Origin of the sequence: Actinoplanes sp. NPDC024001 (assembly GCF_040638955.1) — a bacterium.
GTDB lineage: Bacteria > Actinomycetota > Actinomycetes > Mycobacteriales > Micromonosporaceae > Actinoplanes.
The window spans coordinates 1-54630 of record NZ_JBEZZB010000061.1 but is presented as its reverse complement, the minus strand read 5'-3'; the positions used below and the strand labels follow the sequence as shown (position 1 = coordinate 54630).

General features: G+C 71.3%; 54 protein-coding genes and 2 riboswitches. Of the genes, 36 read left to right on the top strand and 18 right to left on the bottom strand.

Features of this window, described 5'->3' with window-relative positions; all coding sequences use genetic code 11:
- The 3 genes from sepH to AB0F81_RS23940 all read right to left on the bottom strand — a co-directional run.
- On the bottom strand, positions 1-682 hold a 682-nt coding region (sepH, locus tag AB0F81_RS23950), incomplete at its 3' end, for a septation protein SepH (protein WP_360200704.1).
- A 236-nt stretch (positions 683-918) separates the two neighbouring features.
- Positions 919-2043 (bottom strand): phosphoserine transaminase, encoded by a 1125-nt coding sequence (gene serC, locus AB0F81_RS23945; protein WP_360200703.1) that lies wholly within the window; start codon positions 2041-2043, stop codon positions 919-921.
- Between the two features lie 2 nt (positions 2044-2045).
- Positions 2046-3152, bottom strand: a complete 1107-nt coding sequence (locus tag AB0F81_RS23940; RefSeq protein WP_360200702.1) for a citrate synthase 2 — start codon at positions 3150-3152, stop codon at positions 2046-2048.
- A 200-nt stretch (positions 3153-3352) separates the two neighbouring features.
- On the opposite strand from AB0F81_RS23940, the gene pdxH reads away from it, so the two are divergent.
- From pdxH to AB0F81_RS23905, 7 genes are read left to right on the top strand one after another with little or no spacing between them, the layout of a single operon-like run.
- Positions 3353-4009: a pyridoxamine 5'-phosphate oxidase gene (gene pdxH, locus AB0F81_RS23935; protein ID WP_360200701.1), complete on the top strand. Its 657-nt coding sequence runs from the start codon at positions 3353-3355 to the stop codon at positions 4007-4009.
- 32 nt (positions 4010-4041) lie between these two features.
- Complete coding sequence (locus AB0F81_RS23930; RefSeq protein WP_360200700.1) at positions 4042-5292, top strand: MFS transporter; 1251 nt, start codon at positions 4042-4044, stop codon at positions 5290-5292.
- Positions 5293-5302: 10 nt separating this feature from the next.
- Positions 5303-6223: an aldose 1-epimerase family protein gene (locus AB0F81_RS23925; protein WP_360200699.1), complete on the top strand. Its 921-nt coding sequence runs from the start codon at positions 5303-5305 to the stop codon at positions 6221-6223.
- Positions 6223-6840, top strand: coding sequence for a nitroreductase family protein (locus AB0F81_RS23920; RefSeq protein WP_360200698.1), 618 nt, complete (start codon positions 6223-6225; stop codon positions 6838-6840). The genes AB0F81_RS23925 and AB0F81_RS23920 overlap by 1 nt, the downstream gene beginning before the upstream one ends.
- Before the next feature lie 59 nt (positions 6841-6899).
- Positions 6900-7196: a type II toxin-antitoxin system VapB family antitoxin gene (locus tag AB0F81_RS23915; protein WP_360200697.1), complete on the top strand. Its 297-nt coding sequence runs from the start codon at positions 6900-6902 to the stop codon at positions 7194-7196.
- 38 nt (positions 7197-7234) lie between these two features.
- Entirely contained in the window at positions 7235-8410 is a 1176-nt protein-coding gene (locus AB0F81_RS23910) for an acyl-CoA dehydrogenase family protein (protein WP_360200696.1), read from the top strand.
- A 39-nt stretch (positions 8411-8449) separates the two neighbouring features.
- A complete protein-coding gene (locus tag AB0F81_RS23905; RefSeq protein WP_360200695.1) occupies positions 8450-9160 on the top strand; it encodes a DUF4230 domain-containing protein in 711 nt (236 codons plus the stop codon).
- Here AB0F81_RS23905 and AB0F81_RS23900 read toward each other — a convergent pair whose 3' ends face one another.
- On the bottom strand, positions 9161-9370 hold the full coding sequence (locus AB0F81_RS23900) for a PspC domain-containing protein (protein WP_360200694.1): 210 nt from the start codon (positions 9368-9370) through the stop codon (positions 9161-9163). It lies immediately after the preceding gene.
- Positions 9371-9555: 185 nt separating this feature from the next.
- Here AB0F81_RS23900 and AB0F81_RS23895 point away from each other — a divergent pair, with 185 nt between their 5' ends.
- The 5 genes from AB0F81_RS23895 (at position 9556) to AB0F81_RS23875 (ending at position 16777) form a co-directional block, all read left to right on the top strand.
- Positions 9556-11424, top strand: a complete 1869-nt coding sequence (locus tag AB0F81_RS23895) for a DUF5941 domain-containing protein (protein ID WP_360200693.1) — start codon at positions 9556-9558, stop codon at positions 11422-11424.
- Between the two features lie 234 nt (positions 11425-11658).
- Positions 11659-12960, top strand: a complete 1302-nt coding sequence (locus tag AB0F81_RS23890; RefSeq protein ID WP_360200692.1) for an ABC transporter ATP-binding protein — start codon at positions 11659-11661, stop codon at positions 12958-12960.
- A gap of 159 nt (positions 12961-13119) precedes the next feature.
- Positions 13120-13548, top strand: coding sequence for an ATP-binding protein (locus AB0F81_RS23885; RefSeq protein WP_360200691.1), 429 nt, complete (start codon positions 13120-13122; stop codon positions 13546-13548).
- A 91-nt stretch (positions 13549-13639) separates the two neighbouring features.
- Positions 13640-14380 (top strand): beta-phosphoglucomutase family hydrolase, encoded by a 741-nt coding sequence (locus tag AB0F81_RS23880; RefSeq protein WP_360200690.1) that lies wholly within the window; start codon positions 13640-13642, stop codon positions 14378-14380.
- 33 nt (positions 14381-14413) lie between these two features.
- Positions 14414-16777 carry a glycoside hydrolase family 65 protein gene (locus AB0F81_RS23875; RefSeq protein ID WP_360200689.1) on the top strand — a complete coding sequence of 788 codons (2364 nt, stop codon included), beginning with the start codon at positions 14414-14416 and terminating at the stop codon, positions 16775-16777.
- 72 nt (positions 16778-16849) lie between these two features.
- On the opposite strand, the gene AB0F81_RS23870 is transcribed toward AB0F81_RS23875, so the two are convergent.
- Positions 16850-17881, bottom strand: a complete 1032-nt coding sequence (locus AB0F81_RS23870; RefSeq protein WP_360200688.1) for a hypothetical protein — start codon at positions 17879-17881, stop codon at positions 16850-16852.
- 8 nt (positions 17882-17889) lie between these two features.
- Positions 17890-18023, bottom strand: a riboswitch (cyclic di-AMP (ydaO/yuaA leader).
- Between the two features lie 207 nt (positions 18024-18230).
- Positions 18231-18367, top strand: a riboswitch (cyclic di-AMP (ydaO/yuaA leader).
- On the opposite strand from AB0F81_RS23870, the gene AB0F81_RS23865 reads away from it, so the two are divergent.
- Positions 18366-19433, top strand: a complete 1068-nt coding sequence (locus AB0F81_RS23865) for a hypothetical protein (RefSeq protein WP_360200687.1) — start codon at positions 18366-18368, stop codon at positions 19431-19433. Its footprint overlaps the riboswitch before it by 2 nt.
- 25 nt (positions 19434-19458) lie before the next feature.
- Here AB0F81_RS23865 and AB0F81_RS23860 read toward each other — a convergent pair whose 3' ends face one another.
- On the bottom strand, positions 19459-20232 hold the full coding sequence (locus AB0F81_RS23860; RefSeq protein ID WP_360200686.1) for an ABC transporter ATP-binding protein: 774 nt from the start codon (positions 20230-20232) through the stop codon (positions 19459-19461).
- Entirely contained in the window at positions 20225-21121 is an 897-nt protein-coding gene (locus AB0F81_RS23855) for an ABC transporter permease (protein ID WP_360200685.1), read from the bottom strand. Before AB0F81_RS23855 ends, AB0F81_RS23860 begins: the two co-directional genes overlap by 8 nt.
- Before the next feature lie 188 nt (positions 21122-21309).
- Between AB0F81_RS23855 and AB0F81_RS23850 the strand changes: the two genes are divergently transcribed.
- The 5 genes from AB0F81_RS23850 (at position 21310) to AB0F81_RS23830 (ending at position 24745) form a co-directional block, all read left to right on the top strand.
- The gene (locus tag AB0F81_RS23850; RefSeq protein WP_360200684.1) at positions 21310-21915 is read left to right on the top strand and encodes a TetR/AcrR family transcriptional regulator; all 606 of its coding nucleotides are present in this window, start codon (positions 21310-21312) and stop codon (positions 21913-21915) included.
- Positions 21916-22035: 120 nt separating this feature from the next.
- Positions 22036-22416: an Atu4866 domain-containing protein gene (locus tag AB0F81_RS23845; RefSeq protein ID WP_360200683.1), complete on the top strand. Its 381-nt coding sequence runs from the start codon at positions 22036-22038 to the stop codon at positions 22414-22416.
- A gap of 41 nt (positions 22417-22457) precedes the next feature.
- Positions 22458-23084 carry a nicotinamide riboside transporter PnuC gene (pnuC, locus tag AB0F81_RS23840; protein WP_360200682.1) on the top strand — a complete coding sequence of 209 codons (627 nt, stop codon included), beginning with the start codon at positions 22458-22460 and terminating at the stop codon, positions 23082-23084.
- Positions 23081-24178: an AAA family ATPase gene (locus tag AB0F81_RS23835; RefSeq protein ID WP_360200681.1), complete on the top strand. Its 1098-nt coding sequence runs from the start codon at positions 23081-23083 to the stop codon at positions 24176-24178. Before pnuC ends, AB0F81_RS23835 begins: the two co-directional genes overlap by 4 nt.
- 3 nt (positions 24179-24181) lie before the next feature.
- Positions 24182-24745 (top strand): hypothetical protein, encoded by a 564-nt coding sequence (locus AB0F81_RS23830; protein ID WP_360200680.1) that lies wholly within the window; start codon positions 24182-24184, stop codon positions 24743-24745.
- Here the strand turns inward: AB0F81_RS23830 and AB0F81_RS23825 are convergent.
- Complete coding sequence (locus AB0F81_RS23825) at positions 24733-25149, bottom strand: rhodanese-like domain-containing protein (RefSeq protein ID WP_360200679.1); 417 nt, start codon at positions 25147-25149, stop codon at positions 24733-24735. The two genes, AB0F81_RS23830 and AB0F81_RS23825, sit on opposite strands and share 13 nt — an antisense overlap.
- Positions 25146-25601 (bottom strand): cysteine dioxygenase family protein, encoded by a 456-nt coding sequence (locus AB0F81_RS23820; protein WP_360200678.1) that lies wholly within the window; start codon positions 25599-25601, stop codon positions 25146-25148. The genes AB0F81_RS23825 and AB0F81_RS23820 overlap by 4 nt, the downstream gene beginning before the upstream one ends.
- Positions 25602-26043: 442 nt before the next feature.
- Here AB0F81_RS23820 and AB0F81_RS23815 point away from each other — a divergent pair, with 442 nt between their 5' ends.
- The 4 genes from AB0F81_RS23815 to AB0F81_RS23800 all read left to right on the top strand — a co-directional run bounded on the left by AB0F81_RS23815 (position 26044) and on the right by AB0F81_RS23800 (position 29487).
- Positions 26044-27045, top strand: a complete 1002-nt coding sequence (locus AB0F81_RS23815) for a neprosin family prolyl endopeptidase (RefSeq protein WP_360200677.1) — start codon at positions 26044-26046, stop codon at positions 27043-27045.
- Between the two features lie 144 nt (positions 27046-27189).
- On the top strand, positions 27190-27711 hold the full coding sequence (locus AB0F81_RS23810; RefSeq protein WP_328464639.1) for a sigma-70 family RNA polymerase sigma factor: 522 nt from the start codon (positions 27190-27192) through the stop codon (positions 27709-27711).
- Complete coding sequence (locus AB0F81_RS23805) at positions 27708-28430, top strand: zf-HC2 domain-containing protein (protein ID WP_360200676.1); 723 nt, start codon at positions 27708-27710, stop codon at positions 28428-28430. Before AB0F81_RS23810 ends, AB0F81_RS23805 begins: the two co-directional genes overlap by 4 nt.
- Before the next feature lie 13 nt (positions 28431-28443).
- Positions 28444-29487, top strand: coding sequence for a S66 peptidase family protein (locus tag AB0F81_RS23800; protein ID WP_360200675.1), 1044 nt, complete (start codon positions 28444-28446; stop codon positions 29485-29487).
- Between the two features lie 4 nt (positions 29488-29491).
- On the opposite strand, the gene AB0F81_RS23795 is transcribed toward AB0F81_RS23800, so the two are convergent.
- On the bottom strand, positions 29492-29980 hold the full coding sequence (locus AB0F81_RS23795) for a response regulator (protein WP_360200674.1): 489 nt from the start codon (positions 29978-29980) through the stop codon (positions 29492-29494).
- A gap of 85 nt (positions 29981-30065) precedes the next feature.
- On the opposite strand from AB0F81_RS23795, the gene AB0F81_RS23790 reads away from it, so the two are divergent.
- The 5 genes from AB0F81_RS23790 to AB0F81_RS23770 all read left to right on the top strand — a co-directional run bounded on the left by AB0F81_RS23790 (position 30066) and on the right by AB0F81_RS23770 (position 35824).
- Positions 30066-30581, top strand: coding sequence for a GNAT family N-acetyltransferase (locus tag AB0F81_RS23790; protein ID WP_360200673.1), 516 nt, complete (start codon positions 30066-30068; stop codon positions 30579-30581).
- A 10-nt stretch (positions 30582-30591) separates the two neighbouring features.
- Positions 30592-31497: an NADPH:quinone reductase gene (locus AB0F81_RS23785; protein WP_360200672.1), complete on the top strand. Its 906-nt coding sequence runs from the start codon at positions 30592-30594 to the stop codon at positions 31495-31497.
- 98 nt (positions 31498-31595) lie between these two features.
- Entirely contained in the window at positions 31596-32900 is a 1305-nt protein-coding gene (locus AB0F81_RS23780) for a sensor histidine kinase (protein ID WP_360200671.1), read from the top strand.
- 12 nt (positions 32901-32912) lie between these two features.
- A complete protein-coding gene (locus AB0F81_RS23775; RefSeq protein WP_360200670.1) occupies positions 32913-33557 on the top strand; it encodes a response regulator transcription factor in 645 nt (214 codons plus the stop codon).
- Positions 33558-33628: 71 nt separating this feature from the next.
- Complete coding sequence (locus tag AB0F81_RS23770) at positions 33629-35824, top strand: MMPL family transporter (RefSeq protein ID WP_360200669.1); 2196 nt, start codon at positions 33629-33631, stop codon at positions 35822-35824.
- Here AB0F81_RS23770 and crcB read toward each other — a convergent pair.
- The 4 genes from crcB to AB0F81_RS23750 all read right to left on the bottom strand — a co-directional run bounded on the left by crcB (position 35808) and on the right by AB0F81_RS23750 (position 40072).
- Positions 35808-36176, bottom strand: a complete 369-nt coding sequence (crcB, locus tag AB0F81_RS23765; protein ID WP_360200668.1) for a fluoride efflux transporter CrcB — start codon at positions 36174-36176, stop codon at positions 35808-35810. The two genes, AB0F81_RS23770 and crcB, sit on opposite strands and share 17 nt — an antisense overlap.
- On the bottom strand, positions 36173-36517 hold the full coding sequence (locus AB0F81_RS23760) for a CrcB family protein (RefSeq protein WP_360200667.1): 345 nt from the start codon (positions 36515-36517) through the stop codon (positions 36173-36175). Before AB0F81_RS23760 ends, crcB begins: the two co-directional genes overlap by 4 nt.
- Positions 36518-36765: 248 nt before the next feature.
- Positions 36766-37773, bottom strand: coding sequence for a glycosyltransferase (locus AB0F81_RS23755; RefSeq protein ID WP_360200666.1), 1008 nt, complete (start codon positions 37771-37773; stop codon positions 36766-36768).
- 55 nt (positions 37774-37828) lie between these two features.
- Positions 37829-40072 (bottom strand): EAL domain-containing protein, encoded by a 2244-nt coding sequence (locus AB0F81_RS23750; RefSeq protein ID WP_360200665.1) that lies wholly within the window; start codon positions 40070-40072, stop codon positions 37829-37831.
- A 123-nt stretch (positions 40073-40195) separates the two neighbouring features.
- Between AB0F81_RS23750 and AB0F81_RS23745 the strand changes: the two genes are divergently transcribed.
- Complete coding sequence (locus AB0F81_RS23745; RefSeq protein ID WP_360200664.1) at positions 40196-41755, top strand: APC family permease; 1560 nt, start codon at positions 40196-40198, stop codon at positions 41753-41755.
- Here the strand turns inward: AB0F81_RS23745 and AB0F81_RS23740 are convergent.
- On the bottom strand, positions 41727-42227 hold the full coding sequence (locus AB0F81_RS23740) for a hypothetical protein (RefSeq protein ID WP_360200663.1): 501 nt from the start codon (positions 42225-42227) through the stop codon (positions 41727-41729). The genes AB0F81_RS23745 and AB0F81_RS23740 overlap by 29 nt on opposite strands.
- A 175-nt stretch (positions 42228-42402) precedes the next feature.
- Between AB0F81_RS23740 and AB0F81_RS23735 the strand changes: the two genes are divergently transcribed.
- The 5 genes from AB0F81_RS23735 (at position 42403) to AB0F81_RS23715 (ending at position 47613) form a co-directional block, all read left to right on the top strand.
- Complete coding sequence (locus AB0F81_RS23735; protein WP_360200662.1) at positions 42403-44004, top strand: alpha/beta hydrolase; 1602 nt, start codon at positions 42403-42405, stop codon at positions 44002-44004.
- 213 nt (positions 44005-44217) lie between these two features.
- Positions 44218-44805, top strand: coding sequence for a TMEM165/GDT1 family protein (locus AB0F81_RS23730; RefSeq protein ID WP_360200661.1), 588 nt, complete (start codon positions 44218-44220; stop codon positions 44803-44805).
- A gap of 10 nt (positions 44806-44815) precedes the next feature.
- Entirely contained in the window at positions 44816-46033 is a 1218-nt protein-coding gene (locus AB0F81_RS23725) for a tetratricopeptide repeat protein (RefSeq protein ID WP_360200660.1), read from the top strand.
- 56 nt (positions 46034-46089) lie between these two features.
- Positions 46090-46767: a tetratricopeptide repeat protein gene (locus AB0F81_RS23720; RefSeq protein ID WP_360200659.1), complete on the top strand. Its 678-nt coding sequence runs from the start codon at positions 46090-46092 to the stop codon at positions 46765-46767.
- Between the two features lie 108 nt (positions 46768-46875).
- The gene (locus tag AB0F81_RS23715; protein ID WP_360200658.1) at positions 46876-47613 is read left to right on the top strand and encodes a LamG-like jellyroll fold domain-containing protein; all 738 of its coding nucleotides are present in this window, start codon (positions 46876-46878) and stop codon (positions 47611-47613) included.
- Positions 47614-47631: 18 nt separating this feature from the next.
- On the opposite strand, the gene AB0F81_RS23710 is transcribed toward AB0F81_RS23715, so the two are convergent.
- Positions 47632-48819, bottom strand: a complete 1188-nt coding sequence (locus AB0F81_RS23710; protein WP_360200657.1) for a glycoside hydrolase family 18 protein — start codon at positions 48817-48819, stop codon at positions 47632-47634.
- A 104-nt stretch (positions 48820-48923) separates the two neighbouring features.
- Between AB0F81_RS23710 and AB0F81_RS23705 the strand changes: the two genes are divergently transcribed.
- Together AB0F81_RS23705 and AB0F81_RS23700 are read left to right on the top strand one after the other, a co-directional pair.
- Positions 48924-51014, top strand: coding sequence for an alkaline phosphatase family protein (locus AB0F81_RS23705; protein WP_360200656.1), 2091 nt, complete (start codon positions 48924-48926; stop codon positions 51012-51014).
- A 30-nt stretch (positions 51015-51044) separates the two neighbouring features.
- Positions 51045-52205, top strand: coding sequence for a hypothetical protein (locus AB0F81_RS23700; RefSeq protein WP_360200655.1), 1161 nt, complete (start codon positions 51045-51047; stop codon positions 52203-52205).
- 79 nt (positions 52206-52284) lie between these two features.
- Here the strand turns inward: AB0F81_RS23700 and AB0F81_RS23695 are convergent, their stop codons facing one another.
- Together AB0F81_RS23695 and AB0F81_RS23690 are read right to left on the bottom strand one after the other, a co-directional pair.
- Entirely contained in the window at positions 52285-53121 is an 837-nt protein-coding gene (locus AB0F81_RS23695; RefSeq protein WP_360200654.1) for an SDR family NAD(P)-dependent oxidoreductase, read from the bottom strand.
- Between the two features lie 44 nt (positions 53122-53165).
- On the bottom strand, positions 53166-53828 hold the full coding sequence (locus AB0F81_RS23690; protein WP_360200653.1) for a DedA family protein: 663 nt from the start codon (positions 53826-53828) through the stop codon (positions 53166-53168).
- A 575-nt stretch (positions 53829-54403) separates the two neighbouring features.
- Between AB0F81_RS23690 and AB0F81_RS23685 the strand changes: the two genes are divergently transcribed.
- On the top strand, positions 54404-54630 hold a 227-nt coding region (locus AB0F81_RS23685; RefSeq protein WP_360200705.1), incomplete at its 3' end, for a sigma-70 family RNA polymerase sigma factor.

The window sequence follows — 54630 nt, the reverse complement described above, 5'->3', positions numbered from 1 at the left end:
CGCTCGGCAGGCCGTGACCGCCGCGGGTCGGCTCGGAGCTGCGGGCCGGCCCGGGCAGGCCGTGGCCGCCCCGCTCGGGAGCCGGCTCCTGGCCGAGGATCTGCGTCGGGCGCTCGGCGCACAGGTATTGCGCCATGTCGTCGTGCGGGGACACCACCTGACGGCCCTTGTCCAGGTCCCAGATGGCCTGCGCGGTGGCCTTGCCGGACGGCCAGGTGGCGACGATGCGCCAGGTCCCGTCGTCCTTGCGGAACGCGTCCCAGGAGATCTTCTCGGTGTCGATGCCGTGCTGCGCGAGCCGGCTGTCGACCACCTCGGCGAGCGGCTGCCCGGAATCCGAGGTCTTCAGCCGGGTGCGGCGGGCGTGCTGCGCCAGCATGGCGCGCTCCTGCAGCACCGGACCGGCGTAACGCAGCACCCGGTCGACCGGGACCCCGGCGATCCGGGCGACGTCCTCGGCGGACTCGCCCTGGCGGATGCGCGCCTGGATGTCCCGCGGGGACAACGACGGCGCCGTCTCCGGGGCCATGACCGCCAGCGCCGTGCCGGGTGCCGCGGGGCCGTCATTGAGCGCCCCGGCGATCCGGTCGTCGATGGGGAGGGCCAGGAGCCGGCCGACCTCGTCGGCGAGCACCAGGGCCTGACCGTCCTCGGAGAGGGCGACGAAGCGTACCGGCCGCATGCGTTGCCTCCGTCCCGTCGCGTTGGCCTGTGCTCCCGAGAGTCAGCCACCCGGGCGCGTTTCGGAACACGGTACGCGCCTTGGTCACCCTATGGGGGTAAGCCACGCCGTCAAAGTAGCTGACCAGCGGTGATGATCTTCAAGTTCCGGTTTCGAGATCCATTCAAACCCAACAAACCCTTTTAGAGGTACGGGTGTCCGGAAGTCAACTCGAATGAACCCGCCCGAGGGGGTGGTCAGAGGCGCTCGACCACGTAATCGATGCAGGCGGTGAGAGCGGTCACGTCGGACGGGTCGACGGTGGGGTAGAGGGCGATCCGGAGCTGGTTGCGGCCCAGCTTCCGGTACGGCTCGGTGTCCACGATGTCGTTGGCCCGCAGGATCTTGGCGATCGCGGCGGCGTCGATGCCCTCGGCGAAGTCGATGGTGGCGACGGCCGCGGACCGCAGCGCCGGGTCGGTGACGAACGGCTCGGCGAACGACGAGCGGTCGGCCCAGCCGTAGACGGTGGCGGCGCTCTCCGCGCTGCGCTTGACCGCCCAGGCGAGACCGCCCTGCGCGTTCATCCAGTCGACCTGCTCGGCGGCGAGGAAGACGGTGGCCAGGGCCGGCGTGTTGTACGTCTGCTCGAGCCGGGACTGCTCGATGGCGGTCACCAGGTCCAGGAACTGCGGAATGTACCGCCCCGAGGCCTTGATCTCGAAGGCCCGCTCGATCGCGGCCGGGGACATCAGCGCCAGCCAGATCCCGCCGTCGGAGCCGAGCGCCTTCTGCGGGGCCAGGTAGTAGACGTCGGTCTCGCGCAGGTCGACGTCGAGGCTGCCGCCGCCGGACGTGGCGTCGGTGAGCAGGAGCGCGCCGGGGTCGGCGCCCGCGACCCGGCGCACCGGGACGGCCACGCCGGTGGAGGTCTCGTTCTGCACGCTGGCGTAGACGTCGACGCCGGCCTCCGCGGTCAGGAACGCCGCCTGGCCGCCGGGCGCCCGGTGCACGGTGGGCTGGTCGAGGAACGGCGCGTCGGCGACGGCCTTGACGAACTTGGCGCCGAACTCGCCGAACTCGGCGAACTGCGCCTTCTGCCGGACCAGGCCGAACGCGGCGACCTCCCAGAACGCGCTGGTGCCGCCGTTGGCGAGGACCACCTCATAGCCCTCCGGCATGGCGAAGAACTCGGCGAGGCCGCGCCGCAGCCGGGCCACCTGGTCCTTCACCGTCTTCTGCCGGTGGGAGGTGCCCATGAAGGTGCGGGAGACCGCGGAGAGCGCCTCGACACCCTCTGGCCGGACCTTGCTCGGGCCCGAGCCGAAGCGTCCGTCTACTGGCTTGATGGTGTCGGGGATCCGGATGTCAGCGTCAACCACGGTCACACATTATGCGTGAGCTGACTCCAGCCCTCGACCTCCTGCGGCTTGCGGGGCGCTGGTCCCACATAGTGGAGGCTGGGCCGCAGGATCCGGCCGAGCCGTTTCTGCTCCAGGATGTGCGCGCTCCACCCGGCCACCCGGGCGCAGGTGAACATCGAGGTGAACATGTGTGCCGGCACCTCGGCGAAGTCGAGTACCACGGCCGCCCAGAAGTCGACGTTGGTCCACAGCTCCTGGTCGGGGCGGCGCTCGCGCAGCTCGGTCAGCGCGGCCGACTCCAGCGCGGCGGCCACGTCGTAACGAGGGGCGCCGAGGTCCTTGGCGATCCGGCGCAGCACCCGGGCCCGCGGGTCCTCGGCCCGGTAGACCCGGTGACCGAAGCCCATCAGCCGATCGCCGCGATCGAGGACGTCCTTCACATATGACGTGGCGTCGCCGCTGCGCTCCACCGCCTCGATCATGTGCAGCACCCGGGTGGGCGCGCCGCCGTGCAGCGGGCCGGAGAGGGCGCCGATGCCGGAGGAGACGCAGGCGGCCGTGTCAGCGCCGGTGGAGGCCACGATCCGGGCGGTGAAGGTGGAGGCGTTCAGCCCGTGCTCGGCGGCCGAGATGAAGTACGCGTCGACGGCCTTGACGTGCCGCGGGTCGGGCTCGCCGCGCCACCGGCGCATGAACCGCTCCACGATGGTCTCGGCCTTGTCGATGTCTTTCTGCGGGACGGCCGGCAGGCCCAGCCCGCGGGCCGCCTGGGCGACGAAGGAGAGCGCGGTCACCGACACCCGGGCCAGGTCGGAGCGGGCCTGCTCGTCGGAGATGTCGAGCATCTGCGACAGCCCCCAGTAGGGCGCCAGCATCGCGACCGCCGACTGCACGTCCACCCGGATGTCGCCGGAGTGCACCGGCACCGGGAACGGCTCGGCGGGCGGCAGCCCCGGTCCGAACCGGCCGTCGACCAGCAGGCCCCAGACATTGCCGAAGGAGACCTGGCCGATCAGATCCTCGATGTCGACGCCCCGGTATCGCAGCGCGCCGCCGTCGCGGTCGGGCTCGGCGATCTCGGTCTCGAAGGCGATGACGCCCTCGAGTCCCGGCTTGAAGTCGGACACGGCACTCCCTGCGAAGCGAACGGGAAGCGAACAAGATGCAAACGGTGGTGCGAGTGTGCGGTGGGTGATTCATCCTGCCTCCCGGGTAACCGCACGGTCGACCCGTCCTGATTGTGCTCTCGATGACACCCATCCTGGTTCACGGGACGGATGCGGGCCGGAGACTTACCGTCGTTGCACAGATCGAGACAGGAGTGCCCGTGGCTGTGGAACCGCCGTCGCCCGCCGACATGCGCCGGGACTACACGGAGCGGGCGCCGCTGCTGGAGGGCAGCCTCGCCGCGAACTGGGCCGATCAGTTCGCCGACTGGTTCGCCGGGGCCACGGCGTACGGCCTGCCCGAGCCGAACGCGATGATCCTGGCCACAGCCGATGCCGCGGGCCGCCCGTCGGCGCGAACTGTGCTGCTCAAAGGGTATGACTCGGACGGTTTCGTCTTCTTCACGAACTACACCTCCCGCAAGGGCGGCGAGCTGGCCGTCAACCCGTACGCGAGTCTGGTCTTCCCGTGGTTTCCGATGCAGCGCCAGGTGATCGTGGGCGGGCCGGTGGAGCGGGTGTCGCGGGCCGAGACCGAGGAGTATTTCGCTTCCCGGCCGCGTGGTTCGCAGCTCGGCGCCTGGGCCAGCCCGCAGTCGCGGGTGCTGCCCGGGCGGGACGCGGTGGACGCCGGCCTGGCCGAGGCGGTCGAGCGCTTCGGTGACGGCCCGGTCCCGGCCCCGCCGCACTGGGGCGGCCTGCGGGTCCGCCCGGAGACCGTGGAGTTCTGGCAGGGCCGGAGCAACCGGCTGCACGACCGCCTCCGGTTCCGCCGGACCGGCCCGGACGACTGGGTGGTGGAGAGGCTCGCCCCGTGAGCGGGGTCACCGCGAGGAAACCGAAATCCTGGATGATCGACACCCGTCCGCTGAGCGTTCCGACGTTCCGGCGGACGTGGATCGGCAACGGGGCGTCGTACTTCGGGTTCCAGTTCACCGCGGTGGCCGTGCCGGTGCAGATGTTCGCCATCACCGACTCGCCCACCTGGGTGGGCCTGCTGGGGGTGGCCGGCCTCGTACCGTTGCTGATCTTCGGGCTGTGGGGTGGCGCGGTCGCCGACGTGGTGGACCGGCGCCGGTTGTTGCTCGCCAGCTCGGTGCTGACCTGGGTGACCACGGTCGGCCTGCTGGTGCAGGCGCTGCTCGGGGTGCGCAGCGGCCACCTGCTGCTGGCGCTGACGGCCGTGCAGTCGGCCGGGTTCGCGATCAGTTCGCCGGCGCGGCAGGCGATCATCCCGCGGATCGTCCCGGCCGCGCTGGTGCCGGCCGCGAACACGCTGAACTACACGACCACGACCGCCGGTGGGGTGCTCGGGCCGCTCACCGCCGGCCTGATCATGGGCATCTGGTCGACCGGGGCCGGGGTGGTCGTGGCCTACGCCGTGGACGCGCTGCTGTTCACGGTGACCTTCTGGGCCACCTGGCGGCTGCCGGCGATCCCGCCGGTTGAGCACGCGGAGGGCGAGGAGAGGCCGACCGCCGGGCTGCGCGGCATCGCGGCCGGCCTGCGCTATCTGGTGACCCAGCCGGTGCTGCTGCTCTCCTTCGCGATCGACCTGATCGCGATGGTGTTCGCGATGCCCCGGGCGCTGTTCCCGGCGGTCGCCGAGGAGCAGTTCGGCGGCGGCGCCGCGGTCGGCTGGCTGTACAGCGCGATCGCGATCGGATCGGTGCTCGGCGGGCTCACCTCGGGCTGGATCGGCCGGGTCCGGCGGCAGGGCCTGGCGCTGGTGGTGGCGGTGGTCGGCTGGGGTGTGGCGATCGGCTTCTCCGGGCTGGCGAACCAGCTCTGGCTGATGGTGCTGCTGCTCGCGGTCGCCGGCGCGGCGGACCTGGTGAGCGCGGTCTACCGGCAGTCGATCATGCAGACCTTCGCGCCGGACCGGCTGCGCGGGCGGCTGCAGGGCGTCTTCACCGTGGTGGTGGCGGGCGGGCCCCGGCTGGGCGATCTGCGGGCCGGCGCCACGGCCGACCTGACCAGCGTGACCGCCTCCTGGGCGGGTGGTGGGTTCGCCGCCGCCGGCCTGGCGGTCCTGCTCGCCGCCGCGTCCCCGGCGCTGATCCGATACCGGCCTGATCGGGACGAATCCGAGGACCGATAGTGTCGCGGGTATGAGCGCAGAGTCAGCCGCGAAGTCCGGCGAGCAGTGGTCGATCGAGGCGGGCGGGCACCGTGCCGTCCTGGCGGAGATCGGGGGCACGCTCCGGGCGTACTCCGTCGACGGCGTCGACCTGCTGGACGGATTCGGCACCGATGAGATCTCTCCGGGGTCCGCCGGCCAGATTCTCGCTCCCTGGCCGAACCGGATCCGGGACGGGCGTTACGTCTTCGAGGGCTCGGAGTACCAGCTGGCGCTCACCGAGCCGGCCCGGCACAACGCGATCCACGGCCTGGTCAACTGGTCCCGGTGGCGGGCCGTCGAGCAGACCGCCGACGCCGTGACGCTGGAGTTCACGCTGCCGGCCCAGGTCGGTTACCCGTGGTCGCTGCGGCTGCGCACCCGCTGGTCGGTCTCGGCCGAGGGGCTGCGCTGCGAGCAGGAAGTGGTGAACCTCGCCGAGGCGAACGCGCCGTGGGGTTACTCGGTGCACCCGTACCTGCGGCTGCCCGGCGTGACGGTGGAGGACACCGTGCTCCAGGTGCCGGCGAAGAGCCGGATCATGGCGGACAACCGGCTGCTGCCGATCGGCGCCGTGAAGGTCGCCGGCACCGAGTTCGATTACGCCGAGCCCCGGCGGATCGGCACCGCGGTCCTGGACGTGACCTTCGGCGACATCGACTTCGACGCCGACGGGATCACCGCGGTCACCCTCGCCGACCCGAACTCGGACCGGCGGATCGTGGTCTGGGCCGACGAGAAGTTCCGGTACTGGCAGGTCTATTCCGGCGACACCCTGCACGGCGAGCGGTTCCGGCGGTCGGTGGCGGTCGAGCCGATGACCTGTCCGCCGGACGCGTTCCGTACCGGTCGGGATCTGGTCGTGCTGGCGCCCGGCGAGACCTGGACGACGGCCTGGGGCATCCGCGCCTGATGGAGTTCGACGAGGTGGTCCGCCGGCGGCGGATGGTGCGCGGTTACGACCCGGATCGCCCGCTGCCGCCGGAACTGGTCGACAAGATCGTGCGGCACGGGCTGCGCGCGCCGTCGGCCGGCTTCGCCCAGGGGTGGAGTTTTCTCGTGCTCACCGCCGCCGCGGACCGCGAGCGGTTCTGGGCCTGCACGGCCAGCGCGGACGGGCCCGCCGGCGGTTGGCTGGACCGGATGCGGACGGCGCCGCTGATCATCGTGCCGTTCTCCAACAAATCGGCCTATCTGGACCGTTACGCCGAGCCGGACAAGGGCTGGGCGGATCGGGACGAGTCGCGCTGGCCGGTGCCGTACTGGGACATCGACACCGGATTCGCCGCGCTACTGATGCATCTCACCGCGGTGAACGAGGGACTCGGATCCTGCTTCATCGGTTTGCCGGCAGCGACCGTGGGTGATTTCAAGAGCGCGTTCGGTGTGCCGGACGAGTACACCCCGATCGGTGCGCTCACGGTCGGCTACCGCGGCGCCGACAAGAGGTCCCCGTCACTACGCCGCGGGCGCCGCCCGGTGGCCGATGTGGTGCATCATGGCCGGTGGGCTTCGGCCGGCGAGGCCTGACCGGCCCGCGGCTAGGCTGACAGGCGAGGGAACGTTTCTGACGGAAAGGGGCAGCCGCCGTGATCTTCAAAGCGGTCCGGGACGGAGCCCCGTACCCCGACCACCACACGACGCTGAAGGCGTGGGCCGAGATCCCGCCGCGGCCGATCCGGCTCGCGGACCTGATCACCACGAAACGCGAGCTGGCGCTGGACAAGCTGCTCGCCGAGGACTCCACCTTCTACGGCGACCTCTTCCCGCACGTGGTGGAGTACCAGGGCGCCCTCTACCTGGAGGACGGCCTGCACCGGGCCTTGCGGGCGGCTCTGCAGCAGCGCAATCAGATCCACGCTCGTGTACTCGTTGTAGAGGATTGAATCCAGCGAGTAACGCTGACTTCCATTAGCGTGCTTCCATGGGTGTCAGACCGCTTGACCTGCTGGATCTTGACGAACTGCTCACCGATGACGAGCGCGAGATTCGCGCTCAGGCCCGCCGGGTGGCCGACGATCATGTGCGTCCCCACGTGGCGGAGTGGTACGAGACCGGGGACGCCCCGGTTCGCGATCTGGCCGTCGCGTTCGGCGATGCGGGCCTGCTGGGCATGCACCTGAAGGGGTACGGGTGCGCCGGCTCCACCGCGGTCGGTCTCGGCCTCGCCTGCATGGAACTGGAAGCCGCCGACTCCGGCGTCCGATCGCTGGTCTCCGTGCAGGGTTCCCTGGTCATGTACGCCATCTGGCGCTACGGCTCGGAGGAGCAGAAGGAGCGATGGCTGCCCGGCCTGGCCGCCGGCCGCCTGCTCGGCTGCTTCGGGCTGGCCGAACCGGATCACGGCTCGGACCCGACCGGCATGTCCACCCGGGCCCGCCGGGACGGCGACGAGTGGGTGCTCGACGGGGTCAAGACGTGGATCCTCAACGCGCCGATCGCCGACGTGGCGGTGATCTGGGCGCGGGCGGAGAAAGGCGTGACCGGTTTCGCCGTGCCGGCCGACACGCCGGGCCTGGCCGTCCGGGAGATCAGCCCCAAGCTGTCCCTGCGCGCGTCCAGCACCGGTGAGATCGTCCTGGACGGGGTGCGGTTGCCGGAGAGCGCCCGGCTGCCCGGGGTGCGCAGCCTGATGGCGCCGCTCTCCTGCCTGACCGAGGCGCGGCTGAGCATCATCTGGGGTGTGCTCGGCGCGGCCCGGGACTGCCTGGACGCGGCGCTCGACTACGCGGCCGGGCGCGAGCAGTTCGGCCGGCCGATCGGCGGATTTCAGCTGACCCAGGCGAAACTCGCCGACATGGCCCTGGAACTGCAGAAAGGCTTCCTGCTCGCGCTGCACCTGGGCCGGCTGCGGGACGCCGCGGACGGGCCGCTGCGCCCGGAACAGGTGAGCATCGGGAAGCTGAACAACGTCCGGGAAGCCATCAAGATCGCCCGGGAGTGCCGGACCATCCTCGGCGGCAACGGGATCCTGCCGCGCTATCCGGTGATGCGGCACGCCAGCAATCTGGAGAGCGTGCTGACCTACGAGGGCACGTCGGAGATCCACCAGCTGTCGATCGGCCAAAAATTGACCGGACTGAACGCATTCGCCCGGTAGCGGATGCGGATTGTCGTACCCCCCGCCTACCGTTGAGTCATGGCAACCTCACCGGATGTCGATGAGCCGACCAGGGAGTTTCCCCCTGCCCCCGAGGAGCGGAAGTCGAGCGGTTTCGCCCGGCTCCTGATCTTCGTCGGTTTCGTCTTCGCGCTGATCGTCCTCGCCTGCCTCGGGCTGCGCGCGATTAACGTGCTGCCCACCTTCGACAACCCGTTCGAGGACCGCACCACCGACCGCAGCCAGCCCGTGCTGCTGCAGTCCATGCGCGACCTGCACCGCTATGTCGCGGCCGACGGCACCTTCCAGGTCATCGTCGACCTGCAGCAGGACAAGGAAAATGTGCCCGACTTCCTGGTCAACCGGCGCACCCTGTTCGTCGGCTCCGGCACCGTCGAGGCCTATGTCGATTTCAGCGCCCTCGCCGGCGACGCTCTGAAGATCGACGAGGAGAAGAAGTCGATCGAGCTGATGCTTCCTCCGCCGCAGCAGTCCACGGCCGCTCTCGACATGGCCAAGAGCTATGTGGTGGCGGAGGAGCGGGGCCTGTTCAACCGGATCGGTGACGCGTTCCGCGACGACCCCAATCAGCAGCAGCGGGTCTATCAGCTGGCCCAGGAGCGGATCACCCAGGCCGCCCGCGACAGCGGGCTGGACCAGCGGGCGAAAGAGAACACCCAGCGGATGCTGGAGAGTCTCTTCGCCCGCCTCGGCTACTCCACCGTCACGGTGACGTTCGCCAACCCTTGATCAGTGGGGGTCGTTCGGCATCAGGGCCCAGAGGATGAGGTAGGCGACGACCTGCGGACCCGGGAGGAAGACGGAGATCACGAAAAGGAACCGGACCATGCCGGTCGACCAGCCGAAACGGCGGGCGAGGCCGGCGCAGACACCGGCGATCCGGCGGTTGTGGCGGGGGCGGGTGAGGGTGCGGGTCTTGAGCGTGTGTGCCACGTTCATTCACTCCTTGAGCAGTGACCCTGGCGTTCTGCCACGGCCACTTCGACGGTAGGCACGGGAGAGGGGGCGGCCCTCGGTCCACAGGTGGATACCGGCGGTCGACTTCCCGTACGGGTGACCCGTACCCGGCGGACGCCCGCTGTTAACCTGGGTGCCGATTTCGGGCGCTCACGAGGAGTTGAACGGTGACCCTGGCCCTCCTCTATGCCGCGCCCGGCCCCACGGCGATTCCGGATGCCGACGCCGACCGGCTCGCCGGGGACCTCACCGCCGCGCTGCGCGCCGCCGGCGCCTCGGCGGTGGACCGGCCGGCCGCTCCCGGCGAGGTGGCGGCCCATCTGCGCGAGCTGGCCCGGCACGCCCGGGAGGCGAACCAGCCGCTGCTGATCTGCCCGGACAACCTGGTCGCGCACGCCAGCCTGCTCTGGACGCTGGCCACCGAGCCGGCCGGGCGCAGCACCGTACTGGTCGCCCCTGATCCCGGCGGCGACCTCAAGGAGGACCGCGGCCGGGTGGTTCCCGCCGCACCGGGCACCGGGACGGTCCGCTTCCTCGGCGCGCTGTGCGTCGCCCCCGCCGACCTGCCGCTGCTGGAGAAGGTGGCCGACCGCGCCGACCTGCTGCCCGCCCTGCTGGAGGCCGGGCTGGTCCCGATCGCCACCCGGACCCGGCTGCTGCACGCCGAGCAGGTGAGCACCGAGGCCGAGCTCGCCGCCGCCCGGGCCGCGGTCGCCGCGGTGGACGAGGACGCGGCGCGCCTGCGGCTCGCCGTCAAGGAACAGGACGACTTCTTCACGACGTACGCGGTGAGCACCTGGTCGCCGCTGGTGACCAAGGCGGCGGCCCGGCTGCGCCTGACGCCGACCGCGGTGACCGGCCTGTCCGTGCTCTTCGCCGTCGGCGCCGCACTGCTCTTCTGGCAGGCCTCGCGGGTCGCGATGATCGCCGGTGGCGTGCTGCTCTATCTGGGTTTCGTGCTGGACTGCGTGGACGGCCAGCTGGCCCGTTACACCCGCCAGTTCGACGCCTTCGGCGGCTGGCTCGACACGATGGCCGACCGCGCCAAGGAATATGCGGTGTACGCCGGGCTGGCGGCCGGAGCGGAGCGGATCGGCCTGCCGTACGCCTGGCCCCTGGCGATCACCGCGATCGCCCTGCAGACCGCCCGGCACATGACCGACACCTGGTACGGCGCGCTGCACGACGAGGCAGCCGCACGGCCGGTCGCCCCGTCCGCGGGCGGTGTCGGCGCCCGGCTCAGCGCCGCCTCGGTGAAGGCGCAGAGCCAGCGCGGCTCACTGATCTACTGGCTGAAGCGCATCGTGGTCTTCCCGATCGGCGAGCGCTGGGCGTTGATCGCGGTGCTGGCCGCCGTCACGAACGGCCGGGTCACGCTCGCCGCGGTGGTCGGGTTCGGTGCGCTGGCGGCGGCGTACACGCTGGCGCTGCGGTCGCTGCGGGCCCTCTCCATGCGGGTCGGCGTGCTGAACACGGTCGACACCATGCGGCACCGCGACGACGGCCCGCTGGTGCGGTCGGTGCTCAGCCGGGCGGGCGCCGGGTGGCCCCTGCCCGCGGCGGCGCTGTTCGTGGCGTACGCGCTGGCGGCCGTCGCGGTGCTGCTCGCCGGTGAGCCGTCCGGCCTGGCCTGGCTGCTCGCCCTGGTGGCCGTCCCGGTGCTGCTCGCCGGTCTCCCGGCCCGCCGTCCCCACAGCGGCGCCCTGGACTGGCTGGTCCCGGCCGCGCTGCGGGCCGCCGAGTACCTGACGGTGATCGCGGTCGGGCTCTACGGCTCGGTGCCGCCGCCGGTCGTCTTCCTGCTGCTGTTCATGCTGGCGATGCGGCACTACGACCTGACCGCCCGGATGGAGAAGGGCGCTCCGGCGACCGGCGCCGTCGGTGCCGTGCTGGGCTGGGACGGCCGGGTGCTGTTGCTGGTGCTCGCCGCCCTCGCCGGCTACGCGACCGCCGGTGCGGCCGCGCTGGCCGCCCTGGTCGGCGGCGCCTTCCTGATCGTGGCGGTGTCCGACTGGCGGGCCAGCCGCAGGGTGTGAACTTCGGGTGCGCTCCGCGCCCCCCAGTCATGCGGAGGATTCTGTCCGTTATGTCGCTTCTTGCTGTGCACGTGCACAGCTGATCTCCTGAAGTTCAGATCTCCGTAATCGATTGATCACTATGTGCGAATGGCACTTTTGCCCGATGGCGAACCATCGAAGCCACTCGCAGAGTCAGTACCCGATCGCCGACCGTCGTGGGATCGGGATCACAGTCGATCGGGGAGGTTGGCGGTGTCCACCGTCGCGCTCAAAGACGTCACGAAGATCTGGCCAGATGGCACGTTTGCCGTCGACAACCTCAGCCTGGAGGTCCAGGACGGGGAGTTCATGGTCCTGCTCGGCCCCTCCGGCTGCGGCAAGTCGACCGTGCTCCGCATGATCGCCGGCCTCGAGGATCCCACCGAGGGTGAGATCCTTCTGAACGGCGAGCCGGTCCTCGAGCTGCCCCCGCGCGACCGCAGTATCGCGATGGTGTTTCAGGACTTCGCGCTCTATCCGCACATGACCGTCGCGGAGAACATCGGCTTCCCCCTGAAACTCTCCGGCGTCGAGCCGGCGCCGCGCCAGGACCGGGTCGGTGCCGTCGCCGGCGCGCTCGGCATCGGCGAGGTGCTCGCCCGGCGTCCCAGCCAGCTCTCCGGCGGTCAGCGCCAGCGGGTCGCCATGGGCCGCGCCATCGTCCGCCGCCCCGGCCTCTTCCTGATGGACGAGCCGCTCTCCAACCTGGACAGCGGACTGCGCGCCGAGCTGCGCGCCGAGATCACCAGCATGACCCGCGAGCTCGGCGTGACGACCATGTACGTCACCCACGACCAGGCCGAGGCGCTGACCATGGCGGACCGCGTGGCGATCATGCGCAAGGGCGTGCTGCAGGACGTCGGCACGCCCACCGACGTCTACCGGCGCCCGGCCACCCTCTACGTGGCCGCCTTCCTCGGCTCGCCGAAGATGAACCTGCTCGAGGCCTCGGTCTACGTGCACCTGGATCAGTACATCGCGCTGAGCTTCGGCGAGCAGACCCTCTACATGCCGTGGAACGACCCGCGGGCGCGGGCGGTGGCGCGGTACCACGGCGAGCGGATCGTGGTCGGGATCCGGGCCGAGGCGCTGACCCCGGTGACGCCGCAGACGCCAGGACACATCTTCCAGGGCCGGATCCGCTACCTGGAGCACCACGGCCACGAGTCGGTCGCGTACCTGGACATCGGGGCCACGGCGATCGTGGTGGACGAGATGAGCGGCCCGGTCCAGGACCAGCCGCCCGCCGAGAGCGCGCTCAAGCGGATCGGTGGCGCGCTGCAGCGGCTGACCCGGCCGGCGCCCCCGGAGCGACCACGCGAGCCACGGTCCCGCGATCGGGTGAGTGTGCTGAACGACCCCGGCCGGCACGCCCGCAAGCCGGCCGAGCTGGCCGTGCGGCTGGCGCCGTACCCGCAGGTGTCGTCCGGCCACCCGCTGGCGATCTCGGTGCAGATGGACGCAGTGCACTTCTTCGACGAGCGAGGTGATCGCATCGATGTGGGCTGGCGGTAGCCGATCCGGCCGGCGGTGGACCGGCGGGGAGAGATGCGCCACGTACGGGCGGGTTAACCGATGCCTCCCGCCACCGGTCGGCCACAGCGCGTAGGCTGCACGACGGTGGAGGACAGGATCGGACACAGCGTTCGCTCGGCTCCTGGTAGGGAGCCGAGGGTGGATGCCGCCCCTCCACCGGTGGATCCGGTGCTCCTCGACCGCTCCTTCGGCCATGACGACATCACCGTCCTGCGCCACGAGGTCGCCGAGCATCTCGCCGCGGTCGGCCTCGGCAGCGACCGGCGGCACGGATATCTGCTCGCCGTCAACGAAGTGATCACCAACGTGGTGCTGCACGCCGGCGGCGCCGGCCGGCTCGTGCTGCGGATCGAGGACGGTTCGCTGTGGTGTGTGGTGACCGACTCCGGTCCCGGCATTCCCGGCAACTATCTGAGCGATCTGCGGGCGCCGGAGGCGTACGAGGTGGGTGGCCGCGGATTGTGGCTGGCGCACCAGTTGTGCGACGAGGTGACGACCGCAACCGGTCCGATAGGTACCTCGATCGGATTGCGTATGTCTTTGGATGTCGTGCCGGATTCCCGGTGAAACAGCAGGTTGAACGACCTGTGAACCATCGCGGAAATGTGAAGGCGCCCTTCCGCTCTCGTCATCCTTCCCGTCCGGCTACATTGGGCGCGTGCTCGGACTTCCTTCGCAGGTGACCGCTTGCCTTTTCGATCTTGATGGGGTGCTGACGCAAACCGCGTTGGTGCACAGTGCCGCGTGGAAACAGACGTTCGATTCGTTCTTGGAATCGTGGTCCGCGCGTCAGGGCACCCCGTTCGTCCCCTTCGACATCGGCATCGACTACCACCGGTATGTGGACGGTCGGCAGCGTGCCGACGGCGTCCGGACCTTCCTCGCCTCCCGCGGCATCACCCTGCCCGAGGGAGACCCCGACGACGGCCCCGACCGGGAGACCGTCAACGGCGTCGGCAACCGCAAGAACGAGCTGGTGCTGCAGAAGATCGCAGAGGGTGCCGTCCAGGTCTACCCCGGATCGGTGGAGTACCTGAAGGCGGCCAAGGCCGCCGGCCTGCGCCGCGCCGTCGTGTCGGCGAGCGCCAACTGCAAAGACGTCCTGGAGGCGGCCGGCATCGCCGACCTGCTGGAGGCCCGCGTGGACGGTGTCGTCGCGCGCGAGCTCGGCCTGCCCGGCAAGCCTGCTCCCGACACGTTTCTGTACGGGGCTAAGCTACTCGATCTCGCCCCGGAGAACTGTGCCGTGTTCGAGGACGCCCAGGCCGGCGTGGCGGCCGGAAAGGCGGGCGGCTTCGGCATCGTCATCGGGGTGGACCGGGTCGGTCAGGCGGAGGCGCTCCGGCAACACGGCGCCGACATCGTGGTGACGGACCTGTCCGAGCTCCTCCCTCAATAAGACCTCCTCTTCTCAGTACCGAGAGGCACGACCGTGATCCGTGAACGGGCCTACCCCGTCGACCCTTGGCACATCCGGGAGACCCGGCTCGACCTGGACCTGCTGGCCCAGTCAGAGTCGGTGTTCGCGCTCTCCAACGGCCACATCGGGATACGCGGGAACCTGGACGAGGGCGAGCCGCACGGCCTGCCGGGCAGCTACCTCAACTCGTTCTACGAGCTGCGGCCGTTGCCGCACGCCGAGGCGGGGTACGGCTTCCCGGAGTCCGGCCAGACCATGGTCAACGTCACCAACGCCAAGCTGATGCGCCTGCTCGTCGACGACGAGCCGTTCGACGTGCGCTACGGCGAGCTGCGGTCCCACGAGCGGTGCCTGGACCTGCGGGCGGGCACCCTGGAGCGGATCGTCGAGTGGGTGTCCCCGTCGGGCCAGGGCGTCCGGGTGCGCACCGTGCGGCTGGTCTCGTTCACCCAGCGCGCGGTGGTCGCCTTCCTCTACGAGGTGGAACCGCTGGACGCCCCGGCCCGGCTGATCCTGCAGTCCGAGCTGGTCGCCAACGAGCAGCTGCCGCCGATGAGCAAGGACCCGCGGGTGGCCGCGGTTCTGGACCGGCCGCTGCAGGCCGAGGAGATGATGGAGCAGCCGGCCGGCGGCATCCTGGTGCACCGCACCAAGGCCAGCGACCTGCGGATGGCCGCGGCCATGGAGCACCTGGTGGAGACGCCGGGCCGGCACGCCATCACCACCGAGGGCCACCCGGACTGGCTGCGCACCACGGTCGCCTGCCGGCTCGAGCCCGGCCAGAAGCTGCGGGTGGTCAAGCTCGCGGCGTACGGGTGGTCCAGCATGCGCTCGCTGCCCGCGGTGCGGGACCAGGTCGGCGCGGCTCTCGCCAGCGCCCGCCTGGACGGCTGGGACGGCCTGGTCGAGCAGCAGAAGGAATACCTGGACGCGTTCTGGGACCACTCCGACGTCCGGGTCGACGGCGACCCCGAGGTGCAGCAGGCGGTCCGCTTCGGCCTCTTCCACACCCTGCAGGCCGGCGCCCGGGCCGAGAAGCGCCCGATCGGTTCCAAGGGCCTCACCGGGCCCGGCTACGACGGCCACACCTTCTGGGACGCCGAGACGTTCGTCCTGCCCGCTCTGACGTACACCCAGCCGTCCGCGGCGGCCGACGTGCTGCGCTGGCGGCACTCGACCCTGGACCTGGCCCGGGAGCGGGCCCAGACGCTCGGCCTGCAGGGCGCTGCCTTCCCGTGGCGGACCATCCGCGGCCAGGAGTGCTCCGGCTACTGGCCGGCGGGCACGGCCGGGTTCCACATCGGCGCCGACATCGCCGACGCGGTCCGCCGTTACGTCCAGGCCACCGGCGACTACGACTTCGAGCGTGAGGTCGGCCTGGAGCTGCTGGTGGAGACCGCCCGGCTGTGGCGCTCGCTGGGTCACCACGACCGGCACGGGCGTTTCCACATCGACGGCGTCACCGGCCCGGACGAGTACACCGCCGTGGTGAACGACAACATCTACACCAATCTGATGGCGCAGCAGAACCTGATGACCGCGGTCGAGGCGTGCAAGCGGCATCCGGACCTGGCCCGCCGGTTCGGGGTGGACGACGAGGAGGCGGCGTCCTGGCGGGACGCGGCGGCCGCCGTGCACATCCCGTACGACAAGGAGCTGGGCGTCCACCAGCAGTGCGAGGGCTTCACCCGGCTGCAGGAGTGGGACTTCGAGGGCACCCCGCCGGAGGGTTACCCGCTGCTGCTGAACTACCCGTACTTCGACCTGTACCGCAAGCAGGTGATCAAGCAGGCCGACCTGGTCATGGCCATGTACATCCGCGGTGACGCGTTCACGCCGGAGGAGAAGGCGCGCAACTTCGCCTACTACGACGCGCGGACCGTACGGGACTCGTCGCTCTCGGCCTGCATCCAGGCCGTGCTGGCCGCCGAGACCGGGCACCTGGAGCTGGCCCACGACTACCTGGGCGAGGCCGCCCTGATGGACCTGCACGACCTGCACCGCAACGCCCGGGACGGCGTGCACGTGGCGTCGCTGGCCGGGTCCTGGATCGCACTGGTCGCCGGCCTCGGTGGCATGCGTGACTTCAACGGCCAGCTCAGCTTCGCTCCGCGCCTGCCCAGCCGGATCAACAACCTGGAGTTCTCGCTGCTCTGGCGTGGCCTGCGGCTGCGGGTGAACGTGACCTCCGAGGAGGTCACCTACTCGCTGCGCAACGGTGGCGGCTCGGCCCGGCTCACCCTGCTGCACCACGGCAAGGAGATCGAGGTCACCCAGGTGCGCCCGGTGACCATGGCGATCCCGCCGGCGCTGCCGGTGGGCGCCGCGCCGTCGCAGCCGGCCGGCCGGGCGCCGGTGCGCCGGGCCGTGCACTAGAAGCGCCCAGACGCGAGAACGGCCCCCGCCCTGCAGGGCGGGGGCCGTTCTCGTAGGTCGGGGTTGCTGTTGCTAGAGCATCGAGACGTGCACGTGGTCAGTGTGGTCACTGACCCCGCTGTACGAGCGCCATTCGCCCGTGGCGGCGAACCAGATCTGCTTGTACCAGATCACGTAGTAGATGCCGAGTTCGTCGGCGTTGCGCACCAGGAAGGCCGTCAGGTTGTTGCCGTACTTCATCTCGTCGGTGCTGTCCGCCGAGGAGAAGCCGCTCTTCTGCAGCGACCAGTCGCAGGCCCGGCCCTTGGGATGCTCGAACGGCCCGCCGTTGCGGTGACAGCCCACGAAGCGTTTGAAGCCCGCCTTGCGCACTTCCTTGTACATGTGCAGGGTGCGCTTGGTCACACAGCCGCTGGTGGTCTCGTCCTTCTCCGTGCAGCCCTCGGGGGAGAACCCGCCGTTGCTGTTGCGCGGAGCCGGGTCCGCTTCCTTCGACTTGGCGTCGACCAGGCCCTCGTTGATGGTCCGGTTGAGGCCGGTCGAGCCACCCAGCAGGTCGATCTGCTTGTTGGCCGCGGCCTTCTGCTTGGTCAGCGCGGTCAGCTGCTGCTGCTCGTTCTTGACCTCGGCGTCGAGCGCGGCTTTCTTCTCGCTGACCGTGGCGATCGCCTGGTTCAGCTCGCGCAGCTTGCCGTCGTGCAGGCGGTTGATCTCCTCCAGCGAGATCGCCTTGCTCATGAAGTCGGACGACGTGCTGGCGTTGAGCAGGAAGCCGACGGCGCTGAGGTCGCCGGTCTGGTACTGCTGCGCGGCGATCTTGTTGACCTCGGGAATGAGGACGTCGCGCCGGGCTTCGGCAGCCGCCAGCTCGCTGGTCAGCTTCTTCTGGTTCTTCCGGGACGCGGTGACGGCGGCCTTGGCGTTGACGAAGCGTCGGTTGGTCGACTCCATCAGGTCCGACATCAGGGCGTCGTCCTCGTCCTCAGCACTCGGCGAGCTACCGCCCGGCGCTGCGGTCGCCATTGTGGCGGGAGCCACAAACAACGCAACTGCCATGAGCGGTGCCAGGGCTAACGTCAGCCACCGGCGGGGACTTGCGGTCATCAAGCAACAGTTCCTTCCTAGTCACCGCCGACCGAGTTAGCTGACGGGTTCGGGACGGAAGCAATCCCTACCGCATTACGCGGATTCACCCCAGTGACCTGGTTCCCCGGCTCACCTTTCGGCGATTGGGCGGCGGCCTGCCGGCAACTCGGGGGCGGTGCCGTCCTGGCAGGACCGGCGGCCAGTTTACCCGAGATATCGCCGCGCATCAGGACCCACGGAACCGCCAAAAGTGTTACCGGACAACGACATTGCGTAATCAGGTCACCAGCCGTGTGCAGGCAATTGCCGTGCGTACGAGAACTGTCGATCTGTCGATGCAGTCGGTATGGTCGATCCGGTTCCCGACCGGGGACCGCCGCCTAATCGCCCGTTGCGGCGAGCCGGGGAACCATATTTCCTCCGGGGTGAATCCGCGAATGCGGTAGGGATTTCCTTCGTCCCGAACCCGTCAGCTAACCCGGCCGGCGGCCGACGGAAGGAAATGCCTGTGCAGGATCTGACTGCGCGGCGATTAGCAGCGGTGATGGCGCTGCTCATCGCCGTGTGCGGGTTGGCCGTCGCCCCGACGCCGGCCACCGCGGCCCCCCGCCCCCTCGCCGCCCCCGGCGACAACGGTGACGACGGTGAGGGCGGTTCCAAGTCCCTCGTCACCCAACTGGAAGAGGCCTCCCGAGGTTTCGTGGAGGCCAAGGCCAAGTTGAAGAAGTCCAAGCAGCAGCAGGCCGACCTGGCCGCGGAGCTCAAGCGGCTGGACGCCGCGCTGGGCCCGCAGCAGGCGGCCCTGGACGAGCTCGCGAAGCAGGCGTACACCACCGGCCGGGTCGGCCCGATGTCCGCCCTGATCACCGCGAACACGACCGACACCTTCCTGGACCGGGCCGAGACGCTGGCCACCGTGGCGGCTCAGCAGAACGAGGCGATCGCCGACCTCAAGGCCACCCGGGACGCCCAGCAAAAAGCCAAGATCGCCATTGACGCGGCCATCCGTGACGAGCAGAAGCAGGTCAACGTGATGGCCAAGCGGAAGGCTCAGGCCGAGACCGCGCTCAAGGAGGCGAACCAGGGCGAGGACGCCGACCAGCCCGGTGACAACGACAGCGGCGGCAGCTCCGGCGGCGGCTCCAGCGGCGGCGGCAGCGCGTCGGCCGACCCGGCGCCGGGCGGCAGTGGCTGCACCGAGGACGACCCGACCACCGGTGGCTGCCTCAGCCCGCGCATGCTGCACGCGTACCAGGAGGCGCGCGAGGACGGGTTCACCCGGTTCACGCGCTGCTTCCGCGAGCAGAACAGCGGTGAGCACCCGAAGGGCCGGGCGTGCGACTTCTCCTCCGAGAAGAACACCTTCGGCGGCGACGCCACCGGCGGTGACAAGACGTACGGCGACAACCTGGCGAAGTACTTCATCAACAACGCCGACGAGCTGCAGGTGCTCTACGTGATCTGGTACCGCCGGATCTGGCTGCCGAGCAGTGGCTGGAAGTCCTACAGCGGGGCGGGTGGCGACCCGTCCAGCGACCACACCAACCACGTGCATCTCTCGGTCAACTGACGCGGCCGGGGCGGGGGTACGGGACCTACTTGCGCATGTAGGTCTCGTACTCCCGCATCACGTCCTCGGTCGCGCCGTCGGCCCGGATCTGCCCCGACTCGAGCCAGATGCAGCGGTCGCAGGTGTCCCGGATCGACTGCTCGCTGTGGCTCACCAGGAAGACCGTGCCGGCCTCGGCACGAAGCTCCCGCACCCGCTGCTCGCTGCGCCGGCGGAACTTGGCGTCACCGGTGGCCAGCGCCTCGTCGATGAGCAGGACGTCGTGCTGCTTGGCGGCGGCGATCGAGAAGCGCAGCCGGGCGGCCATGCCGGAGGAGTACGTCCGCATCGGCAGCGAGGAGAAGTCGCCCCGCTCGTTGATGCCGGAGAACTCGATGATGTCGTCCTTCTTCGCCTTCACCTCGGCCGGTGACATGCCCATCGCGAGGCAGCCCAGCTCGACGTTGCGCTCACCGGGCAGCTCGTTCATCAGGGCCGCGTTCACACCCAGCAGCGAGGGCTGCCCGGCGGCGTAGATCTTGCCGCGGGCGACCGGCAGCAGGCCGGCCACCGCGCGTAGCAGCGTGGACTTGCCGGAGCCGTTGCTGCCGATCAGACCGATCGCCTCACCCCGGTACGCCACGAAGCTCACGCCCTTGACGGCGTGCACCTCCCGTACGGTAGCGGCCCTGGTGTTGGTGACCAGCCGCTTGAGGCTGACCAGCGGGCTGTTGTTGCCGGGCGCCGCGGAGCTGTGCACCTTGTAGATGACATGGGCGTTGTCCGCGATGACGGTGGGGATGCGCTCGCTGTCAGCCACGGCCGTAGCCCTTCTCTCCGCGCCAGAAGTACACGTAGCCACCCAGGCCGACGACGAGGGTCCAGACGACCGCCTGGATCCACAGCAGGGTCGGCGAGCCGGCCAGCGGGACGTCCTCCATCAGCGAGTGCCGGGTCAGCTCGATGAAGATGAGCAGTGGGTTCGCCTCGACCACGGCGAGCGGCCAGCCGCTGAGGTGGTTCTCGAACAGGGTCACCGGGTAGAGCACGGCCGACCCGTAGAGCCAGAACCGCATGATGAACGGCGTCAGCTGCTTGATGTCGCGGACCTTGGACCCGAGCCGCGCCATGAACAGCGCCAGGCCGGTGTTGAAGACCGAGTGCAGCAGCGCCACCGGGATGATCAGGAGCCACTGCACGGTGATCGGCTCGCCGGTGAGCAGCATGATGCCCATCAGGACGAACAGGGCAACGACGTAGTTACGGATCTCCACCAGGGCGACCGACAGCGGCAGGCTGCCCCGCGGGAAGTGCAGGGCGCGGATCAGCCCGAGGTTGCCGGTGATCGCGTTGATGCCGGACTGCACCACCGACTGGGTGAAGCCGAAGACGAACACGCCGGCACAGAGGTACGCGATGAAGTTCGACACCCCGTTCCGGCCGCCCAGGATCACGCCGAAGATCACGTAGTACACGGCGGCGTTGATGATCGGAGTGAGGACCTGCCACACCATGCCGAGCTTGGTGTTGCCCAGCGCCGAGGTCATCTTGGCGCTGGCGTGCGCCTGGATGAAGTGCCGGTACGACCACAGATCGCGCGTGTACTCGAGGAGGCTGGGTAGCCGTCCTGAAGCGCTCAGACCGTGCCGTCGGGCCATCTCCTTGAGAGAGAGCCCGGCGCCGGGGTCGGCGACCGCCGTCTCTGGCATGGGGTGGTGCTCCGATCTTGTCGGCCCGTAGGAGGCAGCGGGTTCCGGTGACTTGCGCGAGAACACAGCTAGCAGCATGACAGGCACCCGCCGACATCGATGAAACGGGTTCGTATCGACGTGGCTGTTGACGGTACTTGACCAAACGGCGGAACGCAACCGTTACGTCGTACCGTTATAGTGACCGTGTGGCGACAGTAAAGCGCGCACCTGCCGGAGCGGCGGTGCTCCGAGGCGACATCACCGTGGCGATTCGCAACGCGGTCATGAACGAGTTGGCGGAAGTCGGCTATGGCCGATTGTCCATCGAAGCCGTGGCGCGCCGCGCGGGGGTCGGCAAGACTGCGATCTACCGGCGGTGGAGCAACAAGCTCGAGATGGTCCTGGAGATCATTTCCGACGTGGCCGAGCGAAAGGTGCCCCTTCCGGACACCGGGAGCTTCGCCGGCGATCTCGAGCTGCTGATGATGATCGTGAGCCGGGCGCTGCAGCACCGCATCGCCTCCCAGATCATCCCGGACCTGATGGCCGAGGCCGCTCGCAACCCGCAGATCGCCGAGACCCTGCAGCGAGCGCTGCACACCCACCAGAAGGCGGTCGGCGAGAAGCTGGTCGGTCAGGCCGTCGCTCGCGGCGAGCTGCCCGAGGGTACGGATGCGAACCTCGCCGTCAGCCTGATCCTCGGCCCGCTGTACTGGCGTCTGGCGGTCGCGAGGCAGCCGCTGGCGGACGACGACCTGGAAAAGCTCTCCCAGGCCGTGACAGCGGCTCTGAAGGGCGCTGCCGGGGCCTGAGAGGCCGCAACCGGCTGCTTCCCGAACCGCACCCGTCCGCAACTCAAGAATTCCTGGGCTCCGCGATCCGGTGACCGAAGGGATGGGCTGACCCCGACCCGCCCCCCGGAGCCGGAGAAGATGACCCCTCTCGACGACGCCTGGCCCGACACGACCGTGCGCGAAGCCACGGTGCTCGACGCCACCGCACTGCTCGCCATCGCCATGGGTGGTGCGGCCGACCCCGGCGCGCGCCCACTCTCGAAGCGCCCGAAGGTGGTGACCGGAGCCGCGGTGACCGGCGCGTGGCGCAGCCCCGACGGGGTGGTCCGGCTTCAGCTGCGTACCGACGGCACCTATGCCGGTGAGGTCGCCGGCCGGCGCCGCCCGGCCCGCGGCACCTACCAGATCGACGGCGCGTCGGTGCTGCTGCACGACGACGACTCCGGGCTCAACACCCCGGTCACCGTTCACGAGGGCGAACTGGAGATGGCCGGCCACCGGCTGCTGCCGGTCGGGTAGCCCGCCTTCCCCCATCGGCTCCCGGCCGCGATGCTGTGCCCATGATCGATTGGTTGAACAGCCCGGCTCTGGTGGCGTTCGGCGTTCCGACCTCGTGGGCCGAGGTGCTCGGCTTCGTCACCGGCCTGGTCAACGTCGGCCTCCTGGTCCGCCGGCACATCCTCAACTGGCCGCTCGGCATCCTCAACGTGCTGCTCCTGATGGTCGTCTTCTGGAGCGCCGGGCTCTACGCCGACTCCGGGCTGCAGATCGTCTACGTGATCCTCGGCTGTTACGGCTGGTGGGCCTGGCTCCACGGCGGGCCGGACCGGACCCGGCTGGTGGTCCGCCACACCACCCGGACGGAGTGGATCGGCCTGGCGGTGGCCGGGGTGCTGCTGACCGGTGGCCTCTGGCTCTTCCTCGACCGGCTCACCGGGTCCACGGTGCCGCTGGCCGACGGGCTCACCACGGCGCTGTCGCTGCTCGCCACCTACGGCCAGACCCGCAAGCTGGTGGAGAGCTGGTGGATCTGGATCGCCGCGGACCTGATCTACATCCCGCTCTACGCGTACAAGGGCCTCTGGCTGACCGCGATTCTGTATGTGGCATTTCTCACGCTGTGTGTTCTCGGTATGCGGGCCTGGCGCGGGGCGTGGCGCGATCAGCGACGGAGCGTGACGGCGTGAGGTACGGGCACGGGCTGATCGTCGGGAAGTTCTACCCGCCGCACGCGGGACACCACGCGCTCATCGAGGCCGCCGCGGCGGCCTGCGAGCGGCTGACCGTGGTGGTGGCCCCCTCCTCGGCCGAGAGCATCCCGCTCGCCGACCGGCTGGAATGGCTGCGGGAGGCGCACGGCCCCGGTGTCCGGTTCGTCGGCGTCCACGACGACCACCCGATCGACTACCACGACCCGGCCGTGTGGGAACTGCACATGGCGGTCTTCCGGGCGGCGGCCGGCGCCGACCGCGTCGACGCGGTCTTCTCCTCCGAGGCGTACGGCGCGGAGCTGGCCCGCCGGTTCCACGCCCGGGCGGTGACCGTCGACCCGGACCGCATCCGGGTCCCGGTCTCCGGGACCGCGATCCGCGCCGACCCGGTCGGCAACTGGCGGTTCCTCGGGCCGGGCGCCCGGGGCGGGCTGGCCCGGCGGGTGGTCGTGGTCGGCGCCGAGTCAACCGGCACCACCACCATGGCCCGCGCGCTGGCCCGGCACTACCGGCTGCGCGGCGGCGTCTGGGCGGCGACCCGGTGGGTGCCCGAGTTCGGCCGGGAACTGACCGAGCGCAAACTCGCCGAGCTGCGGAAGGCGCGCCCGGAGGCCACCGTGTTCGACGTCACCTGGGACCGGGACGACTTCGTCACGGTCGCGGCCGAGCAGAACGCGGCCGAGGACTTGGCGGCCAGGGACGGCTCGCCGGTGCTCTTCGCGGACACCGACGCCTTCGCCACCACCGTCTGGGAGGAGCGCTATCTGGGCAGCACGTCGGCGAAGGTGCGGGAACTGGTCCGGACACCGGACCTCTACCTGCTGACCGACGACGCCGGGGTGCCGTTCGAGGACGACGAGCTGCGTGACGGGGAGCATCTGCGCGGCTGGATGACCGGACGGTTCCGGGAGGAGCTGGTGGGGCGCGGGGTTCCGTACGCCGAACTCACCGGAAGCTATGCGCATCGCCTGCGCACCGCCGTGGGTGAGGTCGACCGGCTGCTGGCCGGCGGCTGGCGGTTCTCGCCGCCGCTGACGCCTAAGCCGGTGGCCGCGCCGGTCGATCCGTGAAGCATGCGCCACACCACGACCGCGATCGCTCTGGCCGCCCTCTCGCTGGCGCTCGGCGGATGCGCCGCGCTGGGTCTCGACGACTCGACGACCGGTTCGTCCGCGGCCGAGCAGGCCGGGGAGCCCTTCATGATGGTCGAGGAGGGCGAGGCGACGCCGAGCCAGACGCCGTCGCGGGGACGGGCGCCCAGCCCCACGCCGGAGGCCACCGCCGCGCTGCCGAGCCCCGACCCGAGCTGCACCAAGATCTGGCCGCGGACCGAGAAGGTGATGATCCCGGTCGAGGTGACGCCCGGCGCCGGTTCGCTCAAGGTCGAGTGGCCGACCCAGTACGACTCCGACTACCGGGTGACCGCCGTGCCGCAGGCCCTGGTCTCCGGCCGGCAGCCGGAGCCCACGTGGCAGCGGGTCGCGGCCGGCACCGGCTGCTCGGTGACCGCCACGATCACCGGTCTGGAATCGGGCGCGGCCTACATCGTCTGGCTGGACGCGCCGAACAGCGGTCACGAGCGGGACGGGACGCGGCACCTTTACAGCGGCCGCTCGGGCATCGTCTACCCGCTGTAGCGGGTGCCGCCGGTGGTGGGCAGGCCGGCGTCCCGCCAGGCCGCGAAACCACCGGCCAGGTCGGTCGCCCGGTGCAGGCCGAGCTCCTGCAGCGCGGCGGCGGCCAGGCTGCTGGTGTAGCCCTCCTGACAGGTGACGATCACCGGCAGCGCGTAGTCGCCCGCGAACGGCAGGCGCGCGTCCGAGCGCGGGTCCAGCCGCCACTCCAGGACGTTGCGCTCGATCACGACGGCGCCCGGGATCTCGCCGAACTCGGCACGCTGGGCGGCCGGGCGGATGTCCACCAGGACCGCGCCGTCGCGCATCGCGGCCGCGGTCTCGGCCGGCCCGAGCCGCCGCAGCCGGGTGCGGGCGTCCGCGAGGATCTCGGCGATGCCCCGGGAGCCGGGCGGCGCCGCGGTCACCACTGTGCACCGGCCCGCTCGACGGTGCGCACCTCGAGGCCCGCGGGGCCGATCCGGTACTTCGTCATGCTGGTCAGTGCCGGTCCGTAGACGTGGATGCTGATCGCCGGCCGGTCCGAGCGGTTGCTGATCCGGTGGACGTGGTGGCCGCCGAACCGCCGCCCGGCGCCCTCGCCGAGCTCGCGTGCGGTGATCCGCGGAGCGCCGGAGCCGCCGGCCGACACGGTGTCCTCGATCAGGGTGCCGGCGTAGACGTGGAACGCGCCCGCCGAGCCGCCGTGATCGTGGATCTCGGTCTCCTGCCCGGGCAGCCAGGTCAGCAGCCACACCTCGTGGTCGCCGGCGGTCGCGATCCGGTGATACCACCGCTCGACGGGGTCGAATCGCGGTGTCACCGGCCATCGGGAGGCCGCGGCGGCGAACGCCCGGGCGACGGCAAGGTGATCGGTCATGACGGCTCTCCACTCACATACATATCCTATGGGTTCACTAGGTTTTACCACAAGATCGTGGCCGGTGGTTTCCGTTTCGCGAATTCGGTGCCCGCGGGCGGCGGGCGTCCCCGAAAGAGGCTTCACGAGCTTTGCCTCTTTCTGAAGGTGGTGCGAAAAACTTCAATACGCGACGGTATCGATACGCTCCGTCGACCAAAGTGGCCGGTCAGTCACCAGATCGGCTACCCCGGTCCGCCGTAACGGAGGAATTGCTGGTCAGCCGGTCCCTGGCCTATCGAGAACGCTATATCGTGAGCGGCGCCGCCGAGAAACGGTTGCCGGAGGGTGCCCGCGTACCGCCTCCGATGCCCCGATCTACGAGGACGGACACGTGTTGAAGTCACGCCGCGGACTGTTTGCCGCCGGCCTAAGCGTCGCCGTCGTCGGCGCGATCGGAGTCGTGTCGACTCTCAACGCGGGCGCGGAGCAGATCCCGGACGCGCCGGCACCCGTCGTGGCGCCGGCCGACGAGGCGGACGTCGCGGCCGCGGCACCCGCACCGCCGGCGGTGACGCCGCCGGCCAAGCTGCCCTGGGGCGAGCGCCCCCGCAGCATCCGCAAGGGCCGGGACGGGGCCACCAGCAAGTCGCTCAAGGCCGCCGGCCTGAGCGCGGCGCGGTCCGAGGACGACGGCCAGGAGCGCGCCCCCAAGGGCCGCACCTCGCGGACCACCTTCCTGCGCACCGAGAAGACCACCGTCGTCCCGCCGGAGCCGGCGCCGGCCGACGGCGCCAGCGCGTCGTCCGCGGAGCCGACGGTGCACTTCCTTTACAACGTGGGTTCGCAGGCCGCCGAGGCCGACGCCGCCTACGCGAACCTCACCATCAGCAAGCCCAAGCTCGCCGAGAACGACTACCACACGCTCGCCGAGCTGGCCGTGCAGTCCGCCGACGGCCGCCAGATCGTCGAGGTCGGGTGGAACGTGGACCGCCTGGTCAACGGCGACGACGACCCGCACCTGTTCGTCTACCACTGGATCGACCGGAAGACGTCCTGCTACAACACCTGCGGTTTCGTGCAGTACAGCAAGACCATCAAGCCGGGCGACACCCTCGTGCAGGACACCCAGAAGCGGTTCGGGATCCAGTTCTTCAACGGCGCCTGGTGGGTGGCGTACGACACCGAGTGGGTCGGCTACTTCCCCGGTGAGCTGTGGGGCGGCACCTTCACCCGCAGCGGCCTGGTGCAGGTCTTCGGCGAGGTGGCGGCCTCGACCGAGAAGCCGTGCACCGAGATGGGCAACGGCAAGAAGGCGGACGACACCAAGGCGGCCAAGGTCGGCAGTGTCGCGTACCTGAACGGGCCCACCGTGGACATGCACGTCCGCAGCACCAGCGACCTCTACCCGGTCTCGAAGCTGAGTACCCGGACGTTCCGCTACGGCGGCCCCGGAGCCTGCTGACCAGGAGATCAACTCGATGCCCGGTCCCCGGAAAGGGGGCCGGGCATCGATGTTTTTCAGCTTTCCGGGACAGCCCTTGAACCGTGATGCGTGCCACGATGTACATCCGGGTGGCCGGGCGGAACCCGAGGGGAGCTGGCGCCGATGAAGCGACGGGTGAGCCCCGACGAGCAGCTGATGACCGCGCTCTACACCGAGCACTACTCAGTCCTGATCAACTTTGTGTCGCGGTACGTGTCGGACCGCCACAAAGCGGAGGACCTGGTGCAGGAAACACTGTTACGGGCCTGGAAGCACATCGACCATCTCGACCCGGAACCGGGCCGGACCAGGTCGTACCTGCTGACCATCGCTCGCAACGTGGTGACCAACGCCTGGCGTGCGGAACAGCGCCGTCCCCGGCTGGTCGCCGATGAGAACGCGGTCAATTCGGTGCCGTCGGCAGACAATGTGGATCAGATGGTGGAAGGCTGGCTGGTGGCGGAGGCGCTGGAACGCCTCTCCCCGGAACACCGGGCCGTCATCCAGGCGATGTATTACGAGGGGCAGAGCGTGGCGGACGCGGCGCGGAGGCTGTCGGTGCCGGAGGGCACGGTGAAATCGCGCGCCTACTACGCGGTACGCGCGCTGCGTACGGTGTTCGAGGAGATGGGGATGCTGCGATGAGCGACCTCGACGAACATGGTGCTCTGCATCGGTTGCTGGGCGGATACCTCCTCGGCGGGCTTGACGAGGCCGACACGGACCGGCTCGACGAGCACCTGCACGACTGCGCGGACTGCCGCGCGGAACTGGACCGGCTGGCGCCCGTACCGGAAATGCTGCAGCGTCTGCCGGACGCGCGCCACCTGGGTGGTGGCGCACCGCTCGCGGTCTCACCGACCGCGCGCCCCAGCCAGCAGAACATCGAAGGCCTGCTCAGCCGCATGCGGGCGGAGAAGACCAAGGAGACCCGGACCGCTCGGGTACGGTGGCTGGCCGCCGCCGCGGTGGTGATGATCGCGGCCGCCGCGATCGGCTACGGGATCTTCACGAACGGCCGCACCGACCCCGGTCGCTCCCCGCAGGCCCTGCCCAGTGTGGAACTCGTGAGCACCCAGTTCGAGTCGGCGCCCGGCAGTGGGCTGACCGGATCGGCGGTCCTCACCCCCAAGGAGTGGGGTGTGGCGATCGCGCTCGACGTGAGCCGGATGTCCGGGAAAGCACCGTTCCTGTGCCTGATGCGCAACAAGAGCGGCGGCACGGAACAGTCCGCGGTCTGGGGCGACACCGGCAACGGCAGCGCGAAGGTGAACGGCGCCAGCTCGTTCAAGATCGGTGACGTGGACGCCGTCCTGATCACCGACCGGGACGGAAAAGTGCTTGGCACCGCCTCGGTGACGTGAAAGATGAGGGGGCATGCGACCCGAATTCCGCGTGCCCCCGAAACTGCGTCCCGGCGACCGCGTCGCGGTGGTCTCGGCCGGCTTCGCCGCACCGGCGCTCTTCCCGGAGCTGCACCTGCAGGCGATGCGGCGGATCCGCACCGAGTTCGGCCTGGAACCGGTCGAGTTCCCGACGACCCGCCGGCACGCCGCGCCGGCCGACCGGGCCGCCGACCTGATGGCCGCCTGGGCCGACCCGGAGATCCGCGCGGTCTTCGCGACGATCGGCGGCGACGACCAGATCACCGTCCTGCCGCACCTCGACCCGGCGCCGTTCCGGGCCGACCCGAAACCGTTCTTCGGCTACTCGGACAACACCAACCTGCTCAACTGGCTCTGGAACCAGGGGATCGCGGCCTACCACGGCGGATCGACCCAGGTGCACCTCGCGCAGGGTGCGGGGATCCGGCCGGTGCACCTGCGGTCGCTGCGGGCGGCCCTCTTCGAGACCGGCGACCTGGAGATCGAGCCGGTCGAGGAGTTCGCCGAGGAGGAGGTCGACTGGGAGGATCCGCGCTCGCTGACCACGTCAGCGCCGATGATCCCCAGCCCGGGGTGGTTCTGGCACCGGCCCGACCGGGTGGTCACCGGGCCGGCCTGGGGCGGGAACCTGGAGATCCTGCACTGGAACCTGGCCGCCGGGCGATGGATCCGGCCGGTCGAGGACTACGCCGGGTGCGTGCTGCTGCTGGAGACCTCGGAGGAGATGCCGCCCGCCGAGGAGGTGTTCCGGATGCTGCGCAACGCCGGCGAGCGAGGCCTCCTGCGGCAGTTCCCGGCGGTGCTGGTGGCGACGGCGAAAGCCACGTTCTTCGGTGCGCCGCGGCCGCCGGAGGACCGGCCGAGATACCGCGACGAGCAGCGGGAGGCGGTGCTGCGGGCGCTGGCGGCGTACCACCCGGAGGCGATGGCGGTCTTCGGCGTGGACTTCGGGCACACCGATCCGCAGTGGGTGCTGCCGTACGGCGGGCGGATCACGGTCGACGGCCCGGCCCGCCGGATCGTCGCCCACTACTGAAAGGTCAGGCCGTGTGGCGGTAGGCGACCCGTTCCTCGCGGTGGATCGGGGTGACCGGCGGCACCGCGTGCCGGGCCGCGAGCAGAGCCGCCCGGGCCGCCGCCGCCGAGCGGATCGCCGCGTGGTTGCGCTGCCCCAGCAGGGTCTCCAGCCGGGAGGTGAGCTCGGCCCGGGTGAACGGCTTGGCCAGGAAGTCGTCGGCCCCGGCGTGCAACGCGGTCATGATCTGATGCCGGTGCACGTCGGCGCTGACCACCATGATCGGCAGGTCGGCGAGGTCGGGGTCGCTGCGGATGCGGCGGCACAGGTCGATCCCGGAGCCGCCGGGCATCCGCACGTCGATCAGCGCGGCGTCGACCCCGCCACGGCTCAGGACGTCCAGCGCGCTTCCCAGGTCGCCGGCGGTCACCACGTCGAAGCCCAGCCGATGCAGGGCCAGTTTCAGCAACTCCCGATGATCGATCTCGTCATCGGTGATCAACACGGTGGGCACGCGAACCTCCAGGGACACTGCGGCTGTGCACTCCAGTTCGGCAACCGCGCTGCTCCGCTGAGCGCAATGAGATTTCGGAGGTCACATGATCAGGACAGCGCGAGCCGGGGAGATGGAACGGCTGCGGGAGATCGAGGTCGCGGCCGGGCGGTCTTTCGCGGCGGTCGGCATGGCGGAGATCGCCCGGGACGAGCCGCTGCCCGCGGCCGAACTGCTCGGCTATCAACGGGACGGACGGGCCTGGGTGGTCACGGACGGGACGGACCGGCCGGCGGCGTACCTGATCGCGAAATGGGTGGACGGCGCCGTGCACGTGGAGCAGGTCTCCGTCGACCCGGCCTGGGCCGGCCGCGGATTCGGCCGGCGCCTGATCGAGCACGTCGCGGGCTGGGCGCGGGAGCGCGGCGCGGCCGCGCTGACACTCACCACGTTCGCCGAGGTCGCCTGGAACGCGCCCTATTACGAGCGGCTGGGTTTCCGCCGGCTGGCCGACGCCGAGCTGACCCCGGGACTGCGGGCGATCCGGGCCGAGGAGGCCGCGCACGGGCTGGACCGCTGGCCCCGGCTGGTCATGCGCTGCGATCTCCGGGACGGCTCATAGGGTTGGGGACATGCGTGCTGCCGTCTTTCACGAGCCCGGTCCCGCTTCGTCCGTCCTCCGGATCGTCGACCGTGGCCTGCCCGTGCCCGGGGCCGGCGAGGTGCGCGTCCGCATCGTGCTCTCCGCGGTGAACCCGGCCGACACCGGCACGCGGGCCGGCCGGGGTGTGCCCGACGGGGTGGCGCCGCCCCGGGTACCGAACCAGGACGGCGCCGGCGTGGTGGACGCGGTCGGCGAGGGCGTGCGGGACCTGGAACCGGGCGACCGGGTCTGGGTCTGGGACGCCGGGCACGGCCGGGCCGACGGCACCGCCCAGGAGTTCGTCGTGCTGCCCCGCCGCCAGGTGGTCCGGATGTACGACGGCGTCCCGTTCGAGGTCGGCGCCGCTCTCGGCATCCCGGCGCTCACCGCGCACCGCTGCCTGACCGCGGCCGCCGACGGACCGGCCCGGCTGGCCCCCGGCGCGCTGGCCGGCCGAACCGTGCTGGTCGCCGGCGGTGCCGGAGCGGTCGGCAACGCGGCGATCCAGCTGGCGAAATGGGCCGGGGCGCGGGTGCTCGCCACGGTCAGTTCCACGGAGAAAGCCGAGCTGGCGAGCGCCGCCGGCGCCGACGTGGTGATCAACTACCGGGAGGAGGACGTGGCCGCCCGGGTCCGCGAGCTGACCCCGGCCGGCCCGCACGTGATCGTCGAGGTGAACACCGCCGACCTCGACCTCACCTACACCGCCACCGACCAGGAGAAGGCGAACGCGGTGGCGGCCGTCGCGGAGGCGGTCGACACCGGCGCCTTCCGCGTCGGCGAGGACGCCGGGCTGCCGATCATCCGTTTCCCGCTGGATCGGGTCGCGCAGGCCCACGAGGCTGTGGAGAACCACGCGGTCGGCAAGGTCGTCGTCGAGGTGACCGCGCCTTGACCGGATGTCGGTTGAGCCGGCGGTCGGGTTAACCCTACTGTCGATCGGGCGGCCCGCGGGATCGGAGGGGGAGGCCCCGGTTGCCTAACGTCAACGGCATGACGACGACCTACGCCGATACGGCTGGAAACTCGAGCGTGGCCGGGCGCTACCTGCGCCAGCTGGCCATCGACACGCAGTACGTGCTTCTCGGCTTCCCGATCGGCCTGATCACGATCGTGCTGTGCATGGCCGGTTTCGGGGTCGGCGTCGGCACCGCGATCATCTGGGTCGGTCTGCCCGTCCTGGTGGCCACGCTGGGCATGTCCCGCGGCTTCGCCACCCTGGAGCGGGCCCGCATCGGCCCGGTGCTGCGCCGCCAGGTGCACCACCCGGCCTACCGCACCGGCCGCGACCAGGGCCTGCTCCGCCGCACCCTCATCCCGCTGGCCGACGTGCAGTACTGGCTCGACATGCTGCACGGGATGTTCCGCTTCATCCCCAGCACCGTCGCCTTCTGCTTCGTCATCACCTGGTGGGCGGTGACCCTGGCCGGCCTCGCCTACCCGCTCTACGACTGGGCGCTGCCCCACCCACCGGACAACTACGAGCTGGTCGAACTGATCGGCTTCCAGGACAGCGCCGGGAACCGGATCGTGCTGAACGTGCTGATCGGCCTGATCTTCGGCGCCACCCTCTACCCGGTCGTCCGCGGCTCGGCACTGCTCGAAGCAGCCTTCGCCCGCGGCCTGCTCAGCGGCGTCGACGAGCTGCGCCAGCAGGTCACCGAGGCGCACGCCGCCCGCGACGTCGCCCAGCAGCAGAAAGCGGCCGCCGTCTCGGCCGAGGCGGTCGCGCTGCGCAAACTCGAGCGCGACATCCACGACGGCCCGCAGCAGCGGCTGGTCCGGCTCGCCATGGACCTCGGCCGGGCCGAGCAGCAGTTCACCACCGACCCGGACGCGGCCCGCGCCACCGTCGCCGAGGCGCTCTCGCAGACCCGCGAAACCCTCGACGAACTGCGGGCGCTGTCCCGCGGCATCGCCCCGCCGATCCTGGTCGACCGGGGACTGCGGGCGGCCCTGACCGCGCTGGCCGGCCGGTGCACGGTCCCGGTGGACCTGGACGCCCCGCCGATCGAGCGGCTGGACCCGTCCGTCGAGTCGACCGCGTACTTCGTGGTCGCCGAGGCGCTGACCAACGTCGCCAAGCACAGCCACGCCAACGAGGTGCAGGTCAGCGTGCAGCGGATCGCCACCGGCCTGCTGGTGACCGTCGCCGACGACGGGGTGGGCGGCGCCAGCCTGGCCAAGGGGCACGGCCTGGCCGGCCTCGACGACCGGGTCCGGGCGGCCGGCGGCGTCCTCGCCGTGGAGAGCCCCGAGGGCGAGGGGACGCGGCTCACGGCGGCCCTGCCGATCTGACAGCATGGCGGCATGCGGGTGGTGATTGCGGACGACGCGGTTCTGTTGCGCGAGGGTTTGGTTCGGCTCGTCGAGGAGAACGGCCACACGGTGGTGGCGGCCGTCGGCGACGGGCCGTCCCTCGTTTCCGCCGTCGTCGAGCACCGCCCGGACGTGTCCATCGTGGACGTGCGGATGCCGCCGTCGCACACCGACGAGGGGCTGCGAGCCGCCGTCGAGGCCCGGGAGAAGGTGCCGGGCACCCCGATCCTGGTCCTCTCGCAGTATGTCGAGGTCTCCTACGCCGACGATCTCCTGGCCGACCGCCGCGGGGCGGTCGGCTATCTGCTCAAGGACCGGGTCTCGCTGGTCGCCGACTTTCTCGACGGCCTGCAGCGCGTCGCCGAGGGCGGCACCGTGCTCGACCCCGAGGTGGTCGGCCAACTGCTGGTGCGCCGCCGCCGTGACGACCCGCTGCGCAGCCTGACGCCGCGCGAGCGCGAGGTGCTGGGCCTGATGGCCGAGGGCATGTCGAACACCGCGGTCGCCCGCAAGATGGTCGTCACCGAGGGCGCGGTGGAGAAGCACGTTCGCAACATCTTCACCAAGCTGGGCCTGCACCAGGACGAGGAGCAGCACCGGCGCGTGCTGGCAGTGCTGGCCTACCTGCAGACGTAGGGCTAGCACTACCCCGGACTTGGGTGCTCGCTGGATCGTTCGGCCACTTCGGACTCCATAGCGTTCTCCCCATGGACAACAGGGGGAACGTGAAGGGCATCGCGGCGCGCGTCGCGATCTGGAGCGCACGGCATCGCGCGCTCGCGATTCTCGGCTGGGTGGCCTTCGTCGCGGCCACGATCCTGCTGAGCATGCAGGTCAGCACCGAGCAGGCGAACTACGCGCTGGCCGGGCACGGTGACTCGGGCCGGGCGGACCGGATCGTCGAGGAGGCCGGCTTCCCGGAGCAGCCGGCCGGCGAGATGGTGCTGATCCAGAACCGGGCCGGCAGCGACCGGGTGACCGCTGCGGAGGAGGTCACCCGCGCGCTCAAGTCGACCGCCGACGTCGCCGACGTGCAGGCGCCGATCGAGTCGCCGGACGGCCGGTCCACTCTGATCACCTTCAGCATCGGCGGTGACCCGGAGACGGCGGGCGAGCGGGTCGGTCCCGCGCTGGACGCGGTCGCCAAGGTGCAGGCCGCCCATGCCGATCTGTACATCGCCGAGGCCGGCGACGCGAGCGCTGACAAACTGATCGGCGACGAGCTGGAGGAGGGGCTCACCCGGCTGTCGCTGCTCTCCATCCCGGTGACGCTCGGCATCCTGCTGGTCGCCTTCGGCGCCGTGGTGGCCGCGCTGCTGCCGGTCGCGCTGGCGATCATGTCGGTGATCGCCGCGATCGGTTTGATGGCCGCGGCCAGCCGGCTGGCGCCCGCGGTCGACGAGACCACCCACGTGATGCTGCTGATCGGCCTGGCGGTCGGGGTCGACTACTGCCTGTTCTACATCCGGCGGGAACGGGACGAGCGGCGCAAGGGGGCCGATCCGCACCGGGCCTTGATGATCGCGGCGCAGACCTCGGGCCGGTCGATCTGGATCTCCGGGCTGACCGTGATCGTCGCGATGGCCGGCATGTTCTTCACCCGGGACGTCACGTTCGTCAGCTTCGCCACCGGCACCATCCTGGTGGTCGCCACCGCGGTGCTCGGCTCGCTGACCGTGCTGCCCGCCCTGCTCTCGGCGCTCGGCGACCGGGTCGACGCGGTCAAGATCCCGGGGCTCTACCGTCGCAACAGCGACGGCCGGGTCTGGAACGCGCTGCTGCGTGTGGTGCTCGCCAAGCCGCTGGTCTCCGCGGTGGTGGCGGTCGCCGCCCTCGGTGCGCTGGCCGCGCCCGCCCTGGATCTGAAGACCAAGGGCCAGGGCATCCAGGACGTCTCGGCCGACGCGCCGGTGGTGCTCGCCATGGTGGCGATCGGCGAGGCTTTCCCCAGCAAGACCACGCCGGCCCGGGTCGTGGTGCAGGGCGACGTGCGGGGCCAGGAGTTCGACCAGGCGCTGACCGGTTTCCGGTCCGCGGTCGCGGCCAGTGACGGCAAGCTCGTCGAGCCGATCGACGTGGAGGTCAACCCGCGCGGTGACGTCGCGGTGGTCTCGGTGGGTCTGGCCGGCAAGGAGACGGACGCCGCCGCTATCGCGGCGCTCGACACGCTGCGCGGCGAGGTCGTGCCGGACACGTTCGGCCGCCTTTCCGGTACGAAAGCGCACGTCACCGGCGCGACCGCCAGCAGCGTCGACTACAACGAACGGCTGGAGGAGAGCCTGCCCTGGGTCTTCGCCTTCGTGCTGGGGCTGGCGTTCATCCTGCTGCTGGTGTCCTTCCGCTCGGTGGTCGTGGCGATCACCGGTGTGGTGCTGAACCTGCTCTCCGTCGCCGCCGCGTACGGCATGCTGGTCTTCGTCTTCCAGGACGGGCACTTCGAGGAGCAGCTGAACTTCGTCTCCGGCGGGGGCATCACCAACTGGATGCCGCTGTTCCTGTTCGTCATCCTGTTCGGGTTGTCGATGGACTACCACGTCTTCGTGGTCTCCCGGATCCGCGAGCTGCACGACCGGGGCCTGCCGATCCGGGACGCGGTCCGGGAGGGCATCGGCAGCACGGCCGGCGTGATCACCAGCGCGGCGGTCGTCATGGTCGCGGTCTTCGCGCTCTTCGCCACGCTGCCGCTGACCGCCACCAAGGAGCTGGGCGTGGGCCTGGCCGCCGCGGTGCTGCTGGACGCCACGATCATCCGGGCGGTGCTGTTGCCGGCGGTGATGACGCTGCTCGGCCGGGCGAACTGGTGGCTGCCGCGCGGGCTGCGCTGGCTGCCGGAGATCGCGCACGAGCCGCCGGCGCCGGTGACGCCGGCCCGGCCCGAGCCGGAGCTCACGCCGGTGGGCTGACCAGCTGAGCCAGGGCGCCGCCGAGATAGGCGGCGCCCAGTCCGGCGGTGATGCTGAGCAGCGGATATCCGAGGGCGGCGGCGGTCTGCCCGCGCCGGGCCAGGCTCAGCGTCTCCCAGCTGAACGTCGAATAGGTGGTCAGCGCCCCGCAGAACCCGGTGCCGAGCAGCGCGGTCAGGCCGGGGCTGACGCGCAGGCCGAGGACGAACCCGAGCAGCAGCGAGCCGGTCACGTTGACCGCGAGGGTGCCCCACGGGAAGGCCGGGCCGTGACGGGCCTGGAAGAACCGGTCGGTCAGGTAGCGCAGGGGCGCTCCGACGGCCGCGCCGAGGGCGACCAGCAGGGCGGTCACCGGCGGACCGCCGAGATCAGGGCGCTGCCCGCCCAGGCCGCCAGCAGGGCGCCGAACAGGGTGGCGGCCAGATAGCCGAGGCCGGCCTCGGCGACCTGCACGGTGGCGGTGGAGAAGGTGGTGTACCCGCCGAGCACGCCGGTGCCGAGGAACAGGCGCGGCAGCCGGCGGTCGACGAGCGTGTAGAGCACGCCGATCAGGAAACAGCCGGAGATGTTGACCGCCCAGGTGGCCCAGGGTGTGCCGGGCCAGGCGGCGGAGATGCCGTACCGGGCGAGGGCGCCGAGCACGCCGCCCGCGGCGACGGCGGCCAGGCCGCGCCGGTCCACGTCGAGATCCATCACCAGGGACGTTAGCCGACCATGGGCCCGGCGGCCGGGGGGACGTGGCGGCGTCCTCCCCGGCCGGTCCCGGGGCGCTCACTGACGAAGCGCACTGACCGTCCACTGTAGGCGAGGATCTTGAACCGTGGCGGTCGGCCCCGTGCCGAAACGGTCACTTGCATTCTGCGCTCGCGAGTGCGTTCGCGCGATTGCCGACCGGGATGACATGCGTCAGCCGTCCGGTGCACCCGGCCCGGCGCCGAAGATCAGCGCACGGCGGCGGCGCGGGCCCGGTGCGGCGCCGCGGCCAGCCGGAATCCGGCTCGCAGCGTGGCGTACGCCGGGTAGCTGTTCAGCGCGACCAGGCGGTGCCGCATGCCGGCCAGCCCGCTCGGCGGCAGGTAGCCCTCCGGCCGGTAGCGCTGGAACAGCTCGGCCATCCGCCGGAAGAACTCGCGCCGGCGGCTGCGGTGCACCCGGTCCTCGTTGCCGGCCACCACGAGCAGGTGGCTGATCATGAGGGAGAAGATCCGGGTACGCACCTCGGGCCCCGCACCGGCGTCGTCCAGCCACTCGTGCAGGCGTTCGTACTGGTCGAAGACCTCGAAGTGCCGCTCGCTGGGGGTCGCGGTGATCGCCCCGGCCCGGCCGATCCGGTAGTGGTAGCAGACCCGGTCGAGCGCCTCGACCTGCCCGGCGGCGATCAGGACGGGGTTGCTGAACGCGACGTCCTCGTACCAGCCGGGCGGGAACTTCAGATCATGTTCGGTCAGCAGCTCCCGCCGGATGATCCGGTTCCAGGCGGTGTGCTGCACGCCGAGCATCCGGTCCAGGGTGGCCGGGCCGGCCAGCAGCGGCGAGGACTTGTCGAGCTTGGTGCTGCCGTCGTCGTAGACCCGCAGGTGGTCGACGACCAGCACCCGCGGCTGGGCCTCGCGGAGCCGCTCCAGCACCGCCCGGACCGAGCCCTCCGGCAGCCAGTCATCGCTGTCGACGAACCACACGTAACGGCCGCGCGCCTCGGCCAGGCCGGCGTTGCGGGCCAGCCCGAGCCCGACGTTGCCGGGCAGGTGGAGCACACGCAGGCCGTCGTGGCGAGCCGCGTACTCGTCGAGCATCGCGCCGCAGTCGTCCGGCGACGCGTCGTCGACGGCGATCACCTCGACCTGCGCGTTCTCCTGCGCGGTCAGTCCGGCGCGCAGCGAGTCCAGGCAGCGGTGGAGATAGCTCTCGACCGCGTAGACCGGCACCACGACGGTCAACAGAACGTCCATCTGATCACCCTCGGCCCGGTACGTGAAGCCGAGGGTAATTACAGTTGTCGACGGGCTACTTCTCCGGGAACAGCAGAGCCTGCATGGCGTCGGTGGTCAGCGGCTCGGCGAAGTAGTAGCCCTGGCCGAGCTCGCAGTTGCCGTCCGCCAGCTCGCTGAGCTGCCCGGCGTCCTCGATGCCCTCGGCGATCGTGGACAGCTGCAGCGCCTGGCCGAGCTGGATGATGCCGAGGGTCAGCGCCGCCGCGGCCGGCACGTCGCCGACGTCGTCCACGAACGATTTGTCGATCTTGATGATGTCCACCGGGAAGCGGCGCAGGTACGCCAGCGACGAGTAGCCGGTGCCGAAGTCGTCGATCGCCAGGCGTACCCCGAGCGCCTTGATCGCCTCCAGCCGGCGCAGCGTCTCCGGGCGGTGGTCGACGATCAGCGACTCGGTCAGCTCGATCACCAGGCAGTGCGGCGGCAGCCCGCTCTCGGCGAGCGCGGAGCGGACCACGTCCGGCAGGTCGGCCCGGTCGAGCTGGACCGCGGAGAGGTTCACGCTGACCGTGAGCGGCGACTCGCCGCCCCGCCGGGTGTTCCACGCGGCCGCCTGCCGGCACGCCTCCCGCAGCACCCACTCACCGATCGGCACGATCATCCCGGTCTCCTCGGCGAGCGGGATGAAGTCGAGCGGCGGGATCATCCCGCGTTCCGGGTGCTGCCAGCGGACCAGCGCCTCCAGGCCGGAGATCTCGCCGGTGCGCAGCCGGACGATCGGCTGGAACCGCAGCTGGAACTCGTGCCGCAGCACCGCGCGGCGCAGGTCGGCCTCCATCTCCAGGTGGCGCTGGAAGGACTCGCGCATCGCCGGTTGGAAGACCGCGTGCTGGTCCTTGCCCTGCTTCTTCGCCTCGAACATCGCCAGGTCGGCGCGGACCAGCAGCTCCTGGGCGTCCGCCGCGCCGGCCTCGCCGTACGCGATGCCGATGCTGCAGGTCACGAAGGTCTCCCGGCCGTCGAGGTCGAACGGCTCGCGCAGGGCGGTGACGATGCGCCGGGCCACCGGTACGGCGGCCTCCACCCCGGCGATGTCGGGCAGCAGCACCGCGAACTCGTCGCCGCCGAGGCGGGCCGCGGTGTCGTCGGTGCGCAGGCACTCCCGCAGCCGGTCGGCGACCGCGACCAGCAGCCGGTCGCCCGCGACGTGCCCGAGCGCGTCGTTGATCACCTTGAACCGGTCGAGGTCGATGAGCAGCGCCGCCGTCCCACCGCTGCGGGAGGTGGCGAGCGCGGTCTCCATGCGGGTCACGAACAGCGAGCGGCTGGCCAGCCCGGTCAGCGTGTCGTGGAACGCCTGGTTCATCTCGTGCAGCGTCCGGGCGTCGGTGATGGCGAGGCTGACGTGCTCGGCGAAGGCCAGCAGCATCTCCTGAGCCGGCTTGTCCCACTCCCGCGGCTCGGTGTACGAGCCGACGAACATCGCCCCGATCACCACGCCGTTCTCGTGCACCGGCACGGCCATGACGCACTTGAGGCGGGCCCGCACGATCTCCGGAACCGCGATCGGTGAGCCGGCGTAGTCGTCGACGGCGACCAGCTCGTCACCCATGATCGCCAGGCCGGCGGCGCCGAGCGCGGCGACCGGGACCCGCTGCATCTTCGGCACGTGCTCGGCCGGCACGCCCCGGGAGGCGAGCAGGCTGGTCCGGGTGGGGTCGTCGGCGTCCAGCACGGTCAGCCCGGCCATCTCGACGTTCAGCAGGTCCGCGGCGCCCGCGGTGATCATGTCGAGGATGTCCGGCAGCGGCTCGCGCCGGGCGATCGCCCGCTGCACGGTGCTCAGCTCGTCGAAGAGGCGCTGGCGTCGCTGCAGCGAGTCGATCAGCCGGGTGTTCTCCTCGGCCTGCCGCCGCTCCGCCTCGACCAGTTGCAGCGCCTGCAGGCTCAGCTCGAGCACCCGGGCCATGCCGCGCAGCAGGCAGATCTCCTCGACGGTGAAGTCGCGGTCGCGCCGGCCCAGCGCGAGCAGCCCGGCGGACGGGCTGCCGAGCGGGGCGACGGCGATCGCGTACGAGTTCCCGCCGGCCTCGAACGCGCTGCGCCGGCCGGCGGCGATCTCGGTGAGCGGGTACGCCGGGATCTGGTCGACGGGTAGCCCGACGGCCGCGGCCACGCCACCGTCGACCAGCAGAACCGCGAGGTCGGCATCGAGCGCGCGGACTGCGCACTCGACGGCGGCGTGCTGCGCGGCGGCCTCGTCGGGCCGGTCGGCGACGACGGCGAGGAACTCCGTCAGTTGCTGGGTGGCGAGCACGTGGTTGCAGTCGGCGGGCGGGGCGGGCAGTTGAGGAAAATCTCGCGACGGCGTGCCAATCTGGTCACGATCGGTCAGTGGCTCAGCACGGAAGGTTGTCAGCCGGAGGTGCGGTGCGCCTGAATGGAGTCCGTGGGTAACGCCCTCGCCCCCGGCCGCATCGGCGCGGCTTTTGTCGCCGTCCTGGGCCTGGCCGCCGCCGCTCCGATCGTCACCGCCGTCACGCTCCTGCCGTCTGCCCTGGCCGGCGGCGCGGGACCGCTCCTGCCGCTGGCCTTTGCCGCCGTGGCGCTGGTCCTGTTGATCTTCTGCACCGGGTTCGCGGCGATGGCCCGGCGGGCTCCGAGCGCCGGTGCGGCGTACGCGTACGTCGCCCGTGGCCTCGGTCGCCCGGCCGGGCTGGCCGCCGCCTGGCTCGCGGTGGCCGGCTACCAAGCGATCCAGTTCGGTCTATACGTGCTCGCCGGCGTGGCCGCGGCGCCGCTGCTGCGAAGCTGGTTCGGCCTCGCCGCGCCCTGGTGGGCCGTCGCCGCGGCGTGCTGGGCGGTTGTCGCACTCTGCGGCACCATGCGGGTGGAGATCGCGGCCGGGGTGCTCGCGCTGCTGGCCGGCGCGGAGGCGGCGGTGCTGGCCGGGCTCGCCGCCGCGAACGTGGTGGAACCCTTCGGCGACCGGGTGACCGCGGCGTCGATCGCGATCGCCGACCCGGCCGCCGTGCACCGGCCGATGCTGGGCCTGATGCTGGCCGCCGCCGTGCTGGCCTTCGCCGGGTTCGAGAGCGCCGGGACCTACGCCGAGGAGGCCCTGCGGCCCCGCCGCTCCACCGGGGCCGGGGCGTACGGCGCCGTGCTGCTGCTCGTGCTGCTGCTCGGCGGCCTCTCCTGGTCGATGATCGTCGCGGCCGGGCCGGGCCGGGTCACCACGGCCGGCGCCCGCGGCGACGAGCTGCTCTTCGACCTGGCCGCCGAGCGGCTGGCCCCGTGGGCGGTGACGCTGACCCGGGCGATGCTGGTCGCCGGGGTGCTGGCCGGTCTGCTCGCGCTGCACCACGCGATCGCCCGCTACCTCTACGCGATGGGCCGGGAGCGGGTGCTGCCCGGCGTACTGGGACACACCGGTCGCCGCACCGGAGCGCCGCGCGCCGCCTCCCTGACCCAGTCGCTGATCGCGGGGGCGGCCCTGGCCGGCGCCTGGGCGGCCGGCGCCGACCCGGGCGCCGGTGCCGGTCGCTGGCTGATCGTCAGTGGCGCGCTGTGCCTGCTGGTCCTGCTGGTGGTCGTGTCGCTGGCCGCGCTGCTGCACCTGAACCGCGTGCCCGGGCAGGAGGGCGCCTGGACCCGTTTTTTTGCGCCCGTTCTGTCCACTGTGTCCTTGGCGAGCCTCGGCTACCTGGCTCTGCTGAACCTGCCCGGCCTGGTCGGCATGCCGGACGGGCACGTGCTGATCTGGGCGGTTCCGGGCGGCCTGGCCGGGTGCCTGGTGCTCGGTCTGGCGCACGCGGCGGTGCTGCGCGCCGGCAATCCGGTCGGTTACGCCGGCATCGGCCTCGGCGGTGTGGCGGTGGTGGTCACGCCCCACCCGCTGGACGCGCCGGAACCACCGCGGATCCCGCGGCAGCGCACGCCCGGCGCGCACCGGCCGGAGCGGGTCGAGATCAGCCGAAGAAGTCCTGAACCTGAGTGAGCGTCAGGTAACCCTGCTGCTCCAGCTCGCGCGGGATGGACGGGAGCCCCTTCGCGGTCACCGGTATCTCGCCGGTGTCCTCCGGCGGTGTGGAGGGCTCCGGGGTCGGCGGCAGGTCGGGCAGCGCCGCGGCCACCCGGATCACCTCGAACATGGTGCGCACCTCGGAGGTCGCCCGCCGCGCCAGTTCGTGCTGGTCGCTGCCGGGCGGCGGCAGCTCGCAGGTGAAGTTGGCGCGCAGCTGGTCGTCGACGAGCCGGATGTCGGCACTGGGGCGCAGGTGGTCGAGCAGCCCTTCGGTGACGATGCCCAGCTCGCACGCCGCGAAGCCGGAGCAGTGCCACCACTGCTGCCAGCGCGGGTCGGCGTCCAGGGTCTGCACCGCGTGCTGGAGCGCCACCAGGTAGTGCCGCGGCGCCCGGCCGTCCCGAGTTGCCGTCCCCAGCCGCGGGTGGAGCCAGAACTCGTCCATGGTTCGCATGGTGACAGGCGATTCGCCCGCGCGTGGGCATTCCGGGCACGCGCGTCCGGGTGGAGGCGGCCGCGACCGGAAAACCACCTCATCTGGGGAGCGGCCCGGCGTGGACGGGTGCCAGTGTCCGATTCGCCCCGCACCATAAAGGGGCAATCAGACACAAGGGGCAGATATGAGACGATTCTGGGCGGCCACCGCGGTCGCACTCTGCGCGGTCGGTGCCGCGGTCACGGCGGCACAGGCCGAGACACGCAGCGCCGCGCCGAAACCTCAGCCGGCAGCGATCGCGTGGAGCCCCTGCACGGATGCGACGCTGAAGGCACAGGGCGCGGAGTGCGGCTTCGTCAGCGTGCCGATGGACTACGGCAAGCCGGGCGGCACCAAGATCCAGCTGGCCGTCTCCCGGGTCAAGCACACCGTGCCCGCCGCGAAGTATCAGGGCGTCATCCTGGTCAACCCGGGCGGCCCGGGCGGACCCGGCCTCGGCATGGCCACCCTCGGCTCGCACGTGCCCAAGGGCGCCGGGGCGGCGTACGACTGGATCGGCTTCGACCCGCGCGGTGTCGGCACCAGCAAGCCGAAGCTGACCTGCGACAGCGACTACCAGGGCTACCGCCGGCCGGCGTACGTGCCGAGCACCGCCGCGATCGAGAACGCCTGGCACGTCCGGACCCGGGCGTACGCGGCCGCCTGCGCCAAGGCCGGCGGTGAACTGCTGAACAACCTGCGGACCGAGGACACGGTGCGCGACATCGACGCGATCCGGCGGGCCCTCGGCGTCGAGAAGATCAGCTTCTACGGCTTCTCGTACGGCACCTACCTCGCCCAGGTCTTCGCCACCCACCACCCGCAGCGGGTGCACCGGATGGTCCTGGACGGCGTGGTGGACCCCGGCCGCGTCTGGTACCAGTCGAACCTCGACCAGGACCTCGCCTTCGACCGCAGCATCAAGGTCTACTTCGCCTGGCTCGCCAAGCACGACTCGGTCTACCACCTGGGCAAGACCGCCCGGGCCGTGGAGAAGCTCTACTACCAGCAGCTGACCGAGCTGGCCGCCAAGCCGGCCGGCGGGATCATCGGCCCGGCCGAGTGGACCGACATCTTCCTGCAGCCCGGCTACTACATCTTCGGCTGGGAGGCGACCGCGCGGGCGTTCGCCGCCTGGGTCAGCAAGAAGGACGCGCAGCCGCTCAAGAAGCTCTTCGACGAGCAGCACCCGCAGACCGCCGGGTCGGACAACGGCTACGCGATCTACCTCGGCGTGCAGTGCACCGACGCGCCGTGGCCGAGCAGCTGGCGCACGTGGGTCCGGGACAACTGGCGGGTGCACCACCGGGCGCCCTTCGAGACCTGGGGCAACGCCTGGTACAACGCGCCCTGCCGGCACTGGGCCGGGCAGGCCGGCAAGCCGGTCAAGGTGAACGGCGCCAAGGTGCCCCCGGTCCTGCTGATCAGCGAGACCCTGGACGCGGCCACCCCGTTCTCCGGCAGCCTCGAGGTGCGCCGCCGCTTCCCGCGCGCCGCGCTGATCGAGGGAGTGGGCGGCACCACCCACGCCGGCTCACTGTTCGGCAACGCCTGCGTGGACGACTCGATCGCCGACTACCTGTCCGCGGGCAAGCTGCCGAAGCGGGTCAAGGCCAACCGTTCCGACAAGGAGTGCGCCCCGATCGCGCAGCCCAAGCCGGCCACCGCCGTCCCGGCGCCGGCCGGCAAGCGAGCCGGTGCGCCGAACGACCGCCTCCGCCTCCAGCGGCTGATCGTCGGTCGCTGACCTGGGAAGTACTCCCCTTCGCGGTGAGCTATGCTCGGACTCGCGAAGGGGAGTAGCTCCCAATGTCGCGGTCGACATACTGATCCCGGTCTCCGGGGTCCGGCCGCGCGGCCTTTCTCGAGGCGAGCGAGACCTTCGACCAGGCTGTATTCGTTACGGCCGGGTCGAGGTCGCCCTGCGCCCCCTCCCGGTCGTGTCTATCGGGAGAAGTCCGTGGAAGGTTTCCTGGCCGCTCTGGCCATCAGTTTCGCCGTCATCTTCGTGGCGGAGCTGGGCGACAAGTCGCAGCTCATGGCTATGACGTTCGCCACCCGCTTCAAGACCGTGCCGGTGCTGATCGGCATCACCGTGGCGACCGCGGTGGTCCACCTGGTCTCGGTCGGCATCGGCTACGGACTCGGCGCCACCATCCCGACCGGCTGGATCTCACTGATCGCCGGTATCGCCTTCCTCGGCTTCGGCGCCTGGACGCTGCGCGGAGACAGCCTCACCGACGAGGAGAAGGGCAAGGCCGAACGCTCCACCGGCTCGGCCATCCTCGCCGTCGGCGGCGCCTTCTTCCTGGCCGAGCTCGGCGACAAGACGATGCTCGCCACCATCACCCTGGCCACCCAGCACGGCTGGTTCGGTGTCTGGATCGGCTCGACCATCGGCATGGTCGCCGCCGACGCGCTCGCCATCCTGGTCGGCCGCTACCTCGGCCGGCACCTGCCGGAGAAGGTCATCAAGTACGGCGCCGCCGCGCTCTTCGCTATCTTCGGCATCTGGCTGATCACCGAAGGCGTGATCGAGGTCCGGTAGGGGAGTCGCTGTGCCGCAAGACCGGTCCGTGGAGATGGCCCGGGTCCAGCTGCTCCGGGGCGAGGCTGGTGCCGCCGCGGAGCTCCTCGGGCCGGTGCTCGCGGCCGAGCCGGACGACGTCACCGCGCTGGTCCTGATGACCCACGCCCAGCTGGCGCTCAAGCGGCCCGAGCTGGCCGAGGAGACCGCGCGGCGGGCGGTGCGGCACGCCCCCGACTGGGCGGACGCGCTCTCCGCGCTGAGCCGGGCCCTCACCGCGCTGGAGCACCACGACGAGGCGATCGCCACGGCGCGGGAGGCGGTGCTGCGCCAGCCGGAGAACCCGTACCGGCACAACCGGCTGGCCTGGGCGCTGCTGGAGGAGGGCCGGCACCCGGTCGAGGCGGAGCACGCGGCCCGGGCGGCGGTGCGGCTCGGCCCCGAGGAGGCCGACTTCCGGATCACCTACGCCATGGTGATGAAGCAGCTCAACCTGCACGACCGGGCCCGGCAGGCGCTGCGGGACGCGCTGAGCCTGGAGCCGGACAATGCCGTCGCCCAGCACGAGCTGGCCGCCCTCGACGTGGTGCACCACCACCCGTTCGCGCTCAGCCGGCTGGCCCGCGGCGCGTCCGGGCTGGTCGGCGCGCTGCGGGCGGACCCGCGCCAGGAGGCCAGCCGCTTCCTGCTGGACGTGGCGCTGCGCCAGTTCCTGGTCTACACCTCGATCATTCTGGTGCTGCTCGCGTACGTCGGCTGGCGCCTGGCCGACGGCTCGGCGGGCGCCGCCCGGGTCCTGGCCGCGCTGGCGGCGCTCGCCCCGGCCGCCTACGCCGGTTTCTTCCTGGCCCGGCTCGACCCGGCCCTGCGCCGCTACCTGCGGGACCTGCTCACCCACGGGCGGCAGCGGGTGGCGGCCGTCGCGGCGGTCGTCGCGGTCGGTCTGCTGCTCGTCGCCGTGGTGGCCCCGGCCGGCTGGCTCTCCGCCCTGCTCGGCACGGCCACCGCGGCCGGCTTCGCGGTGCGCCTGCTCACCGCGCCTGCCGAGGAGCCGGGCGACACCGGGCGGGGGCTTTCGACGTACGCACTCTGGCTGATGGCCGGGGTGTGCATCGCGGTGGCGACCGGTCTGACCGCCACCGACGCGGCGGCCGAGGCGCCCTGGCGCCCGGCGGCGGTCGGGGCCGCCCTGACCGGCGCCGCGGTCTGCCTGATCATCGTCTTCCGCCGCCGGCGTGCCCACCGATAGAGGTACGACCACCGCGTTCGGCTCAGTTACCGGCGGAACCTGCCGAAGATGTGCGCGTGACCTCCATCCCCGACCTGGCCACCTCCGCCCCGGCCGGCGCCGCCGCCGCGCGTGCGTTCGCCGACCCCACCGATCTGAGCATCGCCCGGGCCGCCGCCCTCTTCGAGCACCTGCAGCCGGACAAGGCCGCCGAGATGCTGGCGCCGGTGCTGGCCGCCAACCCCGGGTCGGCCCCGGGCTGGATCCTGATGGCCCGGATCCGGCTGGCGCTGGACCAGATCGAGCCGGCCCTGGAGGCGGCGACCCGGGCGGTCGACCTGGCGCCCGACGACCCGCGCCCGCCGGCGATCGCGAGCCGTGCGCTGACCCTGCTGGGCCGGCACGACGAGGCGATGAGCATGGCCTATCGGGCGGTCATCGTGGAGCCGAAGAACCCGCTCTGGCACGACCGGGTGGCGTGGGCGCTGCTCGCCGCGGACCGGCAGTTGGCCGACGCCGAGCAGGCCGCGCGCACCGCGATCGGGCTGGACCCGAACGAGGCGCACTACTACTTCACGCACGGGATGGCGCTGGCCGCGCTCGGCCACGTCGACCAGGCCCGGCAGGCGCTGCAGACCTCGCTGCGCCTGGAGCCGGCCAACCCGGTGGCCAAGCACCGGCTGGACGTGCTGAACGGCGAGGCCGCACCGGTGGTGGAGAAGAAGAAGCGGGGCTGGAAGCTCTTCGGCCGGTAATCCTTTCGGGTAGAAAGGTTTATCCCGTGCTGTCCGGGTTATGGCGGTCAGCCTTTCGGTGCGCCCGTTCCGGGCCGGACGGAATACCGCACACGTAATAATTCCGGCATGCGATCATGTTTGTCCGCTGTGCTCCTGGCGATCGTGACCGTTGCCGCCCCCGCACCGGCGCAGGCGAACGGTCCCGCGCCGGGTCCGCAAGCCACCCCGACCCCGGCCTTCATCGCCCGGTACGGCTTCAACGGGCGGTCGAGCTCCATCATCGACGAGTCCGGGAACGGGCACACGCTGCGTGTCCTCTCCATCCAGGGCGGGCGGGTCCGCCCGGTCGCGCACGGGCCGGGCACCGCGCTCGCGTTCCCGGGCAAGTGCACCCAGCGGGTCTGCCCGCACGTGGTGCTGCAGAGCGGCAACTCCGCCGACCTCAACCCGGGCACCCGCAACATCGCCTTCGGCGCGGACCTGCTGCTCCCGCCCGGACAGACCAGCGCCGGGCAGAACGTGCTGCAGAAGGGCTACTCGCGGACCAGCAGCCAGTACAAGCTCCAGATCGACGGGTTCGCCGGCCGGCCCAGCTGCGTGCTGGTGGACGTGCGGCGGCCGACGATCCGGATCGCCCGCAGCGCGGTCAGCACCGCGGACGGGCGGTGGCACCGGGTGCGCTGCCAGCGCACCGGCACCGTGCTGGAGATCTATGTCGACGGGGTGATGCGCGGGCGGACCGGGGTGCCGGCGGGGCTGTCGGTCAGCAACAGCCAGCCGCTCAGCATCGGGGCGAAGGGCGCCTACCGCGACAACGACCAGTTCAACGGGGTCCTCGACAACGTCTGGGTCCGCATCGGCTAGGTCCGTGTCTTGGTGGGGTCAGCCGGCGGCGAGGGCGGTCAGCAGGGCGGCGTCCGGGGTGTCCCCGGCCAGCTCCCACGCGAAGAGACCACCCAGCGACCGGCTCCGCGCGTACGCCACCTTCGCCGCGATCGTCTCCGGCGTGTCGTAGGACCACCACTGCCCACCGCACCGGGCGTACGCCTGCCCGCCCACCGTCCCGGTCGGCGGGCACCGGGCCGCCAGCACGTGATAGTCCTCGATCCCCTTGCCGAACCGTCCCGGGGCCGGCCCGGTGGCCGTCGCGCCCGGCGCGGCCCCGGACACCCCGGTCCAGCCGCGGCCGTAGAACCCCACCCCGACCAGCACCTTCTCCGCCGGAACCCCGAGCCGCAGCAGCTCACCGACGGTCGCCTCGGTGGTCGCCGTCTCCCGCGGGATACCCGGGTACGCACTCAGCGCCGAGTGCGGGGCGGTCCGCAGCCCCTTCCCCGCACCGAAGTAGTCGTAGGTCATCGCGCCCAGCCAGTTCGCATACCGGCTCGCGCCCGCATAGTCGGCGGCCCGCAACTTGGTCACGTCGCCCGGCACCGCCGTACTGATCAGCGCCTGCGGCCCGAGCGCGCTGCGCAGCGCGCCCAGCAGCCGGGTCAGCGCGTCCGGACCGCTCCGGTCGCAGGCCAGCCCGCACGCGTTCGGATATTCCCAGTCGATGTCGATGCCGTCGAACAGCCCGGCCCAGCGAGAGTCGGCCAGCAGCGCCCGGCACGACTCGGCGAACCCGGCCGGATCCCGGGCCGCCTCGGCGAACCCCGCCGAACCGGTCCAGCCGCCGAACGACCAGATCAGCCGCAACCGCGGATGGGCGGCCTTCAGCTTGCGCAACTGGCCGAAACTGCCGCGCAGCGTGGCGGCCGGCTGATCCGCCACCCCGTCCACGCTGTCGGCGGCCGCGATCGGTTTGCGGTGGGCCGCCCAATCGTCGCCGACCGCGCACCGGCCCCCGGCGACCTCGCCGAACGCGTACTTCAGATGGGTGAGCCGGCCGGCGGCACCGCTGGTCTGCAAGTTCTTCACCTGGTAGCCGCGGCCGTAGACGCCCCACTCGGTGAAGTAGCCCGCGACCACCGGCGGCGGCGCGGGATCGGGTCCCGGTTCCGGTTCCGAACCGCACGAGGCGAGTGACGACAGGAGCACGAGAGACAGGAACGCCGACCGGACACGCACCGGCACGAAGGTAACCGGTGAACGGAGCAGGTGGGTGGGGGTTCCCCCGTACGAGTGTGACCTTGAACGTGGCCCCCGGTGCACCACTGTGCCAACCTCGATTCGTGGCCGTAAGCCCGCGCGACCCCGACCCGTACGCCCTGGACTGGCGCACCGAGGTGCGTGCCCTGTTCGCCTGGCGCCGGGTCCTCAACCGGATGCGTGCGGTGCTGCGCAGCGCCCTCACCACGTTCGTGGTGCTCACCCTCACCCTCTGGCTGATGCCGGGTGTGGCCAGCACCGACATCGTCGGCGTGCTCGGCCTGGTGGTGCTGGTCGCGGTGGTCGGCGCGGTGCTGCGCCCGCTGCTGCTGGCCGGGATCACCGCGCTCGGCGGCTGGGGCGCGATGCTCTTCGGCGTGGTCGCGCAGGTCGTGGTCATGGTGGTCGCGCTGGAACTCGACCCGGCCGAGCAGATCAGCGGCCTGCCCACGCTGGTGGCCGCCGCGATCCTGGCCGTGGTGGTCGCCGCCCTGCTGGACTGGATGGCCGACAGCGGCAGCGACGACACGTTCGTCCGGGAGGCGCGCCGGCTGATGCGCGGCGTCCGCCGCCGGGCCGCCCGCCGCGCCGGCGGTCCGCTGCTGACCTTCCGCCGGCCCCGCCCCGGCACCGAACCCGGCCTGCTCATGGTGCAGCTGGACGGGGTGGCCGAGCCGGTGCTGCGGTGGGCGATCCGGGCCGGCAACCTGCCCACCCTCGGGCACTGGCTGCGCACCGGCACCCACGTGGTCCGTCCCTGGCACACCGGGCTGCCGTCCACCACGCCGGCCTCGCAGGCCGGCATCCTGCACGGCGCCACCCGGCAGATCCCCGGCTTCCGCTGGTACGAGAAGGAGACCGGCAAGCTGATGGTCTCCAACCGCCCCCGCGACGCCGCGATCATCGAGCAGCGGCTCAGCGACGGGGCCGGCCTGCTCCGCGACGGCGGCGTCAGCATCAGCAACGCGTTCAGTGGCGACGCGGTGACCAACCTGCTCACGGTCAGCCACGCCGCCCTGCCCGGCCGGTCCGCCCGGGGCTGGGCGGCGTTCATGGCCTCGCCGTACGGATTCACCCGCGCCCTCGTCCTCGGCGTCGCCGAGGTCTTCACCGAGCTGCACCAGGCCCGCCTGCAGCGCCGCCGCAACCTGCAGCCGCGGGTCAGCCGCTCCGGCGCGTTCCTGGCCCTGCGCCCCGCGTCGATGCTGCTGCGCGACGTCAACATCTCCCTGGTCGCCGAGCAGATGGCCCGCGGCGTCCCGGCGATCTACTGCGACCTGGTCGACTACGACGAGGTGGCCCACCACGCCGGTCCGGCCCGCCCGGAGTCGATGCGCCAGCTGGAAAGCCTGGACCGGATGCTCGGCGTCCTGGAACGGCTCGCCCCCGAGGCAGCCCGCCGCTACCACCTGGTGGTTCTCTCCGACCACGGGCAGAGCCAGGGCGCCACCTTCCGCCAGCGTTACGGCGAGACCCTCGACGAGGTGGTCGACCGGCTCGCCGGGCCGGACTCCGCGGCCGGGGTCCGCACCCCGGAGACCGAGGTGCCGGACCTCGCGCCGCCGCCGGACGCGCCGCTGCTCGTGGTCTCCTCCGGCAACCTGTCGATGATCTATCTGACCCGCTTCCCGCACCGGCTCACCAGGGACGCGATCGAGCACGCCTACCCCCGGCTGATCACCGGGCTGGCCGCGCATCCGGGCGTCGGCATCGTCGTGGTCCAGGAGGACGACGGGCCGGTGGCGTACGGGGCGGACGGCTTCCACCGGCTGCGCGACGGGGCGGTGACCGGTGCCGACCCGCTGCTGCCGTACGGGCCTCGGGCCCGCCACGACCTGCTGCGCCACCAGGGTTCCGTGCACGTCGGCGACCTGGTCGTGATCAGCTCGGTGGACCCGGCGACGCAGGAGGTCGCCGCCTTCGAGGAGCTGGTCGGCTCGCACGGCGGGCTGGGCGGCTGGCAGACCGACGCGGTGCTGGTCCACCCCGCCGCCTGGCCGGCCACCGGCGAACTGGACGGCCCCGACGCGGTGCACCGGCAACTGCTCGACTGGCTCACCATGCTGGGCCTGCGCAAGCCCGAGCCGGCCCCGCTCGAAGCCGGCGAACCGTTACGTGCGGAAGATCTCGATCCGGCCGGAACGGCGCGACTTTCCCCCAGCCGGGATGGTTAAGCCCATGTGCGCTTCCTCCGCCTTCTCCTGGTGTCCGTCCTGCCCTTGATGCTCGTCGCGGCTCCGGCGCAGGCCGTCGACGTCACCGCCCGTGCCGCGCCCACCTTCAACGGCACCGTCTACGCGATCGCCTACCGCGGCAGCACCGTCTACGTCGGCGGCTCGTTCACGAAGGCGACCTGGGGCGGGCGCAGCCACGAACGGCTGCGGATGGCCGCCTTCGACGCGCGTACCGGGGCACTGCTCGGCTGGGCGCCGGGCGCGGACAGCACGGTCCGGGCGTTGACCGTGACCGCGGACAGCGTCTACGCGGCCGGGTACTTCCACTCCGTCGCCGGGCAGAAACGGGACTCGATCGCGCGGCTCGACCCGGTCACCGGCGCGGTCGGGTCGTTCAACCACGCGATCGACGGGACGCCGTACGCCCTGGCGGCCGGCAACGGCCGGCTCTACCTGGGTGGCAGCTTCACCGCGGTGGACGGCAGCAAACGCCGCAACCTGGCCGCGTTCTCGCTGGCCACCGGGCGGCTGGACAGTACCTGGCGGGCGCAGGCCGACGACCGGGTGCACACCCTCGCGGCCACCGGCGCCCACCTGTTCCTCGGCGGCGCCTTCCACAAGGTGAACGGGGTCAGCAGCACCCTGCGCCTGGCCGCGGTGAGCGCCCGCACCGGCGTCCTCGACGGGTACTTCCGGCCGAAGGTCACCGCCGAGGTCAACGCGATCGCGGTGGACGGCTCCGCGGTCTACGTCGCCACCGGCGGCCAGGGCGGGCGAGCGGTCGCCTACAACATCCTGGACGGCTCGATGCGCTGGCAGCGGGTCTTCGACGGCGACGCGGTCGCGATCACCACGCTGAACGGGATCACCTACGTCGGCGGGCACTTCGACCGCGCCTGCCTCACCCCGCGCAACGGCCCGCAGGGCTCCTGCCTGGACGGCTCGATGCCGCGGGTGAAACTCGCCGCGATGACCGGCGCGGGGCGGCTCACCGCCTGGGCGCCGCAGGCCAACGGCGTGATCGGCGTCCGGGTGCTCACCGCGAACCGCGCCGCCGGCACCGTCGACGCCGGCGGCGACTTCACCACCATCGGCGGCGCCGTCCGCCCCCGCTTCGCTGTGTTGCATGGCGTCGCCTCCGGCTCGCGGGCATTGCGCCCTTTGCCGCCGGCGAGCAGAGGGCCGAAATGAACCACGGCTTCGCCTAGTCTTTCGGCCCTCTGCTCGCCGGCGGGCGCAATGCGTGGGGGTGCGGTTAGCCCCGGGCGGGTCAGGTCAGTTTGCGGCGGCGGGCCACGAAATCGCTGATGGCCCAGTAGCGGGTCGGGGTCAGGCGGGAGAGCCAGTCGCCCGCCTTCGCCGCCGCGGTGATCACCAGGCGCGGGCGGCGGGCCTGGATGGCGGCCACGATCTGCCGGGCCGCCTCGTCCGGCGGCATGGTCAGGGCCGCCTCGGCGAACCGGCGGGCCTGCGCCGCCTGCTCACCCTCGGGGTCCAGGCCGCTGACCCGGGCGCTGGCGGCGATGTTTGTCCGGATCCCGCCCGGATGCACCACGGTCACGCCCACCCCGCGCGGCTCCAGCTCGTGCCGCAACGCCTCGGAGAAGCCGCGCACGGCGTACTTGCTGGTCGCGTACGCCACCTGCCCCGGCGGCGCGATCAGCCCGAACAGGCTGGACACGTTCACCACGTGCGAGCCGGGCCGGGCCAGCAACTGCGGCAGGAACGCCTTGGTCAGCCGCACCACGGCATGCAGATTGATCTCCAGCAGCCAGTCGAAGTCCTCGATGCTGTTCTGCTCGAACGTCCCGGTCAGCGTCACCCCGGCGTTGTTGATCAAAAGATCGACCCCGCCATGGCGCGACGCGATCTCAGCGGCCAGGTCGCGGCGGTCGCCGCCATCGCTCAGATCGAGAGGGTACGTCGAAACGGCCGCCGCCCCGACCTCCCGGACCAGTGTGGCGACCCGGTCGAGCCCGGTGCCGTCCTTGTCGACCAGGGCCAGCACGGCCCGCCGTTTCGCCAGGTCCAGGGCGAGCGCCGCCCCGATGCCGCTCGCCGCCCCGGTGATCACACAGGTCCGTCCCGCGAACGTGAACCGCTGCACCCTGTACGCGCCTTTCGTCGGGGGGACCGCTTCCTGCGTACGTCTCAGGTCTGGGGTTCTTCGACGGCGGCCGCGTTGCGTGCCCGCCGGCGGCGAACGTGCCGGACATGGAGCGTCACGTAGGTCGCGACAGCGACCACGATGACGCCGACCACGATCCACTTGTACTTGTGCGCGTTCCCCATGATCTCGACGAGGTGTACCCCGAGCAGGTACGCCACCGTGCACCACCAGCCCACCCAGAGCAGCGCGCCGATCGCGTTGTAGATCAGGAACGTCTTCCAGGGCATCTTCGTGATGCCGGCGATCACGCCGTTGAGCTGCCGCAACCCGTCGATGAACCGGGCCACCACGATGATGCTGTTGCCGCGCCGCGCGAAGAACTTCTCGGCCTTCTCGAGCCGCTCCGGGGTGACGAAGATGTACTTCCCCCAGCGGTGCACGATCTTGCGCCCGCCGCGCAGGCCGATCCAGTAGCCGATGTTGTCGCCGACCACCGCCGTGATGAACGAGACGAGCGCGACGATGTAGATGTTCATCCGCCCGGCGCCGGCATAGATCGAGGCCGCGATCATGATCGTCTGGCCGGGGGCGGGAACGCCGAAGCTCTCCACGCCGATCACGCCACCGATTGCCAGATAGCCCCAACGGTCCAGGATCGGAGCAACGCTGTCCAGGAGTCCGGGAAGGGAGGCTGTAGGTGGCATCCGCTACACGGTAGCGCCAGCCGGGAGCCGCACCGCACAGACCTTGACCGGAAAGGGGGTCAGACCTTTGCGGGTGTCCGAGCCGCTGCGCTGGGTCACATTCACGCAGCTCACCGCCCTTGATCGGCTCTTGAGCGTCACTGCCTCGCCGTCTTCGGCGGCCGGCGGGCCGGAATCGGCGGCCCGGCGAGGGTGGAACTGATCACTCGACCGGGTCTTTCCGGCGGTTCTGGCGGCGATTTTCCTCAACGAGGCTCCGGGAGATACCCGATTCGTCCCAGTTTCGACCTATAAAAGACTCATACTTTCGGCTAGTCATCTCTCGACCTGTCGGATAGAGTCTCAGCAACCGAACGGCCAAGTGTGCCTGGGCGGCGCAGGTTGCTGCCCCACGGATATGGACGCCCGACCGACCGGGTCCCACAAGGGGCCGGCTCTCCGGGAAGGTGCCAGGGAGGACCCACGACATGACCGTCACTGAGACTTCGACGGCGGCGACCACGACGGCGGTGCCGTCGGCCACCGTCGCCAGCGCCGAGGCTTCGGCCGACAGTGCGGCCGAGCTGCTCAGCGCGATGGCCGCGATGCCGGCAGGCCACCCGTCCCGTGCGGCTCTTCGCGACCGGGCGATCGAGGCGTGGCTGCCTCTCGCTCGTCACCTCGCTCACCGTTACTCGGGGCGGGGTGAGCCGACCGATGATCTGATTCAGACCGCGACGGTCGGGTTGATCAAGGCGGTGGACAAGTTCGATCCGGAGCGTGGGGTGGATTTCGCGGGTTATGCGATTCCCACGATCATCGG

What these genes read in the sequence shown, in the direction of transcription:
- AB0F81_RS23930 (WP_360200700.1), top strand. Translation starts at nt 4,042, where the DNA reads ATGATCGACACCCGTCCGCTGAGCGTTCCGACGTTCCGGCGGACGTGG.
- AB0F81_RS23925 (WP_360200699.1), top strand. Translation starts at nt 5,303, where the DNA reads ATGAGCGCAGAGTCAGCCGCGAAGTCCGGCGAGCAGTGGTCGATCGAG.
- AB0F81_RS23920 (WP_360200698.1), top strand. Translation starts at nt 6,223, where the DNA reads ATGGAGTTCGACGAGGTGGTCCGCCGGCGGCGGATGGTGCGCGGTTAC.
- AB0F81_RS23910 (WP_360200696.1), top strand. Translation starts at nt 7,235, where the DNA reads ATGGGTGTCAGACCGCTTGACCTGCTGGATCTTGACGAACTGCTCACC.
- AB0F81_RS23905 (WP_360200695.1), top strand. Translation starts at nt 8,450, where the DNA reads ATGGCAACCTCACCGGATGTCGATGAGCCGACCAGGGAGTTTCCCCCT.
- AB0F81_RS23900 (WP_360200694.1), bottom strand. Translation starts at nt 9,370, where the DNA reads ATGAACGTGGCACACACGCTCAAGACCCGCACCCTCACCCGCCCCCGC.
- AB0F81_RS23870 (WP_360200688.1), bottom strand. Translation starts at nt 17,881, where the DNA reads ATGACCGCAAGTCCCCGCCGGTGGCTGACGTTAGCCCTGGCACCGCTC.
- AB0F81_RS23865 (WP_360200687.1), top strand. Translation starts at nt 18,366, where the DNA reads ATGCCTGTGCAGGATCTGACTGCGCGGCGATTAGCAGCGGTGATGGCG.
- AB0F81_RS23855 (WP_360200685.1), bottom strand. Translation starts at nt 21,121, where the DNA reads ATGCCAGAGACGGCGGTCGCCGACCCCGGCGCCGGGCTCTCTCTCAAG.
- AB0F81_RS23845 (WP_360200683.1), top strand. Translation starts at nt 22,036, where the DNA reads ATGACCCCTCTCGACGACGCCTGGCCCGACACGACCGTGCGCGAAGCC.
- pnuC (WP_360200682.1), top strand. Translation starts at nt 22,458, where the DNA reads ATGATCGATTGGTTGAACAGCCCGGCTCTGGTGGCGTTCGGCGTTCCG.
- AB0F81_RS23830 (WP_360200680.1), top strand. Translation starts at nt 24,182, where the DNA reads ATGCGCCACACCACGACCGCGATCGCTCTGGCCGCCCTCTCGCTGGCG.
- AB0F81_RS23820 (WP_360200678.1), bottom strand. Translation starts at nt 25,601, where the DNA reads ATGACCGATCACCTTGCCGTCGCCCGGGCGTTCGCCGCCGCGGCCTCC.
- AB0F81_RS23810 (WP_328464639.1), top strand. Translation starts at nt 27,190, where the DNA reads ATGAAGCGACGGGTGAGCCCCGACGAGCAGCTGATGACCGCGCTCTAC.
- AB0F81_RS23805 (WP_360200676.1), top strand. Translation starts at nt 27,708, where the DNA reads ATGAGCGACCTCGACGAACATGGTGCTCTGCATCGGTTGCTGGGCGGA.
- AB0F81_RS23800 (WP_360200675.1), top strand. Translation starts at nt 28,444, where the DNA reads ATGCGACCCGAATTCCGCGTGCCCCCGAAACTGCGTCCCGGCGACCGC.
- AB0F81_RS23790 (WP_360200673.1), top strand. Translation starts at nt 30,066, where the DNA reads ATGATCAGGACAGCGCGAGCCGGGGAGATGGAACGGCTGCGGGAGATC.
- AB0F81_RS23785 (WP_360200672.1), top strand. Translation starts at nt 30,592, where the DNA reads ATGCGTGCTGCCGTCTTTCACGAGCCCGGTCCCGCTTCGTCCGTCCTC.
- AB0F81_RS23780 (WP_360200671.1), top strand. Translation starts at nt 31,596, where the DNA reads ATGACGACGACCTACGCCGATACGGCTGGAAACTCGAGCGTGGCCGGG.
- AB0F81_RS23775 (WP_360200670.1), top strand. Translation starts at nt 32,913, where the DNA reads ATGCGGGTGGTGATTGCGGACGACGCGGTTCTGTTGCGCGAGGGTTTG.
- AB0F81_RS23770 (WP_360200669.1), top strand. Translation starts at nt 33,629, where the DNA reads ATGGACAACAGGGGGAACGTGAAGGGCATCGCGGCGCGCGTCGCGATC.
- AB0F81_RS23760 (WP_360200667.1), bottom strand. Translation starts at nt 36,517, where the DNA reads ATGGATCTCGACGTGGACCGGCGCGGCCTGGCCGCCGTCGCCGCGGGC.
- AB0F81_RS23755 (WP_360200666.1), bottom strand. Translation starts at nt 37,773, where the DNA reads ATGGACGTTCTGTTGACCGTCGTGGTGCCGGTCTACGCGGTCGAGAGC.
- AB0F81_RS23745 (WP_360200664.1), top strand. Translation starts at nt 40,196, where the DNA reads ATGGAGTCCGTGGGTAACGCCCTCGCCCCCGGCCGCATCGGCGCGGCT.
- AB0F81_RS23740 (WP_360200663.1), bottom strand. Translation starts at nt 42,227, where the DNA reads ATGGACGAGTTCTGGCTCCACCCGCGGCTGGGGACGGCAACTCGGGAC.
- AB0F81_RS23735 (WP_360200662.1), top strand. Translation starts at nt 42,403, where the DNA reads ATGAGACGATTCTGGGCGGCCACCGCGGTCGCACTCTGCGCGGTCGGT.
- AB0F81_RS23715 (WP_360200658.1), top strand. Translation starts at nt 46,876, where the DNA reads ATGCGATCATGTTTGTCCGCTGTGCTCCTGGCGATCGTGACCGTTGCC.
- AB0F81_RS23690 (WP_360200653.1), bottom strand. Translation starts at nt 53,828, where the DNA reads ATGCCACCTACAGCCTCCCTTCCCGGACTCCTGGACAGCGTTGCTCCG.